Source organism: Stenotrophomonas sp. 610A2 (genome assembly GCF_030549615.1).
Taxonomy (GTDB): domain Bacteria; phylum Pseudomonadota; class Gammaproteobacteria; order Xanthomonadales; family Xanthomonadaceae; genus Stenotrophomonas; species Stenotrophomonas pigmentata.
On the sequence record NZ_CP130832.1, the window covers coordinates 3,478,493 to 3,536,163 of the forward strand.

43 protein-coding genes and 1 pseudogene (2 of these 44 running past the window's edge) are annotated in these 57,671 nt (G+C 64.3%); 12 read left to right on the forward strand and 32 right to left on the reverse strand.

The window, feature by feature from the left end; translation table 11 throughout:
• Nucleotides 1-935: the 5' portion of a hypothetical protein gene (locus Q5Z11_RS15560; protein ID WP_303747230.1), read on the reverse strand. The gene continues 49 nt to the left of window position 1, outside the view; the window shows 935 of its 984 coding nt (coding positions 1-935); it begins with the start codon at nt 933-935; its stop codon lies beyond the left edge, outside the window.
• Between the two features lie 252 nt (nt 936-1,187).
• On the opposite strand from Q5Z11_RS15560, the gene Q5Z11_RS15565 reads away from it, so the two are divergent.
• On the forward strand, nt 1,188-2,609 hold the full coding sequence (locus Q5Z11_RS15565) for a M28 family peptidase (protein WP_303747231.1): 1,422 nt from the start codon (nt 1,188-1,190) through the stop codon (nt 2,607-2,609).
• Between the two features lie 382 nt (nt 2,610-2,991).
• On the opposite strand, the gene Q5Z11_RS15570 is transcribed toward Q5Z11_RS15565, so the two are convergent.
• The 7 genes from Q5Z11_RS15570 to cysD all read right to left on the reverse strand — a co-directional run bounded on the left by Q5Z11_RS15570 (nt 2,992) and on the right by cysD (nt 13,291).
• A complete protein-coding gene (locus Q5Z11_RS15570; protein ID WP_303747232.1) occupies nt 2,992-3,831 on the reverse strand; it encodes a TrmH family RNA methyltransferase in 840 nt (279 codons plus the stop codon).
• Nucleotides 3,832-3,846: 15 nt separating this feature from the next.
• A complete protein-coding gene (locus Q5Z11_RS15575) occupies nt 3,847-5,292 on the reverse strand; it encodes an alanine/glycine:cation symporter family protein (protein ID WP_405051704.1) in 1,446 nt (481 codons plus the stop codon).
• Between the two features lie 147 nt (nt 5,293-5,439).
• Nucleotides 5,440-5,976 carry a GNAT family N-acetyltransferase gene (locus tag Q5Z11_RS15580; protein ID WP_303747234.1) on the reverse strand — a complete coding sequence of 179 codons (537 nt, stop codon included), beginning with the start codon at nt 5,974-5,976 and terminating at the stop codon, nt 5,440-5,442.
• Nucleotides 5,969-9,094 (reverse strand): efflux RND transporter permease subunit, encoded by a 3,126-nt coding sequence (locus Q5Z11_RS15585; RefSeq protein ID WP_303747235.1) that lies wholly within the window; start codon nt 9,092-9,094, stop codon nt 5,969-5,971. The genes Q5Z11_RS15580 and Q5Z11_RS15585 overlap by 8 nt, the downstream gene beginning before the upstream one ends.
• Complete coding sequence (locus Q5Z11_RS15590) at nt 9,091-10,209, reverse strand: efflux RND transporter periplasmic adaptor subunit (RefSeq protein ID WP_303747236.1); 1,119 nt, start codon at nt 10,207-10,209, stop codon at nt 9,091-9,093. Before Q5Z11_RS15590 ends, Q5Z11_RS15585 begins: the two co-directional genes overlap by 4 nt.
• Before the next feature lie 293 nt (nt 10,210-10,502).
• Nucleotides 10,503-12,380, reverse strand: a complete 1,878-nt coding sequence (gene cysN / locus Q5Z11_RS15595) for a sulfate adenylyltransferase subunit CysN (protein WP_303747237.1) — start codon at nt 12,378-12,380, stop codon at nt 10,503-10,505.
• Nucleotides 12,380-13,291 (reverse strand): sulfate adenylyltransferase subunit CysD, encoded by a 912-nt coding sequence (gene cysD, locus Q5Z11_RS15600; protein ID WP_303747238.1) that lies wholly within the window; start codon nt 13,289-13,291, stop codon nt 12,380-12,382. Before cysD ends, cysN begins: the two co-directional genes overlap by 1 nt.
• Before the next feature lie 206 nt (nt 13,292-13,497).
• Between cysD and Q5Z11_RS15605 the strand changes: the two genes are divergently transcribed.
• The 3 genes from Q5Z11_RS15605 to Q5Z11_RS15615 all read left to right on the forward strand — a co-directional run bounded on the left by Q5Z11_RS15605 (nt 13,498) and on the right by Q5Z11_RS15615 (nt 17,850).
• Nucleotides 13,498-15,333: an assimilatory sulfite reductase (NADPH) flavoprotein subunit gene (locus Q5Z11_RS15605; protein ID WP_303747239.1), complete on the forward strand. Its 1,836-nt coding sequence runs from the start codon at nt 13,498-13,500 to the stop codon at nt 15,331-15,333.
• Nucleotides 15,334-15,415: 82 nt separating this feature from the next.
• Nucleotides 15,416-17,122 carry an assimilatory sulfite reductase (NADPH) hemoprotein subunit gene (gene cysI / locus Q5Z11_RS15610; RefSeq protein WP_303747240.1) on the forward strand — a complete coding sequence of 569 codons (1,707 nt, stop codon included), beginning with the start codon at nt 15,416-15,418 and terminating at the stop codon, nt 17,120-17,122.
• Nucleotides 17,119-17,850 (forward strand): phosphoadenylyl-sulfate reductase, encoded by a 732-nt coding sequence (locus Q5Z11_RS15615; RefSeq protein ID WP_303747241.1) that lies wholly within the window; start codon nt 17,119-17,121, stop codon nt 17,848-17,850. The genes cysI and Q5Z11_RS15615 overlap by 4 nt, the downstream gene beginning before the upstream one ends.
• A gap of 478 nt (nt 17,851-18,328) precedes the next feature.
• Here the strand turns inward: Q5Z11_RS15615 and Q5Z11_RS15620 are convergent, their stop codons facing one another.
• The 3 genes from Q5Z11_RS15620 to Q5Z11_RS15630 form a co-directional block, all read right to left on the reverse strand.
• On the reverse strand, nt 18,329-20,389 hold the full coding sequence (locus Q5Z11_RS15620) for a TonB-dependent copper receptor (protein WP_303747242.1): 2,061 nt from the start codon (nt 20,387-20,389) through the stop codon (nt 18,329-18,331).
• Between the two features lie 68 nt (nt 20,390-20,457).
• Nucleotides 20,458-20,910, reverse strand: coding sequence for a hypothetical protein (locus Q5Z11_RS15625; protein ID WP_303747243.1), 453 nt, complete (start codon nt 20,908-20,910; stop codon nt 20,458-20,460).
• Nucleotides 20,911-21,215: 305 nt separating this feature from the next.
• Nucleotides 21,216-22,199: a LysR family transcriptional regulator gene (locus tag Q5Z11_RS15630; protein ID WP_303747244.1), complete on the reverse strand. Its 984-nt coding sequence runs from the start codon at nt 22,197-22,199 to the stop codon at nt 21,216-21,218.
• Nucleotides 22,200-22,378: 179 nt separating this feature from the next.
• Between Q5Z11_RS15630 and cysG the strand changes: the two genes are divergently transcribed.
• The 3 genes from cysG (at nt 22,379) to Q5Z11_RS15645 (ending at nt 25,571) form a co-directional block, all read left to right on the forward strand.
• Entirely contained in the window at nt 22,379-23,830 is a 1,452-nt protein-coding gene (gene cysG / locus Q5Z11_RS15635) for a siroheme synthase CysG (protein ID WP_405051614.1), read from the forward strand.
• A gap of 20 nt (nt 23,831-23,850) precedes the next feature.
• Entirely contained in the window at nt 23,851-24,810 is a 960-nt protein-coding gene (cysK, locus tag Q5Z11_RS15640) for a cysteine synthase A (protein ID WP_303747246.1), read from the forward strand.
• A 170-nt stretch (nt 24,811-24,980) separates the two neighbouring features.
• Nucleotides 24,981-25,571: an O-acetyl-ADP-ribose deacetylase gene (locus tag Q5Z11_RS15645; RefSeq protein WP_303747247.1), complete on the forward strand. Its 591-nt coding sequence runs from the start codon at nt 24,981-24,983 to the stop codon at nt 25,569-25,571.
• Nucleotides 25,572-25,755: 184 nt separating this feature from the next.
• Here Q5Z11_RS15645 and Q5Z11_RS15650 read toward each other — a convergent pair whose 3' ends face one another.
• The 5 genes from Q5Z11_RS15650 to Q5Z11_RS15670 all read right to left on the reverse strand — a co-directional run bounded on the left by Q5Z11_RS15650 (nt 25,756) and on the right by Q5Z11_RS15670 (nt 32,207).
• Complete coding sequence (locus tag Q5Z11_RS15650) at nt 25,756-27,075, reverse strand: M1 family metallopeptidase (protein WP_303747248.1); 1,320 nt, start codon at nt 27,073-27,075, stop codon at nt 25,756-25,758.
• 225 nt (nt 27,076-27,300) lie between these two features.
• On the reverse strand, nt 27,301-28,305 hold the full coding sequence (locus Q5Z11_RS15655; RefSeq protein WP_282271310.1) for a class I fructose-bisphosphate aldolase: 1,005 nt from the start codon (nt 28,303-28,305) through the stop codon (nt 27,301-27,303).
• A gap of 164 nt (nt 28,306-28,469) precedes the next feature.
• Nucleotides 28,470-29,936, reverse strand: coding sequence for a pyruvate kinase (gene pyk / locus Q5Z11_RS15660; RefSeq protein WP_303747249.1), 1,467 nt, complete (start codon nt 29,934-29,936; stop codon nt 28,470-28,472).
• A 451-nt stretch (nt 29,937-30,387) separates the two neighbouring features.
• The gene (locus Q5Z11_RS15665) at nt 30,388-31,032 is read right to left on the reverse strand and encodes an HAD-IA family hydrolase (protein ID WP_303747250.1); all 645 of its coding nucleotides are present in this window, start codon (nt 31,030-31,032) and stop codon (nt 30,388-30,390) included.
• On the reverse strand, nt 31,029-32,207 hold the full coding sequence (locus Q5Z11_RS15670; RefSeq protein WP_303747251.1) for a phosphoglycerate kinase: 1,179 nt from the start codon (nt 32,205-32,207) through the stop codon (nt 31,029-31,031). Before Q5Z11_RS15670 ends, Q5Z11_RS15665 begins: the two co-directional genes overlap by 4 nt.
• Before the next feature lie 82 nt (nt 32,208-32,289).
• Between Q5Z11_RS15670 and Q5Z11_RS15675 the strand changes: the two genes are divergently transcribed.
• Nucleotides 32,290-32,844 (forward strand): GNAT family N-acetyltransferase, encoded by a 555-nt coding sequence (locus tag Q5Z11_RS15675; protein ID WP_303747252.1) that lies wholly within the window; start codon nt 32,290-32,292, stop codon nt 32,842-32,844.
• A 209-nt stretch (nt 32,845-33,053) separates the two neighbouring features.
• On the opposite strand, the gene Q5Z11_RS15680 is transcribed toward Q5Z11_RS15675, so the two are convergent.
• From Q5Z11_RS15680 to Q5Z11_RS15695, 4 genes are all read right to left on the reverse strand, one after another.
• Nucleotides 33,054-34,469, reverse strand: a complete 1,416-nt coding sequence (locus tag Q5Z11_RS15680) for a serine hydrolase domain-containing protein (protein WP_303747253.1) — start codon at nt 34,467-34,469, stop codon at nt 33,054-33,056.
• A gap of 211 nt (nt 34,470-34,680) precedes the next feature.
• The gene (locus tag Q5Z11_RS15685; protein ID WP_303747254.1) at nt 34,681-36,066 is read right to left on the reverse strand and encodes a DUF3999 family protein; all 1,386 of its coding nucleotides are present in this window, start codon (nt 36,064-36,066) and stop codon (nt 34,681-34,683) included.
• Entirely contained in the window at nt 36,063-38,804 is a 2,742-nt protein-coding gene (locus Q5Z11_RS15690; protein ID WP_303747255.1) for a DUF2339 domain-containing protein, read from the reverse strand. Before Q5Z11_RS15690 ends, Q5Z11_RS15685 begins: the two co-directional genes overlap by 4 nt.
• A 307-nt stretch (nt 38,805-39,111) precedes the next feature.
• The gene (locus Q5Z11_RS15695) at nt 39,112-39,531 is read right to left on the reverse strand and encodes a winged helix-turn-helix transcriptional regulator (protein WP_303747256.1); all 420 of its coding nucleotides are present in this window, start codon (nt 39,529-39,531) and stop codon (nt 39,112-39,114) included.
• 105 nt (nt 39,532-39,636) lie between these two features.
• Here Q5Z11_RS15695 and Q5Z11_RS15700 point away from each other — a divergent pair, with 105 nt between their 5' ends.
• Entirely contained in the window at nt 39,637-40,677 is a 1,041-nt protein-coding gene (locus Q5Z11_RS15700; RefSeq protein WP_303747257.1) for a pirin family protein, read from the forward strand.
• A gap of 176 nt (nt 40,678-40,853) precedes the next feature.
• Here Q5Z11_RS15700 and gap read toward each other — a convergent pair whose 3' ends face one another.
• Entirely contained in the window at nt 40,854-41,855 is a 1,002-nt protein-coding gene (gene gap / locus Q5Z11_RS15705) for a type I glyceraldehyde-3-phosphate dehydrogenase (protein WP_282268943.1), read from the reverse strand.
• A gap of 208 nt (nt 41,856-42,063) precedes the next feature.
• Here gap and Q5Z11_RS15710 point away from each other — a divergent pair, with 208 nt between their 5' ends.
• Together Q5Z11_RS15710 and Q5Z11_RS15715 are read left to right on the forward strand one after the other, a co-directional pair.
• Nucleotides 42,064-42,711: an OmpW/AlkL family protein gene (locus Q5Z11_RS15710; protein WP_282268944.1), complete on the forward strand. Its 648-nt coding sequence runs from the start codon at nt 42,064-42,066 to the stop codon at nt 42,709-42,711.
• Between the two features lie 129 nt (nt 42,712-42,840).
• The gene (locus tag Q5Z11_RS15715; RefSeq protein ID WP_303747258.1) at nt 42,841-43,665 is read left to right on the forward strand and encodes a S1/P1 nuclease; all 825 of its coding nucleotides are present in this window, start codon (nt 42,841-42,843) and stop codon (nt 43,663-43,665) included.
• Nucleotides 43,666-43,702: 37 nt separating this feature from the next.
• On the opposite strand, the gene Q5Z11_RS15720 is transcribed toward Q5Z11_RS15715, so the two are convergent.
• The 4 genes and pseudogenes from Q5Z11_RS15720 to Q5Z11_RS15735 all read right to left on the reverse strand — a co-directional run bounded on the left by Q5Z11_RS15720 (nt 43,703) and on the right by Q5Z11_RS15735 (nt 46,263).
• Nucleotides 43,703-44,275: a hypothetical protein gene (locus Q5Z11_RS15720; RefSeq protein ID WP_303747259.1), complete on the reverse strand. Its 573-nt coding sequence runs from the start codon at nt 44,273-44,275 to the stop codon at nt 43,703-43,705.
• Nucleotide 44,276: 1 nt separating this feature from the next.
• Nucleotides 44,277-45,122 (reverse strand): energy transducer TonB, encoded by an 846-nt coding sequence (locus Q5Z11_RS20700; protein WP_345783916.1) that lies wholly within the window; start codon nt 45,120-45,122, stop codon nt 44,277-44,279.
• Between the two features lie 6 nt (nt 45,123-45,128).
• A pseudogene (locus Q5Z11_RS15730) lies at nt 45,129-46,001 on the reverse strand (M56 family metallopeptidase); the annotation flags it as partial.
• The gene (locus Q5Z11_RS15735; protein ID WP_282268950.1) at nt 45,889-46,263 is read right to left on the reverse strand and encodes a BlaI/MecI/CopY family transcriptional regulator; all 375 of its coding nucleotides are present in this window, start codon (nt 46,261-46,263) and stop codon (nt 45,889-45,891) included. The pseudogene Q5Z11_RS15730 and the gene Q5Z11_RS15735, both read right to left, overlap by 113 nt.
• A 118-nt stretch (nt 46,264-46,381) precedes the next feature.
• Here Q5Z11_RS15735 and Q5Z11_RS15740 point away from each other — a divergent pair, with 118 nt between their 5' ends.
• On the forward strand, nt 46,382-48,340 hold the full coding sequence (locus tag Q5Z11_RS15740) for an acetyl-CoA hydrolase/transferase C-terminal domain-containing protein (protein WP_303750069.1): 1,959 nt from the start codon (nt 46,382-46,384) through the stop codon (nt 48,338-48,340).
• Nucleotides 48,341-48,784: 444 nt separating this feature from the next.
• Here Q5Z11_RS15740 and tkt read toward each other — a convergent pair whose 3' ends face one another.
• From tkt to Q5Z11_RS15775, 7 genes are all read right to left on the reverse strand, one after another.
• On the reverse strand, nt 48,785-50,791 hold the full coding sequence (gene tkt, locus Q5Z11_RS15745; protein WP_303747260.1) for a transketolase: 2,007 nt from the start codon (nt 50,789-50,791) through the stop codon (nt 48,785-48,787).
• A gap of 185 nt (nt 50,792-50,976) precedes the next feature.
• Nucleotides 50,977-52,284 carry a dicarboxylate/amino acid:cation symporter gene (locus Q5Z11_RS15750; RefSeq protein ID WP_303747261.1) on the reverse strand — a complete coding sequence of 436 codons (1,308 nt, stop codon included), beginning with the start codon at nt 52,282-52,284 and terminating at the stop codon, nt 50,977-50,979.
• 58 nt (nt 52,285-52,342) lie between these two features.
• The gene (locus tag Q5Z11_RS15755) at nt 52,343-54,022 is read right to left on the reverse strand and encodes a BatD family protein (protein WP_303747262.1); all 1,680 of its coding nucleotides are present in this window, start codon (nt 54,020-54,022) and stop codon (nt 52,343-52,345) included.
• Complete coding sequence (locus tag Q5Z11_RS15760; RefSeq protein WP_303747263.1) at nt 54,019-55,830, reverse strand: VWA domain-containing protein; 1,812 nt, start codon at nt 55,828-55,830, stop codon at nt 54,019-54,021. Before Q5Z11_RS15760 ends, Q5Z11_RS15755 begins: the two co-directional genes overlap by 4 nt.
• The gene (locus tag Q5Z11_RS15765; protein WP_303747264.1) at nt 55,827-56,825 is read right to left on the reverse strand and encodes a vWA domain-containing protein; all 999 of its coding nucleotides are present in this window, start codon (nt 56,823-56,825) and stop codon (nt 55,827-55,829) included. Before Q5Z11_RS15765 ends, Q5Z11_RS15760 begins: the two co-directional genes overlap by 4 nt.
• Nucleotides 56,825-57,277: a DUF4381 domain-containing protein gene (locus Q5Z11_RS15770; RefSeq protein WP_303747265.1), complete on the reverse strand. Its 453-nt coding sequence runs from the start codon at nt 57,275-57,277 to the stop codon at nt 56,825-56,827. Before Q5Z11_RS15770 ends, Q5Z11_RS15765 begins: the two co-directional genes overlap by 1 nt.
• Nucleotides 57,277-57,671 carry the final stretch of a DUF58 domain-containing protein gene (locus tag Q5Z11_RS15775; protein ID WP_303747266.1) on the reverse strand. 529 nt of this gene lie beyond the right edge of the window, so only the last 395 of its 924 coding nucleotides appear in the window; the start codon falls outside the window, past its right edge; its stop codon occupies nt 57,277-57,279. Before Q5Z11_RS15775 ends, Q5Z11_RS15770 begins: the two co-directional genes overlap by 1 nt.

The following is a 57,671-nucleotide window of genomic DNA, read 5'->3' on the forward strand; positions in this document are numbered from 1 at the left end:
TTGCGCCCGCCTGGCAACGAGGCCTGCACCCCGACCAGGAAACCCAACTGGTGATTGACGTTGTACTCCAGCGCTGGCGCGATGCTGAAACTCCGGCTGGCTCCGTCATGCCGCACCACCTGCTCCCGTTGCCCAGCCACACTCAAAGCGCTGCCATTGAGCACGCTCCCGGATTGCCTGCCTGCGGTCAGATCCATCGCAAGCGCCCAGTTGTGGTTGATGCTGTATTCTAGACCAAGCGCCGCACTCAGCGCAGGCCCCGGACTGACATGCCCGCGAAAACTGCGATCGGTGCCATACACGCTGGCACCAGTGATTGACACATCCCGCGGCGACGGACTCCAGCGGGCCTGCCAACGCAAACGCAGCGGCCGCCCATTCGGCAGCCAGTAGTAGTTCTGCCCCAGCACCGACAGGTTGCTGCGCGAGACACCGCTGCCCTGACCATTGAGCAGATTGTCACCCAAGCCGTCATAGCGCCCTGTGGGCAATGACTGACCAAGCATTACCGCGTACTCCGCCTTGCCAGCGAGCGCATCACCTTCACGCATCAGATAGCGTAGTCGCAGCGCACCGTCCGCCATGCGAAATCCGTCACTGTGCTGCCCGCCCTGGCTGCTTCTGGCACTGTCCAGTACCAGTTCACCGGTGAGATTCTCGGTGAAACCAGCGCTGATCATCACGCTCAGCAGCGTTGTGTCGCTGGACTCGCCCAGCGTGTGCCGGTCACCGTTGTTGTCATAGCGTCCGCTGGTGTGCGTCTGTATCAGATAGGGCTGGGTATAGAACCGTCCTTGCGGCAGCGTTGACGGCCCCGGTGTCAGCAAGGGGCCGGTAAAACGCACATCGTCCAGCGAATGCGCCTGCGCCCTTCCTGCGATTGCTGCCAGCATCGCCACCAACAGCGTACCTGCAGCCCTGTTGCTCAATGTCATTACAACGTCCTGATTCATCCACCCAATCGGTGGAAAGCCCAGACTCGCGCGCAGCGCGATGCCGCCGACACCGGGAAAACCCTGCTCATCCTGTAGCGCTTTTCAGCTGAAAAGCGGCCTAACCGATGCGCTGCAGCACCGTCATAGGACAAACCCTCGCGTCGATCCTGTTATTTGCCCCATACCAACTGGCACATCCGCCTACATCCACTCACTGTTACCCTGACTGGACAAATCACCTTGGAATTGACTATGCGTCGCCGTGCTCTTTCCCTTGCCCTTCTACTGCTGTGCACCTCGGCCGCTGCCAACGCAGCGCCTACCCATATCCCGCAGCAGTCGCTGGCCAAGGCTGGCGAACTGCGTGAGCAGGCATTGGCCGACAACACCGCGTGGCAGGTGGTTGAATCGCTGACCACCGAAATCGGTCCGCGCATGGCCGGCAGCGAAGCCGATGCGCGCGCGGTGGAATGGGCCAAGGCCAAGTTCAAGGCGCTGGGCTTCGACAAGGTCTGGACCGAGCCGGTCACCTTCCCCAAGTGGGAACGCCGCAGCGAGCACGCCTCGGTGTTGGGCGCGCACCCGCAGCCGCTGACCATCACCGCACTCGGCGGCAGCCCGGCCGGCACGGTTGAAGCCGAAGTCGTGCGTTTCGAGGGCCTGGACGCGCTGAAGGCTGCCCCAGAGGGTTCGTTGGCGGGCAAGATCGCCTACATCGACTTCACCATGACCCGCAAGCGCAACGGCGAGGACTATGGCATCGGCGGCAGCGTGCGTAGCCGTGGTCCGTCGGAGGCGATCCGCAAGGGTGCGGTCGGTTTCATCATGCGCTCGGCCGGTACCGACTCGCACCGCATGCCGCATACCGGCATCACCCGCTATGACGAAGGCCTGACCCCCGTGCCGTCGGCGGCGCTGTCCGGCCCTGACGCCGACCAGCTCAACCGTCTGGTCGCACGCGGCGCCACCCGTATCCGCATCGCGCTGGATTGCGGCTGGGATGGCACTTACACCTCGCAGAATGTGATCGGCGAAATCACCGGCCGCAGCCTGCCCAAGGAAGTAGTGGTGATCGGTGGCCATCTGGATTCCTGGGACCTGGGCACGGGTGCCATCGATGACGGCGCGGGCGTAGGCATCACCATGGCCGCTGGCCATTTGATCGGTCAGCTCAAGCAGGCGCCCAAGCGCACGATCCGCGTCATCGCCTTCGCCAACGAAGAGCAGGGGCTGTACGGCGGCAAGGCTTATGCTGCAGCGCGCGTGGCAGCTGGCGAGGTCGTGCAGCAGCATATCGCCGCCGAGAGCGACTTCGGCGCGGGGCGCATCTATGCCTTCAACACCGGTTCGGGCAACCCGGCCGAGTCGCGTGAAGCCACCCGTCAGATCGGCGAAGCACTGGCGCCGTTGGGCATTGAGTACCGCGCCAACGAAGGTGGTCCCGGCCCCGACGTAGGCCCGCTGGCCGCCAAGGGCGGCGCCTGGGCGTGGCTGGCGCAGGACGGGACCGATTACTTCGATCTGCACCACACCCCGGACGATACCTTGGACAAGATCGACCCGAAGGCATTGGCGCAGAACGTGGCTGCCTACACCGTGTTTGCCTATCTGGCGGCGGAGTCCGAGGGCAGTTTCGGCAGCGAAGCCAAGGATGTGGTGCCGCCGCGGGAGTGATTTTCGGGCTTGTTGAAAACAAGAAAGGCGCCGCAGGGCGCCTTTCTTGTTTTGGTTTCCGTAGTGCCGAGCCATGCTCGGCAGGGGCTCTACCGGTAAAGCCTCTGCCGAGCATGGCTCGGCACTACAGGTTTGGTTTTGCTAGGAAAGCCCCTGCCGAGCATGGCTCGGCACTACGGCCGTTGCCCCCTCCCTTTCACGCAGCGAAGGGGAGGGTTGGGGAGGGGTAAGCTGTTGGCTGGCTGGTGAAGCTCCTGCCGAGCATGGCTCGGCACTACAGTTTGGCTTTGCTGGGAAAGCCCCTGCCGAGCATGGCTCGGCACTACAGTTTGGCTTTGCTACGAAGGCCTCTGCCGAGCATGGCTCGGCACCACCGTATTTTTCAACGCTGCTTGCGGCTGTTCCAGCTGGCCAGGAATACCGCGGTGGCCGAGGCCACATTCAGGCTTTCCACTGCGCCGCTTCCGGGAATCGACAAGCGCAGGTCACAGCTCTGCGCGAAGTCGCGGTCCATGCCCTCGCCCTCCGCACCCATCACGTAGACCATGCGATCCGGCAGCTCGGTGGTGAAGACGTTGTCGCCATCGGCCACCAGGGTCGCGGCCAGACCAAAGCCGGCATCGCGCAGCTGCGCAACCGCCTGCGGCAGCGCTGGCAGACGGACCAGCGGCACCGATTCGGCGCCACCTTCGGCGACGCGCGCGGCAGCGCCGGACAGGGCCAGGGTCGAGTCAGCCGGCAACAGGATTGCCGCAACACCAAAATGTGCGGCCGAACGCAGGATCGCGCCGAAGTTGTGCGGGTTGCCCACGCCGTCCAGCCACAAGGCCAGCGCAGGACCGTCCTTCAACGATGCCAGCCAGGTCGCCAGCGCCAGCGGTTCCTGCTTCTGCACGTCGGCCACCAGGCCTTCGTGGTGGGTGGTGGCGGCCAGTTTGTTGAGGTCGCCATCGCCAACCACGCGGTAACCCACGCGGTTGGCCACACACCATTTCAGCACCGGCTGCAGGCGCTGGATCATGTCCTCGGCCAGGTAGAGCTTGCGCAGCGCCTGCGGGCGCTTGGCAAACATCGCCTGTACGGCATTGAAGCCGTACAGGCGCATTTCATCGCCGCCGCGTACTGGTACACCGTCACCACCTTCACGTGCGGCTGACGGCGCAGCCGGGGTTGCGCGGGGTGGCCGCGAAGAAGGGCGACGGTTGTTCCAGGGGTTACTCACAGCGGTTCCTTTGAATTACTTGTTGCTACGCCAGAATTCGGCATTCTTGATGCCCAGTGCATCGGGGTCGAAGACCGGGTCCAGGCCAAGCTTCTTCTGCCGCTCATAGTCGGACAGTGCAAGCATGGCAGGCTTTTGCAGGATCAGGATGGCGATGACGTTCAGCCAGGCCATCAAGCCCACGCCGATATCACCCAGCGCCCAGGCCATTTTCGCATTGTGGTAAGCGCCAAACACCACCATCGCCATGATGCCAAGACGCAGCACCAGGGTAGCCGCCGGATGGGTGCGGTTGCTGCCAGCCAGGTAGGTCAGGTTGGTTTCGGCCATGTAGTAATAGGCCATGATCGTGGTGAAGGCGAAGAAGAACAGCGCCAGGGCCACAAAGCCCCCCCCCCAGCCAGGCAACACCGACTCCACCGCTGCCTGGGTAAACAGGGCACCTTCGGAGGGCTGCACGCCGGGTACGCCGGTGATGATGGCTTCGAGCTTGGTCACGCCGCCTTCGGTCACTTCGCGGAACACGTTGTACATGCCGGTGGACAGCACCAGGAACGCGGTCGAGGTGCAGACCAGCATGGTGTCGAAATAGATGGCGAAAGCCTGCACATAACCCTGCTTGGCCGGGTGCGATACCTCGGCGGCGGCAGCGGCGTGCGGACCGGTGCCCTGGCCAGCCTCATTGGCGTAGATGCCGCGCTTGACGCCCCAGGCGATGGCCTGGCCGATGATGCCGCCAAAAGCCGCGTGCGCGCCGAATGCGCTGGAGAAGATGTCCGAGAACATCGCCGGCACCTTGCTGGCATTGAGCATCATCACCACGATCGCCATCAGGATGAAGCCCAGTGCCATGAACGGCACGATGACTTCGGCGAAGCTGGCAATGCGCTTCACGCCACCGAAGATGATGATGCCCAGCAGTGCTGCCACGGCCAGGCCGATCCACAGCTTCATGCTTGCCGTGCCGCCCACCGAGGCGCAGGCGTCGGCACCAGTGCAAAGCACGTTGACCGCGCTGTCGGCAATCGCATTGGCCTGCACACCCGGCAGCAGGAAGCCACCAGCGATGACGGTAGCCACGGCGAACACCGCCGCGTACCACTTCAAGCCCATGGCTTTTTCAATGTAATACGCCGGGCCACCGCGGTAACGGCCTTCGCCGTCCTTGACCTTGTAGATCTGTGCCAGCGTGCACTCCACATAGGAGGTGGATGCGCCGAGGAAGCCCATCACCCACATCCAGAAAATCGCGCCAGGTCCGCCATAGGCAATAGCCGTGGCCACGCCGGCGATGTTGCCGATACCCATGCGCCCTGCCATCGACATGGCCAGCGCCTGGAACGATGAGACACCCGCATCGGACTTCTCGCCGCGGATGGTGAGCCGGCACATCTCGGCAAAACCCCGGATCTGCATGAAGCGGGTGCGCACACTGAACCAGAGACCGGCGCCCAGACACATGAAGATGAGCGCATTACTCCAGATGATGCCGTTGATCGATTCGACGATGGATTCCACGTAATTCCCCGGAAAGCTGAAAGGTAGCCAAAGCCCGGACTCCCGGGGCTGACCGATTTTTCCACGATTAAGCTTGGCTGTGCACGGCCTTTACGCCAATTTCAGCAAAGTCCTGATCAGGGCGAAGCAGCGCATGTCATGCAACTGCCCGTCCTTGAGCACCGATTGGCGTTCGGTGCCCTCCTCCACGAATCCATTCTTCAACAGCACCCGCGCCGAGGCCGGGTTGCCGGCCATCACCTGTGCGGACATTCGTGTCAGCGCCAGGGTATCCATCACCCACGGCACATAGGCGCCGACCACCGCGGTCATGATGCCCTGCCCCCAATAGCGCTGGCCCAGCCAATAACCCAGCGATGCCGAATGACGCCGCTCGTCCCTGCCCTGGGTCACGCCGATGCCCCCGCAGGCCTGACCATCCATCTCCAGTGCAAACACCTGCCCCCGCAGGTCCAGCACCTGTCCCGCCAGAAACGCCTCGCCATCGGCGCGGGTATACGGATAGGGAAAGCGCGTGCTCAGCCCCCGCGATACCGCCGCATCGTTGGCATGCTCGAGCAGCGCGTCCAGGTCCCCTGCGTGCCAGGGGCGTAACCGGACGCGACCGCCGAGCAGCGGCTCATGCATGGCCGCCAACCGAAGGTGTCTCGCGCTCGAGCTTCTCCAGCGCGTTGGCCACGGTTTCCGGCGACTTGGTGTACGGCGCCAACAGCGCGTAGAACGCCGGCACCACGAACAGCGACAGGAAGGTGGACACGCTGACGCCGAAGATCACCACGATGCCGATGGTGGCGCGGCTGGCCGAACCGGGGCCGCCAGCCACGACCAGCGGAATCGCGCCAACCACGGTCGCGATCGAGGTCATCAGAATCGGCCGCAGGCGCACCATCGACGACTCGACGATGGCCTGGTGCACGTTGCGGCCTTCATCGCGCAACTGGTTGGCGAATTCGACGATCAGGATGCCGTTCTTCGCCGCCAGGCCGACCAGCATGACGATGCCGATCTGACTGAACAGGTTGAGCGTGCCGCCACTGAGGTACAGGCCAACGAAGGCACCCAGCACGCCCAAGGGCACGGTCAGCATGATTACCAGCGGATGGATGAAGCTCTCGAACTGCGCGGCCAGCACCAGGTAGACCACCAGCAAGGCCATGGCGAAGGTCAGCAGCACCGCGCTGCCGGCGCTCTGGTACTCGCGCGATTCGCCCTTCCAGTCGATCTGCGCGTATTCCGGCAGTTCCTCGGCGGTCACCTGTTTGGCCCAATCGATGGTTTCGCCCAGCGTATGGCCCGGCGCGACGTTGGCGCTGATGGTGATCGAACGCAGGCGGTTGAAGCGGTTGAGGCTGCCGGCCTCGGCCACTTCACTGAGCGTGACCAGGTTGGACAGCGGCACCAGTTCGCCCGAGCGCGCCCGCACCTGGATCGCCGACAGGTCGGCCGGCGAGGCACGGCCTTCGCGGCCGGCCTGCACCAGTACGTCGTATTCCTCGCCGTTGTCGACGAAGGTGGTGACGCGGCGCGAACCCATCATGGTTTCCAGCGCGCGGCCGATGTCGGTGACCGAGATACCAAGGTCGGCCGCACGCTGGCGGTCGATGTTGACCCGCATCTGCGGCCGGGTTTCCTTGTAATCCGAATCCGCGCCAACCAGACCGGGATAGTCAGCCATGCGCTCCAGCAGGCGATCACGCCACTGTGCGATTTCGGCGTATTCCGGGCCACCGAGCACAATCTGGAAGGGCTGGCCCATGCTGCGCACCAGACCGCCACCGACCATCGTGCGCACGCGCACGCCGCTGAGGTCATTCAGCTCTTTCTGCAGGTCATTGGCCACATCCACCGTGGCTTCGCTGCGATTGCGCCACGGCTGCAGGAACACGCTCATGCGGCCGGTGTGCATTTCTTCGCTGTTGCCCCAACCACCGGGCACGCGCGGATTGGCGCGGACAATGGGTTCGTCCGGGCCGACGAAGCGGGAAACGATCTTCTCGACCTGCTGCACCTGCTCCACGGTGTAGTCGTAGCCGGCACCTTCCGGGCCATCGATCATGATCTGGAACGAGCCACGGTCCTCGGCCGGGGCCAGCTCCGAGGGAATCAGCTTGAACAGACCCCAGCTGGCGCCAAGCGCACCCAGCATCACCAGCCCGAACACCCAGCTACGCTGCACGTGGCGATCCAACACACGGCCGTAGGCTGCCGACAGCCGCTCCAACTGACGGTTGATGAAGCCATGCAGGCGACTGACCTTCTGCTCGCTATGCGGCTTGAGCAGCTTGGACGCCATCATCGGCGTCAGCGTCAGCGCGACGAAGGCCGACAAGGCCACCGCCGCCGCCAGCGCAACCGCCAGCTCGCGGAACAAGCGCCCGGTATTGCCTTCAAGGAAACCGACCGGCAGGAACACCGCCACCAGCACCGCCGTCGTCGCGATCACCGCGAACGCGACCTGCGCGGTACCGCGCTTGGCGGCCACCAGCGGCGGCTCGCCCAGATCAATGCGGCGTTGCACGTTCTCGACCACGACGATGGCGTCATCCACCACCAGACCGATACACAGCACCAGCGCCAGCAGGGTGAACAGGTTGATCGAGAAGCCAAACGCGAACAGCGCGATGAAGGCCGCCACCAGACACACCGGCACCGTCACCGCGGGAATCAAGGCCGCGCGCAGGCTGCCGAGGAACAGCCAGATCACTACCAGCACCAGCAGCATCGCTTCGACCAGGGTCGCGTAAACGCGCTCCACCGCGGCTTCAATGAAGGTGGTGTTGTCGAAGGCGACGAAGATCTGCGTGCCCTTGGGCAGGGTCTGGCCGATGCGCTCGGCTTCGGCACGGGTATCGCGCGCCACGTCCAGCGCATTGGCCGTGGAGGTCTTGACGATGCCCAGGCCGATACCCGGTTCGCCGTTGCTGCGGAAATAGGCGCGGCGCTCCGACGAGGCCAGTTCAACCTTGGCCACATCGCCCAGCCGCACCACGTAGCCGTCATTGCCCTTGCCCAGCGGGATGCTGGCGAAGTCGGCCGGGGCCACGTAGCTGCGTTCGACGCGCAGGGTGAAATCGCGGTCGGCCGATTCGATGCGGCCGGCCGGCAACTCCACGTTCTCGTTGCGCAGCGCGGTTTCGACCTCGTTGACGGTCATGCCGCGCGCAGCCAGCTGGTCACGGTCCAGCCATACCCGCATCGCGTAACGCTGACGGCCGCCGATGCGCACCTGCGCCACACCGTCGATGCTGGAGAAACGATCCACCACGTAGCGGTCGGCGTAATCGCTGAGCTCCAGCGTATCCATCACCGAGGACGACATGTTGAACCAGATGATCGGGTCGGCATCGCTCTCGACCTTGGCGATCTCCGGCGGCCGCGCCTCTTCCGGCATGCGGTCGGCAACGCGGCTGACCGCATCGCGCACGTCGTTGGCGGCGGCTTCGATATCGCGGTTGGCGTTGAACTCGATGCTGACCGAGGCACGGCCATTGGTGCTGCGTGCATTGATGGTATCGATGCCTTCGATACCGGCCAGTGCGTCTTCCAGTACCTGGGTGACGCGGCTTTCGATCACCGCCGCCGAGGCGCCGGTGTAATCCACCGATACCGAGACGATGGGCGGATCAATCGCCGGCAGCTCGCGCAGGGTCAGGCGGGTGAAGGACATGATGCCCAGCACCAGCAGCAACAGGCTCATCACCACGGCCAGCACCGGCCGCTTGATCGAAAGGTCGGACAGCTTCATCCGGCAGTCGCCAACTTGGCCGGCGCGGCAACTTCAGCCGGCTTCAGCGGCGCGGCCGCGTCGGCGGCCTTGGCCGGCTTCTCATCCTGGATGCGGATGCCTGGGCGCAGCTTGCCAGTACCATCGACAACGATGCGATCGCCGGCCTTCAACCCTTCGACAATCTCCACCACCCCGGCACGACGGGTGCCGGCCTTGATGTCTGCGCGCTCGACGCTGTCGTCCTGCTTGACCCGAAACACATAGGAATCGCGGCCCACCTGCACCACCGCGATCTCCGGAATCACCAGCGCATCGCGCTCGGGGCGGAACAGGCGCACGTCGAGCAGCATGCCCGGGCGCAGCGCATGGTCGGCATTGTCGAAATCGGCGCGGACGGTGATCGCACGGCTGCCCGGATCGACGCGGGCGTCGATGGTGCTGACTTCGCCTTCAAACGTGCGCCCCGGATAGGCGATGCTGCTGCCGCTGACCTTGTCGCCAATCTGCAGCGAGGACAGCTGCGCTTCCGGAACCTGGAAATCAACGTGCATGCGCGAGATGTCATCGAGGGTGGCGATGGCCGTGGTCGGCGTGACCAGCGAACCCGGGCTGACCTGGCGAATACCCAATACGCCAGCGAATGGCGCACGCACCTGCCGATCAACGATATCGGCGCGCATCTGCTGCACACGGGCCTCGGCGGCATCGCGGATGGACTGCTGCGTGTCCAGCGTTGAATGCGCGACCAGCTGCTGTGCGGCCAGTTCACGCTGGCGCTTGTAGAGCCGGTCAGCCTCGGAGAAGGTGGCCTGGGCCTGGGCCAGCGCGGCCTGCTGGGCCTGCCCGCGCAGCGTCACCAGCGGGGCGCCGGTAGCGACCTGCTGGCCGCTTTCGAAATGCACCTTGTCGATGATTTCGCTGACCTTGGCGGTGACGATGATGGATTCACGTGCCTTGGCAGTGCCGTTAGCCTGCAAGGTATCGCTCCAGGGCGCGGTTTCGACGACCTGGGTAGTGACCAGTACCGCACCGGCAGCTTGCTGCGGCGCATCGGCGTTCTTGCGGTTGCATCCGGCCAACGCCAGCGCCAAGACAGTGCCACCTGCAACGGTGACGGCAAATCGCCCGAACATACAGAGTCCCATCGGATACACGATCGGGCAGTCTAGCGGTGTCAGATGACGGCTGGATGTGCCGTTAGGGGGGGAGCACCACCTCATTTGGAGCAGCGGTAGTGCCGAGCCATGCTCGGCAGGGGCCTGCACAGGTGATGGCAGCGGCCAAAGGCTTACCCCTCCCCAACCCTCCCCTCCGCCTTCGGCGCAAGGGAGGGGGCAACGGCTGCAATTGCAGATGAATTCGGGCCTGATGGTGCGGCGGCTTCGCGGCTTACGCCGCTCCTACAGACCTTGCAACCGCGAACGACTCAGCGCAGCGCCTGCAGCACCTGCTCCACCATCGCCGGCACGCTGTCCGTATCGGCCCGCAGGTGCAGCTCGGGGTTCTCCGGTGCTTCATACGGCGAATCGATGCCGGTGAAATTTGGAATCTGCCCGGCACGGGCCTTGCGGTACAGGCCCTTCACATCGCGGGCTTCGGCCACGGCCAGCGGCACATCAACGAAGACCTCGATGAACTCGCCAGCGTCGAAGCGTTCACGCGCCATCTGTCGCTCGGCGCGGAAGGGCGAGATGAAGCTGACCAGCACCACCAATCCGGCATCGGCCATCAAACGGGCCACTTCGGCGACGCGACGAATGTTCTCCACGCGGTCCTCGTCGGTGAAGCCCAGGTCCCGGTTCAAGCCATGACGGACGTTGTCACCGTCCAGCAGGAAGGTATGCACGCCCTGCGCATGCAGGCGCTTCTCGACCTGGTTGGCGACGGTGGACTTGCCCGCGCCGGACAGGCCGGTGAACCACAGCACCTTGGGCTGCTGGCCCTTGATACGTGCTCGTGCAGCCTTGTCCACGTCCAGATGCTGCCAATGCACATTGCCCGCGCGGCGCAGGGCGAAGTCCAGGGTGCCGGCGGCGACGGTGGCATTGGTCTGGCGGTCGATCAGGATGAAGCCGCCCAAGGCCCGGTTCTGCGCATATGGGGCGAAGGCCACCGGCTCGTCCAGCGACAGGTTGCAGTAACCCACCTCATTCAGCTCGAGGCGTTTGGCCGCCAGACGCTCTTGCGTATTCACGTCAACGCGGTGCTTGATCTCGCTGATGCTGGCCGCCACGGTGCGGCTGCCGATCTGCAGCCAATAAGGCCGACCCGGCAGCAACGCTGCATCGTCCATCCACAACACGTGCGCAGCGAACTGGTCGGCCACCTCCGGCGGATCACCGGCGGCGGCGATCACGTCGCCTCGGCTGACATCGACTTCGTCGTCCAGGGTCAGCGTCACCGCCTGCCCGGTCGCGGCGACCGACAGCGGACCATCCGGGCCCAGCACCTGCTTGACCGTGGAGCGACGCGCCGAGGGCAACACCACCACTTGATCGCCCACGCGCACCTGACCGGCGGCAATGGTGCCAGCAAACCCACGGAAGTCCTGGTTGGGTCGATTGACCCATTGCACCGGCAGGCGTAGCCCACTGGCGGCGTCATGCGCGCTCAGCTCAACCGTATCCAGGTGCTCGATCAGGCTGGGACCGCTATACCAAGGCATCGCCGACGAACGCGTGGACAGGTTCTGTCCTTCCAGCGCCGACAACGGAATCGCCTGGACGTTGGCAATGCCCAACTGCGCCGCAAGCATCTGGTAGTCGGCGACGATGCGCTCGAACACCGCCTGGTCGTAGTCGACCAGATCCATCTTGTTCACCGCCAGCACCACCTGGCCGATGCCCAGCAGCGAGATGATGTAGCTATGCCTATGCGTCTGCGTCAGCAGGCCCTTGCGCGCATCCACCAGCACCACTGCCACATCGGCAGTGGAGGCGCCGGTGGCCATATTGCGCGTGTACTGCTCGTGGCCGGGGCAATCGGCGACGATGTACTTGCGGCGGTCGGTATCGAAGTAGCGGTAGGCCACATCGATGGTGATGCCCTGCTCTCGCTCGGCTGCCAGCCCATCGAGCAGCAATGCGTAATCGATGCGCTCGCCCTGGGTGCCATGGCGACGGCTGTCTGCTTCCAGCGCGGACAGCTGGTCATCGAACAAGCGCTTGCTTTCGTACAACAGCCGCCCGATCAGGGTGCTCTTGCCGTCGTCGACGCTGCCGCAGGTAATGAAGCGCAGCAGCGGCTTGGTTTCGTGGATTTTGAGGTAGGCGGCGATGTCGGAAGAAGTGGTCACGGCGCTCATCAGAAATACCCTTCCAACTTCTTCTTCTCCATCGATGCAGACTGGTCGTGGTCGATCAAGCGGCCTTGGCGCTCGGAACTGGTGGAGACCAGCATTTCGGCGATGATCTTCTCCAGTGTGTCGGCTTCGGACTCGATTGCGCCGGTCAGCGGATAGCAGCCCAGCGTGCGGAAACGCACCTTGCGCAGCTGTGGCACTTCGCCAGGATGCAGCGGCAGGCGCTCGTCATCGACCATGATCAGGCTGCCATCGCGCTCGACGACAGGTCGCTCAGCCGCCAGGTATAGCGGCACCACCGGGATCTTCTCGCGGTAGATGTAGAGCCAGATATCCAGTTCGGTCCAGTTGGACAGCGGGAACACGCGCACGCTCTCGCCCTGATGGATGCGGGCGTTGTACAGGTTCCACAGTTCAGGGCGTTGGTTCTTCGGGTCCCAGCGGTGGCGGTCGTTGCGGAACGAGAACACCCGCTCCTTGGCCCGTGACTTCTCTTCGTCGCGGCGTGCGCCACCGATGGCGGCATCGAACTTCCACTTGTCCAAGGCCTGCTTCAGCCCCTGGGTCTTCATCACATCGGTATGCACGCTGGGACCGTGGCTGACCGGGCCGATGTCACGGGCGATGCCATCCGGGTTGATATGCACGCGCAGCTCGGTGCCGGTTTCGGCTACCCGACGGTCGCGGAAGGCGATCATCTCGCGGAACTTCCAGCGGGTGTCCACATGCAGCAGCGGGATCGGCGGTACGCCCGGCGCGAACGCCTTCATCAGCAGATGCAGCAAGACCGAGCTGTCCTTGCCCACCGAGTACAGCAGCACCGGGTTGTCAAAGGCGGCAGCGACTTCACGCAGGATATGAATGCTTTCGGCTTCCAGTCGGTCCAGATGAGACATCGGTACATTAACAGTCATTTCGGATTGCAATTTAAAGAGGAGTGGATAATTGGCAATGAAGGGTAGCAGTGAAATAGCGCCAAACCTGAACCGGATAGGCACTATATGAGCATCACTAAAGGCAAGCGAAATAAACCCAGGGCATGAAGCGATAACCGCTGCTCCTTTCCCCTGCTGGCGCGCTGTACCTAGCATCGGTCATCCCTACCTAGACCGGAATGGAAATGACCGCCGCCGCCACCGTGCCACCCAGCCCCTTGCCTGAAGACCGCAGGGTCTTGCTGACGCGACTGGTGGACGGCTTGGATGGAAACAGCCTGTGGTGGCTGTCCGGGTTTGCCGCCGGGTTGGCGCAGGGTACCTCTCCCACTGCCCTTACCGTCATCCCCGGCGGCCAAGCCGCACAGCCAGCGCAGACCCGCCTGACCGTGGTCTATGGCAGCCAGACCGGCAACGCCCGCCGCGCTGCGGAACAACTGGCCGCCGAGGCAGAAGCCGCAGGCCTGCCAGTGCGGGTGGTCCGCGCCGATGCCTACGCTACCCGCGAGTTGGCCAATGAACGCCTGCTCTATATCGTCATCAGCACCCAGGGCGAAGGCGATCCGCCGGACGACGCGATCGGCCTGGTCGAGTTCATCGCCGGCAAACGTGCGCCCAAGCTGCCGGAACTGAAGTACGCCGTGCTCGGCCTGGGCGACTCCAGCTACGTGGAGTTCTGCGGCATCGCCCGCAAGCTGGACAGCCGCCTGACCGAGTTGGGTGCCACCCGCCTGCAGCCGGTCGGCGAGGCGGACCTGGATATCGACGTAGTCGCCACGCCGTGGCAGGCGCAGGCACTGGCCAATGCGCGCGAGGTGATCGGCGAGACCGTGGTTGCCGCGCCCAGCAATGTCACCCCGCTGCGCCATGCCGGCGCCTGGACCGCCCAACATCCATTCAGCGCCGAACTACTGTCGCGCCAGGTGATCAGTGGCCGTGACTTCAAGGGCCCGGCCTATGCCAGCTACGGCAACGCAGCCAAGTCCGTGCATCACCTTGAGCTGTCGCTGGAAGGCAGCGGCCTGCACTACGAACCCGGCGACGCGCTCGGCATCGTGCACCGTAACCCGGCCGAGCTGGTCGAGGCGGTGCTGGATGTCACCGACCTGGATGGCGCGCTGCAGGTCGAGCACGACGGCCACAGCCGGCCGCTGGCGCAATGGCTGGGCGAACACCGCGAGCTGACCCGCATCTCGCGCCCGCTGCTGGCTTCGGTGGCTGAGCGCAGTGCGCATCCTGAACTTGCACGCCTGCTCGATCCGGCACAGAAGAGCGAGCTTGCCTCGGTATTCGAAGACCATCAGCTGGTCGACGTGCTGCGCCGCTGGCCGGCCGAGTGGAATGCCGAAGCCCTGCTCGGCACCCTGCGCCCCGCCACGCACCGCCTGTATTCCATCGCCTCCAGCCGCAAGCGCGTTGGCGAAGAAGTTCACCTGACCGTCGACGAACTGCGTTATCACGCGCATGGCAGCGAGCACGTTGGGGCCGCCAGCGGCTTCCTGAGTGCACTGGAAGAAGGTGCGCAGCTGCCGGTCTACATCGAAGCCAACGAACGCTTCCGGGTACCAGCCGACGGCAGCCACGACATCATCATGATCGGCCCCGGCACCGGCGTTGCCCCGTTCCGCGGCTTCGTGCAGGAGCGCGCGGAGATCGGCGCCACCGGCCGCAACTGGCTGTTCTTCGGCGCGCGCCATTTCAACACCGATTTCCTCTACCAGACCGAGTGGCAGGATGCGCTGCGCCGCAAGGAACTGGATCGCCTGGACCTGGCGTTCTCGCGCGACCAGGCCGACAAGATCTACGTGCAGCAGCGCCTGCGTACCCGCGGCCGTGACCTGTACGACTGGCTGCAGAACGGCGCGCACCTGTATGTATGCGGCGCCATCACCATGGGCAAGGACGTGCATGCAGCGTTGCTGGATGTACTACGCGAACACGGCGGGCTGGATGAAGACGATGCCCGCGACTATCTGACTCGACTGCACACGGAGGGGCGCTATGGACGGGATGTGTATTGAGGCTTGAACGCTGCGATCTGATCCAGCGCCGGCTTCGCGACTTACGCCGCTCCTACAACCCCGACTCCTGACAGCGAACAGAATGAGCACCCACTCCGTTGAAAACATCAAGGCTGACAGCAACCGCCTGCGCGGCTCCTTGCTGGAAAGCCTGGCCGACCCGGTCACCGGCGCGTTGCGCGAAGACGACCAGACCCTGATCAAGTACCACGGCAGCTACCAGCAGGACGACCGCGACGTGCGCGATGAGCGCCGCCGGCAGAAACTCGAGCCGGCCTACCAGTTCATGATCCGCACCCGCACCCCGGGCGGCGTGATCAGCCCGGAGCAGTGGCTGAAACTGGACAGCATCGCCACCCGCTACGGCAACCATTCGCTACGTATCACCACCCGCCAGGCCTTCCAGTTCCACGGCGTGATCAAGCGCGAGTTGAAAGCGACCATGCAGGCGATCAATGCGGCATTGATCGACACCCTGGCGGCTTGCGGTGACGTCAACCGCAACGTGCTGGTCGCCGCCAACCCCTTGCTCTCCAGCGCGCATGCCACGCTATATGCCGATGCCGCACGCACCTCCGAGCACCTGCTGCCCAATACCCGCGCCTACTACGAAATCTGGCTGGACGAAGAACGTGTGGCCGGCAGCGGCGCCGAGGAAGAGCCGATCTACGGCGAGCGCTACCTGCCGCGCAAGTTCAAGATCGGCTTCGCACTGCCGCCGCTCAACGACGTCGACGTCTATGCCAACGACCTGGGCTTCATCGGCGTGCTCGATGATGCCGGCGAGCTGCTTGGCTATGACGTGACCATCGGCGGCGGCATGGGTGCCACCCACGGCGATGCCGAGACCTATCCGCGCATCGCCAACAGCGTCGGCTTCATTCCGCGCGAGGCACTGCTGGATGTGGCCACCGCAACCGTCACCACCCAGCGCGACCTTGGCAACCGCGACCTGCGGAAGCGCGCACGCTTCAAGTACACCATCGATGACCACGGCCTGGACACGGTGGTTTCCGAAATCGAACGTCGCGCCGGCATCCGCTTCGCACCATCGCGTGCTGCTCCGTTTGACCACAGTGGCGACCGCTACGGCTGGGTCGAAGGCGACGATGGCCGTTGGCACCTGACCCTGTCGCTGCAGGCCGGACGTATCGCCGATGTGGCCGGTGCCCCGCACCTGACCGCCCTGCGCGAAATCGCCCGCATTCTCGACGGCGAGTTCCGCATGACCGGCAACCAGAATCTGGTCATCGCCGGCGTACCGGCACAGCAGCGCGCACAGATCGATGCCATCGTGCAAAGCGCCGGGCTGGACATCGGCAATCGCGCGCCGACCGCGCTGGCACGTGCCGCGATTGCCTGCGTCGCACTACCCACCTGCGGACTGGCAATGGCCGAGGCCGAACGCTACCTGCCCGACTTCAGCGCCAAGCTGCAGCCGCTGCTGGAACAGCATCAGCTGGCCGACGCACCGATCCTGCTGCGCATCTCCGGTTGCCCGAACGGCTGCTCACGCCCCTACCTCGGCGAGATCGCCCTGGTTGGCAAGGCACCGGGCCGCTACAACCTGATGCTCGGCGCCGACCACCGCGGCCAGCGCTTGAACACGTTGTACCGCGAGAACATCACCGAGCCGGAGATCCTCGATGCATTGGCGCCGCTGTTCGCCCGCTATTCCGGCGAGCGCGACGGCAGCGAAGGCTTCGGTGATTTCCTGCACCGGGCCGGCATCGTCAATCTCCCCACCTACCCCACCCACCGCCAGATATCCGTGGAACTGCAAGCATGAGCGCCCTGCCCAAAACCTCCAACACTCCGTCGGTTGCCCTGCCTGACGACCTGGGCCCGCTCAATACCCTGCTCGATTCGATGGATGCGCAGCAGCGCGTCGAATGGGCACTGCAGAATGCACCCGGCGCGCATGTGCTGTCGTCGAGCTTCGGCGCGCAGTCGGCGGTGACCCTGCATCTGCTCAGCAGCCAGCATCCGGACATCCCGGTCATCCTTATTGATACCGGCTACCTGTTCCCGGAGACCTACCGCTTCGCCGACGAATTGACCGACCGGCTCAAGCTCAATCTCAAGGTCTACCGGCCGCAGGTCAGTCGCGCATGGATGGAGGCGCGCCATGGCCGCTTGTGGGAACAGGGCGTCGTCGGCATCGAGCAGTACAACAACCTGCGCAAGGTCGAGCCGATGAAGCGGGCGCTGGACGATCTGCAGGTAGGCACCTGGTTCACCGGCCTGCGCCGCAGCCAATCCGCCAGCCGCGCCAATACACCGGTGCTGCAGCGTCGTGGCGAGCGCTACAAGGTCAATCCGATTGCCGACTGGAATGACCGCGATGTGTGGAAGTACCTGCAGGAACACCAGCTGCCCTACCACCCGCTATGGGAACAAGGCTACGTCTCGATCGGCGACTTCCACACCACCCGCCGCTGGGAACCGGGCATGCGCGAGGAAGACACGCGCTTCTTCGGCCTGAAGCGCGAATGCGGCCTGCACGAAGAGATTTGAGCAAAGCCATGTAGTGCCGAGCCACGCTCGGCAGAGGCTTCACCGATAACGCCCAAACGCAGCACCGCTGCGCACGGCAAAAGCCGCCCTCACCCCAACCCCTCTCCCGCAAGCGGGAGAGGGGCAAGTCCTGTAGTGCCGAGCCATGCTCGGCAGAGGCTTCACCGGTAAAGCCCCAGCGCAGCACCGCTGCGCACTGCAAAAGCCGCCCTCCCCCCCCTCTCCCGCAAGCGGGAGAGGGGCAAATCCCGTAGTGCCGAGCCATGCTCGGCAGAGGCCTCACCGGTAAAGCCCCAGCGCAGCACCGCTGCGCACTGCAAAAGCTGCCCTCACCCCAACCCCTCTCCCGCAAGCGGGAGAGGGGCAAGTCCTGTAGTGCCGAGCCATGCTCGGCGGAGGCTTCACCGGTAAAGCCCCAGCGCAGCATGGCTGCGCTCTACCAATCCTGCATTTCACCGTCAGCGGTGAATGTCGAGACTCAATACCGATAGTCCAGCTTCAACCAGAACGACCGCCCGGGCTCATTGATCCGCACCGGGTCTGCCGGAAAGCCGAAATCCGCACTGCCGGCCAGATTCAGATGCTCGGCATAGGCACGATCGAACAGATTGTCGACACCAACGCTGGCCCGCAGACTGTCGTTGATCCGATAGGCACCGTTGAGTGACAAGGTCGCAAAGCCTGCACTCGGCCCCAGATCCCGCGCCACCACATTGCCCTCATCCTGGGCTACCCGGCTCTGCCGGCTGACAGCTCGGAACAAGGCCCCCACCGACCAGCGTGCCTGCTCATAAGATGCCGAGAAGCGCCCCTCCAACGGTGGAATCTGCGGCAAGGGTCGGTTTTCGCTACGGTTCTCACCCCAGGCATAGGCCAGCGTGCTGCCCAGCTTCCATGCCTGCGTCGGCCGCCATTCCAAACCGGCCTCGGCACCGGCAATGCGTGCATCCACATTGCTGGCCTGGGTGCTGCTGCCCATCATGCCGCCGCTGCGGTACTGGAACAGGATGTAGTCCTGCAGGCGTCCGGCATAGGCCGACACCCATGCATCGAGCTTTTCGCTGCGGAACTGCAGCCCCAGATCCAACTGCGTGGTCTGCTCCGGCTTCACTCCCGAGAACGCGTTGATGCTGCCGGTTGGTCCAGCGTCGGCCGAGAACAGTTCCCAGTAATCAGGCATGCGCTCGCTGTGACCGATGCCGGCATACCAGGTCCAGGCCTTGCCATGGTCGCGCTCGTAGCGCAGGAAGCCGCTGCCCAGGTCCTCCTTGCGCCGCTGCCCGGCGGTGGGATTGGGCATGCCCATCATGCCGGTCGTAGTGCGCTTGTCTTCCACCTCGGCCCTGTCCAGACGCAGACCACTGATCCAACGCTGCGCCGTTCCCTCGCCCAAGGTCAGCTCGGTGAACACGCCCTGGCTGCTGAAGTCCGCATCGCGCTTCCACGGCGATTGCTTCCAGGTGTTGCGTCCCATGCCACTGCGGCTGCGATGGCGACTTTCCTGCGCATCGACACCGGCGACGACTGCCACCTCCTGCCAGCGCCACTCACTGCTGACGCGGCCGCCAGTCGTACGCCGCTCCACGTTCGCAGCCATTGGCATCGGCATGCTGCTGTCCGGGTTGGGCGTGCGCAGGGTGTAGTTGTCCATCAAATGATCTGCATTGTTGTAATACAGATTGGCCTGCAGCTTGTCCCAGGCACCCGGCAGGTTGTCGCGTTCAAAACGCAGGCCATAGCTGTCGCGTTTGAACGCTGCACCGTCCATGCCACGCCCCGCGTAACGCGCAATCGCGTCGCCAGTGCCGGCGCTGATCTCCAGCACAGTATCGGCGTCCGGAGTCCAACCGATGGCTGCATCGGCGTTCCACTTGCGCCAGCGCGACGGCACCACATCACCATTGCCATCACTGTAATCATCAGACTCGGAGCGGTTGCCGTTGACCCGCACATAGCCCGGTGTGCTGCCGAAACTGGCATCGAGCATCTGGTCATTGCGGTTATTGGAACCGGCCAATGCGCTGGCTTTCAGCTCCATGCCCGGACTGTCGAAGCGCGGCGTCTCGCGCTCGAAGCGCACCGTGCCAGCGGAGGCACCGGCGCCCCAGCGCACGCTTTGCGGGCCCTTGATGACGGTCAGGCGGTCATAGGTTTCCGGCGCGATGTAGGACAAGGGGTTGTCCATCCGCGACGGACAGGCGCCGATCATCGTGCCGTCATTACTGAGGATGTTCAGTCGCGAACCGGACATGCCGCGCAGCACGGGGTCGCCGTTGGTCCCGCCATTACGGATCGCCGAGAAACCCGGCACGGTCTTGAGGTAATCGGCGCCGTCGCTGGCAGGCACAGGCTGCCGCGGCAGATGTGGATCGGTAACCCATTGCAGCGGCGAGGACGGCGCCGCGGCGGTGACCACCAAGGTATCCAGGGTTCGGGTCAGATCACGCTCGGCAGCAACCGCGAGATGGGGGAACAGCGCCATGCAGACACAGACGGACAGGCACGCGGGCGCACCCGGCGTGCGGGAAAGGAATTTCATTTGCTTCTCCAATACGACACAGCCACGTGCTACCCGGGGGCAGCGCGCGGCAAACAGGAAAGGTGGCGTTATCTGGAGAGCACCGGCGGCCCACGCGGTGGATGCGCCGGCCAGCGCAGGCTGGCAGGCCGAAGCGTTTTGCGGGGAGATTGTGGCGCAAGCCGATACAGCAGCGGTGCCAGTACCAGGATCACCGCCAGCCATGGCAGCAGGCGCGATGCCATGGTGCAGTAATCGCAGGCCTCGCCGTGGGCAGCGTGGGGGTCGGCCGGCATCGAAGCAGGCTTCACCTCTGTCGCTGCAAGCGCAGGAGCTGCATGCGACATGTGCTGCATGTCGTGGTGGCCTGCATGCGGATCGACCGGCATCTGCATCGCAGCCTCATGCGCCGCATGATCCATTGCACTCATCGGCAGCTGCTGCGATTGCAGCCAGCGGCTGACCACCGGCGCCACTGCCATCAACAAGGCAGCGGCAAAGGCCAGCAGGAGCACAAAGGATTGGAAGCGAAGCGAGCGCATGACTCGCCCATTTTATCGGCATGGCAATAATGGGGTCGCCACACAGGGTGCGACCGTTTGCCGCATGACCGCCGCCCTGTAGTGCCGAGCCATGCTCGGCAGAAGCCTTCCAAGCAACGGATCAGCACAACAGCTGCTGTAGGAGCGGCGTAAGCCGCGAAGCTGACATCAATGGAATCGCAGGCATTGCTGCATTCGGATGCATCATCAGCTTCGCGGCTTACGCCGCTCCTACAAGATCCTGCGCGGTCTACGAGGAAAGCCTCTGCCGAGCATGGCTCGGCACTACCGGTGATCTGCTTCGCTTAAACCGTAATCGTCTGCGTCAACGATTCCCAGGTCGGCGGCAGCGGCCAATCGGCCTGCTGGTTGCCGTCCAACACGCGGCGCAGATCGCGCTTGTCTATCTGCGGTGCAAGCACGTGCACCAGCTCCAGAGCGTAATCGCGCAATACGCGATCGCGCGGCAATACCGCCCATGCGATGCACTCGGGGATTGATGCCGGTGCCGGCCAGGCGCGCAGGTCGGTGTCGTTGGCGCTTACCGCCATTTCCGCGAGCAGGCCAACACCCAGACCGGTGCGCACGTATGTCTTGATCAGGTCCGCATCCAGCGCGGTCAAGGTCAGGTCCGGCTCCAGATCAAGCGCGGCAAACGCGCGTCGCAGCGATGAACTGGTGCGGGTGGAGGATTCATAGCTGATCAGCGGGTGGCTCGCCAATGCCGCCATGTCCGGCGTCACTCCGGCGCGGTCCAGCGGATGGCCCTTGGGCACCAGCACCAGCCGACGCCAGCGGTACAAGGGCACGGCAATACCGGTGCTCGGCTCGCCACCTGCGGTGCTGATGATGGCGATATCCGCGTCGCCCTGGCTCAGCAGATCCAGTGCATCGCTTTCAGCAGCCTGCTGCAGATGCACGCTCACCTGCGGGTAGGCCAACTTGATGCGCGCAACCGCAGGCGGCAATACGAAACGTGCCTGCGTGTGGGTGGTGGTCAGGATCAGCTGGCCGTGGCTCTCACGACGTTGGTTGGCTGCGTAGGTGCGGATGTTGTTCGCTTCCGCCAACACGCTGCGCGCGCGGTTGATCACTTCCTCGCCGGCCGGCGTCACCGATTCCAGGCTTCTGCCCTTGCGCACGAACAACAGGAAACCCAACTCGTCTTCAAGTTGTTTGAGTTGCTTGGATAACCCCGGCTGGGTGGCATGCACCCGCGTCGCGGCGAGCGTGATGTTCAGCTCGGCATCGGCAATGGCAACGAGGTAACGCAGTTGGGTAAGTGTCATCGCAGTGTTGGTAAGAGATCTTCAGTAAGGAACTGTGAAGAATGTAGGCCAAAACGCTCCCGATACTTATAACCTAAAGTTATCTGACATGGGGCGCTTTTCATTTCCGGCCCCGCAGGGCTGGCGATACGGTCACGGACCTTACTCCGACTACCGCCGCCACCGCCTTGGACAGCCCCTTGTTCCCCCTGTTTGCCGACCTGAAAGCTCGGGCGGTGTTGGTCGTCGGCGGGGGCGCGGTGGCCGAGCGCAAAACCGATGCGTTGCTGCGCGCAGGTGCCCTGCCACAGGTTGGTGCGCCGTCGCTGAGCCCTGCGCTGCAGATTCTGGCGGACGGTGGTCGTATCCAGTGGCTGAAGGGACAGTTCGATCCGGCATGGCTGGATCAATCGGTCTGGCTGGTGATTGCCGCAACCGACGACAACGCCATCAATCGCGCCGTCGCCGAGGCCGCCGAAGCGCGGCGGCTGTTCGTCAATGTGGTGGACGACGCTGCGTTGTCCGGTTTCCACGTGCCTGCGGTGGTCGAGCGCGGCCCGCTGCAGATAGCGATTTCCAGTGGCGGTGGTGCGCCAATGGTGGCGCGCCATGTGCGCCGCCAGATCGAGGAGCGGTTTGATCAGGCCTGGGGCCAATTGGCGCAGTTGGTAAGCCGCAAGCGCGGATTGATACGCGAGCGCTTCCCTGAGCTGGCCGCGCGCCGCCGCTTCTTCGATCGCTTGATCGAGGGGCCGTTGCTCGGCCTGCTGCGCTCACGCCAGTCGATCGCGGCCGAAACCCAGCTATTGCTGGACCTCGCGGCCGAAGCACCGGTTCATCCCGGCTCGGTGGTGCTGGTTGGCGCCGGCTCGGGCGATCCCGGCCTGCTCACCCTCAACGCGTTGCGTGCACTTAATCAGGCCGATGTGATCCTGCATGATCGCCTGGTCAGCGCCGAGGTGCTGCAGCTTGCGCGCCGCGATGCCGACTTCATCGAAGTGGGCAAATCCGCGCAGGGCCGCAGCACTGCACAGGAACATATCCATGCGCTGATGCTTGAGCATGCCCGCGCTGGCAAGCGCGTGGTGCGGCTCAAGGGCGGCGATGCCTTCGTGTTCGGCCGTGGCGGCGAAGAACTGCAGTTCCTGCGCAGCCATGGCATCGCCTTCGAAGTTGTGCCCGGCATCACCGCCGCGCTGGCCTGCGCGGCTTACGCCGGCATTCCCCTCACCCATCGTGACCACGCCCAGCAGTTGCGGCTGGTGACCGCACACTGCAAGGACTCGCTGGACACGCTGGATTGGCCCGCGCTGGCAGAGCCGCGACAGACCCTGGTGTTCTACATGGGCGTGGCCGCATTGGCGCAGATCCGCAGCCACCTGCTAGCCGCGGGAATGTCGGCCAGTACCCCATTCGCCCTGATCGAAAATGGCTCGCGTGCCGAGCAGCGGGTGGTCAGCGGGCAACTGCGCCAGCTGCCGGATGCTGCCGCCCAGCACCAGGTGAAGTCCCCTGCCCTGCTGGTGCTCGGCGAGGTGGCGGCGCTGGCCGATGAACTGCATTGGTTCGGCGCTGCGCCGCTGCACGCAACGCCTACTGTTTCCTCACTTTCCGCAAAGACGGCACCGCCCACACTGGCCGACGCCGCCTGACCACCTCCCCGGAGACTTCAATGGCCCTGTACAACAGCATCCTGGACACCATCGGCAATACCCCGGTGGTCAAACTCAACCGCCTGGCCCCAGCCGGCGTCGATATCTACGTCAAAGTCGAGTCGTTCAACCCGGCCGGTTCGGTCAAGGACCGTCTGGCCCTGGCCATCATCCTCGACGCCGAGAAGAAGGGCCTGCTCAAGCCCGGCGACACCATCGTCGAAGCCACCTCCGGCAACACCGGCGTGGCCCTGGCTATGGTCGCCGCCGCGCGTGGCTACAAGTTCGTCGCCACGATGGTGGAAACCTTCTCCATCGAGCGCCGCAAGCTGATGCGCGCCTACGGTGCCAAGGTCATCCTGACCCCGGCCGCCGAGCGCGGCAGCGGCATGGTGCGCAAGGCCAAGGAGCTGGCCCAGCAGCACGGCTGGTTCCTGGCCAGCCAGTTCGCCAACCCGGCCAATCCGGCCTATCACCGGCAGACCACCGCCGCCGAGATCCTGCGCGACTTCGCCGGCAAGCGTCTGGACTACTTCGTCAGCGGCTGGGGCACCGGCGGCACCCTGACCGGCGTCGGCGAAGTGCTGAAGCTGGCCCGTCCGGAAACCCGCATCATCGCCACCGAACCGGCCGGCGCCGCCCTGCTGGCCGGCAAGGATTTCACCCCGCACAAGATCCAGGGCTGGACCCCGGACTTCATCCCGGAAGTGCTCAACCGCAACGTCTACGACCAGTTGCTGTCGATCCAGGACGAGCGTGCGATCGAGACCTCGCGCCGCCTGGCCGCCGAGGAAGGCATCTTCGTCGGCATCTCCTCCGGCGCCACGGTTGCCAGTGCGCTGGATGTGGCCGCCACTGCCGAAGCCGGCTCGGTAATCCTGGCGATGCTGCCCGATACCGGCGAGCGCTACTTCTCCACCCCGCTGTTCGCCGATGTGAACGACGGCTCCGACGACGACTGGCTGGCCGGCCTTCCGTAACCCCGGTTACTTAACCCGTCAGCAACGCGAAGGCCGCCTATGCGGCCTTCGTGCTTTTCTGTGCCCGTGAATCGCGCCGGATGAGACCGCATGGGTGCAGACTGCAGCTGTGTCCGGCGCGGCGGTGGCCGTCACATTTTTCTCATACATCGCAACGGAAGATCAGCGCCATGAACATTGAAGTCTGGCAGGGCGACATTACCGAACTGGCGGTCGACGTCATCGTCAACGCAGCCAATGAAACCCTGCTGGGCGGCGGCGGAGTGGACGGTGCAATCCATCGGGCCGCAGGCCCCGGCCTGCTGCGCGAATGCGAGCAGCTGCCCGAGCTGCGTGCCGGCGTGCGCTGCCCCACCGGCGAAGTGCGCGCCACTGGCGGCCACAATCTGCCAGCCCGGCATGTATTCCATACCGTCGGCCCGGTGTGGCGCGATGGTCGTCACGATGAAGCAGCGCTATTGGCCAATTGTTATTGGCAGTCGCTGCGTCTGGCCGAACAGATGGGTCTGGAATCGATCGCATTCCCGGCGATCAGCTGCGGCGTGTACGGCTACCCGCTGCACCAGGCGGCGGTAATTGCCGCAACCGAAACCATGACCTGGCAGAAGAGCCATGCGCGGCCTGTGCGGATCGTGCTGGTCGCTTACAACGCGGCGGCGTTCAAGATCTATCAGCAGGCCCTGGCCAGCGCTGGACCGGCGCAGGAGCAGGCGGGCTCTGTGCTGGCGTCGTTTGCGGGTGGGTTTGCGCCTGCGCATTGAGGTGTTTGGCTGTTCGAGCCGAGCAAAATCAAAACCTACCCCTCCCCAGCCCTCCCCTTCGCTACGCGAAAGGGAGGGGGCAAGAGCGGCTACCCGCGATCGGCCCGACCTGCATGACCAGCTCCCTCCCTTTGCCACAGGCAAGGGGAGGGTTGGGGAGGGGTAGCTCTTGGCAGCAAACCCATCACCCCAGCTCACCACCTACCCCGTAAACCCAGGCATCAAAAAACCCCTGCAGCGAACGGCCAGCAGCACGCTCCATCGCCTTCTGGAGATCCGCCGTCACCACCGACTTCCCGTCATTGGCCTGCGTGTATTGCCGCAGTCCGAGCCAGAACACCTCGTCACCAAGCTCCAGGCGCAAGCGGTGCAGCACATAGGCGCCCTTCCGGTAGACCACCGCACGGTCATCGGAGGTGGGCTTGTCCCAGTTCGGATATACCAACGCTCTATCAGCGCCCTTCGCGCGCAACGCCAGCAGCCGCTGCTCCCAGCCCTGCACCATCGCCTGATATACAGCTTCGCCCTGCGACTGCTGCAACCATGCAGCGGTCATGAAGTTGGCGAAACCTTCGTTGAGCCAGAAGTGCTCCCAGCCTGCACAGGTAACGCGATTCCCCCACCACTGATGTGCAGCCTCGTGTGCGATCAAGCTGGTCTGGGTCGCATCGGCAAGCACCTCCTGTCCGTAGGCCTCCGACATCAGCGATAGCCCTGCCATTTCCTGACCGATGGTGCGCTTGACCAAGGCCTGCCGATAGTCGCCCTGATAGGCCAGACCTGCGCGCTCTGCAAAGAAGTCCAACATGGCGCCGGTGTCGGCGAACAGTTGCCGCAGCTCGCCCTCTGAACGATCCAGCGCGTAGTAATGCAAGGTGTTGCCGGCATGCGTCTGCTGCACGTGCCGGTATGGCGCAGCGGCAAAGCCGTAGACGTAGCCCGGCATTGGTGTACGCAGCTGCCAGCGGTGCTCGATGCGGCCATCCGGCAATTGCCGCGACGGCAAGGCCTCGCCTACCGCAGCTGTCGTCAGATCCTTGGGCAGGCGCAATGCCAGCAGCAAGGTGGCGCGCTCGTCCGGCGCGTTGATCGACGGCATCCATTGATCGGTGGAGAAAACGGTGTAGACCTCGTTTCGCTCGGCAGCGAACTCCAGGCCGAAGCGCGGCTTGCCGTGGTAATGCAGGCGCACGCTGGTTTGCTCGCCGGCATTCAACGCTCGTGCAAGGCTGACGGTCAGTTTTCCATCTGCCAGTTGGAAGTCCACCGGCTTGCCATCGTGCGTGGCCGAGTCGACAACCAGCTCACCGCTGTCCAACGTCAGTTTCTGCATCGGAGCGAGTGCGTTGAACCGCACCAGGGTTTCGCCCTGCAGCTGGCCTGCTGCGATCTCCAGATCCAGGGTGGTCGCGTAGTGCTGGATATCGAAGCTGCGCGTTTCCGCAGCGAAGGCAGATACGGCGATGGTCGATGCAAACAGCCCAAGTGTGATTCTGCGATGCATCGGATCCTCCCTGATGGAAAACCCGATTGTAGGGCGCCGAGCATGTAGGAGCGGCGTAAGCCGCGAAGCTGGCAAGGCAACAGCCGCCAAGATGTTTGCAATTGCGGCCATCGCGGCAGTTTGTTTTGCATCAGCTTCGCGGCTTACGCCGCTCCTACAAAAACACTGCAAAACAAAACGCCGGCTGTTGGCCGGCGTTCTGTTCAACTCACGCAGGTTGGCCTATCAGCCTTCCCACTTGCCCTGTGCAGCCAGGCCGTTTTCCTTGGCACGCTCGAACACGGTCTTCTGTGCGGCAGCGTAGTTGCCCTTCATGTCCTTGGCCCACAGCTTCAGTGCAGCCTGCTGCATGGCGCGGCCGTAGGAGAAACTCAGCGGCCACGGCAGGGTGCCGACCTGGTTCATGGCGTTGAGGTGAGCGGTGGACTGCTCATCGCTCTGGCCACCGGACAGGAACACCACACCCGGCAGGATCGCCGGCACGGTCGACTTCAGGCACATCACGGTGGACTCGGCCACTTCCTCGACATCCACCTGCTCGTCGCAGGTCTTGCCCGGGATGACCATCGAGGCCTTCAGGATGGTCCCTTCCAGCACAACGTTCTGCTGGTACAGAGCGTCGAACAGCGAACGCAGGGTTGCTTCGGTGACTTCGTAGCAGGTCTCGATGTCGTGGTCGCCGTCCATGATCACTTCTGGCTCGACCATCGGCACCAGGCCGCATTCCTGGCACAGCGCGGCATAACGGGCCAGCGCATGGGCGTTGGACTCGATGCAGGTGCCCGACGGCATGCTTTCACCGATGTTGATCACCGCACGCCACTTGGCGAAACGCGCGCCCAGCTTGTAGTACTCCTGCAGGCGCTCGCGCAGGCCGTCCAGGCCTTCGGTCACCAGCTCACCGGGGCAGCCAGCCAGCGGGTGCGCACCCTTGTCGACCTTGATGCCCGGGATCATGCCGTTGTCGGCCATGTACTTGGCGAACGGCACGCCGTCCTTGGTCGACTGGCGGATGGTTTCGTCGTACAGGATCGCGCCGGAGATGTGCTCGTTGAGCTTCGGCGTGGTCAGCAGCAGCTCGCGGTAGGCACGACGGTTTTCTTCCGTGTTCTCGATGCCGACGCTTGCGAAGCGCTTGGCAATCGTACCGGTGGATTCGTCAATGGCGATGATGCCCTTGCCCGGGGCGACCATGGCCTGGGCGGTTTCAGCCAGCAGTTCGATGCTCATGAGGTTCCTGTGACAGCGTGCGGGAAAACCCGGATTATAGCCCGGCCCGCTCACCGGCTGGCTGCCCGCGAGGTCTGGAACCGGTTTCAGCCTGTCATGTCAGGACAAAACCTGTCCGCTCCGATCAGAAGATGACCGGAGCGGTGGCTTGTTGCTGGCGTCGCTTACAGGTCGCCCAGACCGCTGGCGCGGCCGTCGTTACCGACTTCCAGCAGGCGCAGGGTGTTGGTGGCGCCATGGGTTTCCATGTGCTCGCCACTGGTGAACACCACGCGATCACCCGCTTCCAGCAGGTTGGACTCGACCAGCAGACGGATGCTGCCACGTGCGGCTTCACGCGGGGTGAAGCCACGGCTGTCGAAATTGATCGGGAACACATCGCGCATCAGTGCCATCTGCCGGCGTGCACCGTCATGGCGGGTGACCGCGTAGATCGGCGACTTGGCGCGGAAGCGCGACAGGTAACGCGCGGTGCCACCGGATTCGGTCATCGCCACGATGGCGCGCACGCCCACGTGCTGGGACAGGAACATGGTGGCCATGGCGATGGCCTGGTCGGCGCGCTCCAGGTTGCGCGGCGAGGCGTTGAAGTCGGTCTCGGTCTGGAACTGGCGCTCCGCACCCAGGCAGATACGGGCCATCGCCTCGACCGCCTTGACCGGATAGGCACCTGCCGCGGTTTCGGCCGACAGCATCACCGCGTCGGTACCGTCGATGACCGAGTTGGCCACGTCCAGCACTTCGGCGCGGGTCGGGATCGGGCTTTCGACCATGGACTGCAGCATCTGCGTGGCGGTGATCACCACCTTGTTCTGCGCCAGCGAGGCCTTGATGATCTTCTTCTGCAGGCCCGGCAGTTCGGCGTCGCCGATTTCCACGCCCAGGTCGCCACGCGCCACCATCACCACATCGCTGGCGTCGACGATCTCTTCGAGGTTCTCGATGGCTTCGGTGCGTTCGATCTTGGACACCAGCGCGGCGTAGCAGCCATGCGACTCGGCGATGGCGCGCGCGTCGTTCATGTCCTGCGCGTTACGGCAGAACGAGACGGCGATGAAGTCGACGCCGATCTTGGCGACGATGCCGATCAGCTCTTTATCGCGCTCGGTCAGCGCGCCCAGCGACAGACCGCCGCCCTGCTTGTTCAAGCCCTTGCGGTCGGACAGCACGCCGTCATTGAGCACGGTGTTGATGATGCGCTCGCCCTGCACTTCCACCACCTGCAGCTGCATCAGGCCGTCGTCGAGCAACAGCACGTCACCCGGCGCCACGTCCTGCGGCAGGCCGAGATAGCTCACGCCCACCTGGCTGGTGTCACCGGCCGGTGCGGTGGCGCTGGCGATCAGGTCGAAACGGTCGCCAGCCTTCAACGAAATCTTGCCTTCGGCAAAACGTTCAATGCGGATCTTCGGGCCCGGCAGGTCGGCGAGGATGCCGACTTCCACGCCCACACGCTGGGCGGCGGCACGCACGTCGGCGGCACGCCTGGCCTGGCCGGACGGATCACCATGGGAGAAATTCAAACGCACAACGTTGACGCCGGCGCGGAACAGATCGTCCAGCACCCCTGGCGCGTCAGTTGCCGGCCCGAGGGTGGCGAGGATCTTGGTGCGGCGCTGACGTTCAATCATTGTGCGTGGTCTCCCTAATAGACCGCCGAAAGTAGCACATCCATTGCATGACAACGATGTCGCATACGATTTCATACGACACTTTCTGCTGTGTCCCAAAGACAGGCCAGACAGTCGATCTGGACATACCGCACGGTATGACAACGCGGGACCTATAGCTGCCTTGCATAGGTCGATAAGCCAAGGTGATAGCTCAGCACGCGGATGTTGCCGTTGCGTGTGGGATCGGGGAAAAGCTTTGCTGCTTCGCAGCAAGAAAAGTTGGCAGCGAAGACATGCCGAGGACATCGAGTGACAACTGGTGCGAGCATGGCACGAACGCCGAGGGCTTCCCCGAAAACCCTTCAGATCGCCATTCCCGCGCAGGCGGGCATGACGATCTGAAATTTTGCTGAGGCCTGTCCGCGTTGTGGCTCCGGATGCCGGAGCCACAAAACATCAAACCCATCAATCAACCGCGCAACACCGCCGCCAACTCATCCGGCGTAGCCGCCAGCGTGCCAGCCCCGGCAGCCTGCAACTCTTCGCGACCACCAAAGCCCCACAGCACGCCGACATTGCGCATGCCGTGGTGACGCGCGCCTTCGATGTCCATGCGGCGGTCGCCGATCATCCAGCACTGCGACGCCTGCAACGACAAACGCTGCAAGGCCTCGGCGATCAGCTCCGGCTTGTGGCTGCGCGAACCATCTTCGGTCGCCCCGATGATGTCCTCGAAGCAGCCACCAAACGGCAGGTGCTCGACGATACGCCGCGCATGCGGCTCGTTCTTGGCGGTGACCACGGCCAGCCGATGGCCGGCCGCGTGCAGGCCCCGCACGACATCACCGATACCGGCGTAGATGTCGTGCTCCTTCCAGCCGTGCACATCGAAACGCTCGCGGTACAACTCCACCGCCCGCTCCACGCGCAGGGCATCGCCAAACAAGGGCGTGAAGCTGGTACGCAGCGCCGGGCCGATCCACTTGCGCAGCTCGGCATCGCCCGGCACCGGATGCTCCATCTGTTCCAGTGCAAAAGCCACGCAGCGGGTGATGCCGACGGCCGAATCAATCAGCGTGCCGTCGAGATCGAAGAAGAAGACTTCGCGGCTCACTGGCCGCGAGCCTCCAACGCTGCCACCGCCGGCAAGGTCTTGCCTTCCAGGAATTCCAGGAACGCGCCGCCGCCGGTAGAGATATAGCTGACCTGCTTGGCGATGCCGTACTTGTCGACCGCGGCCAGGGTGTCGCCACCACCAGCAATCGAGAACGCATTGGAGCTGGCGATGGCCTTGGCCAGCGCTTCCGTACCCTTGCCGAACGCGTCGAACTCGAACACGCCAACCGGGCCGTTCCAGACCACGGTGCCGGCCTTGGCGATCAGTTCGGCGTACTGCGCGGCAGTCTGCGGGCCGATATCAAGAATCATGTCGTCGGCGCCGACGGCATCGACCGCCTTGACCGTGGCTGGCGCATCAGCGGCGAACGCCGGTGCCACCACCACGTCGGTCGGCAGCGGGATTTCAGCACCGCGCGCCTTGGCATCGGCATCGATCTTGCGCGCGGTATCCAGCAGATCGTTCTCGACCAGCGACTTGCCGACACCGTGGCCTTCGGCAGCGATGAAGGTGTTGGCGATGCCACCACCGACGATCAACTGGTCGACCTTGCTGACCAGGCTGGACAGCAGTTCCAGCTTGGTCGAGACCTTGGAGCCAGCCACGATCGCCAGCAGCGGGCGCGCCGGGTTGGCCAGCGCCTTGTCCAGCGCGTCCAGCTCGGCCATCAACAACGGGCCGCCTGCAGCAACCGGAGCGAAACGGATCACGCCATGGGTCGAGGCCTGCGCGCGGTGGGCGGTGCCAAAGGCGTCCATCACGAACACGTCGCACAGCGCGGCGTACTTCTGCGACAGCGCCTCGTCATCCTTGCCCTCGCCCACATTCATGCGGCAGTTCTCCAGCAACACGATCTGGCCCGGGGCCACGGCTACGCCGTCCACCCAGTCCTTGACCAGCGGTACGTCGACGCCCAGCAGCTCGGACAGGCGCTTGGCCACCGGTGCCAGCGAATCGGCCTCGCTCCACACGCCTTCCTTGGGACGGCCCAGGTGCGAGGTCACCAGCACGGCAGCGCCCTTCTCCAGCGCCAGCTTCAGGGTCGGCAGCGAGGCGGTGATGCGCTGCTCGGAGGTGATCTTGCCGCTCTCGTCGATCGGCACGTTCAGATCCTGGCGGATCAGTACGCGCTTGCCGGAAAGGTCGAGGTCGGTCATGCGAACGATGGACATGGCAGGATCAGCTCCGCAAAGATGGGGGGAAACCGCAATTCTCGCCCGCCCTGCCTGATGGGGCAAACCCAAGGTGCACCGGATGTCACCACGCCTGCCGCAACCCGAGCTGTCCAGCCCCCGCCTGCGCCTGCGCGAAGTCCGTGATAGCGACGCTGCAGCGCTGTTCTCCATTCATAGCGATGCACGGGTGATGCGCTACTGGAGCTACCCGGCCTGGACCGAGCTGAAGCAGGCCGAACAGAAGATCGCCGACATCCAGCGCCAGCGCCGCGAACTGGACATGCTGGTCTGGGCGATTGCCGACGCGGACACCGACCTGTTGATAGGCAGCAGCGCCATCTTCTACATGGATCTGGCACAGGCACGTGCCGAGGTCGGTTACAGCCTGCATCCCGACTGGCAGGGCCGCGGCCTGGCCAGCGAAGCCCTGCAGCTGGTACTTGGCTATGTGTTCAACGAATTGGGGCTGCGCCGTATCGAGGCCGACATCGACCCGCGCAACCTGCCCTCCTGCCGCCTGGTGGAGAGGTTCGGCTTCGTCCGCGAAGGCCTGCTCCGCGAGCGCTGGCATGTAAACGGCGAAATCTGCGACAGCGCCATCTACGGCCTGCTGCGCCAGGATTTCAAACTGTAGAGCCGAGCCATGCTCGGCTGGGGGCGTTACCAGCAACCCACACTACTTGTGGGAGCGGCGTAAGCCGCGAAGCTGGCAAGGCGACAACGCCCTGAGCCAACCGCAATCGCAGCCATCTCGCCTGTTTGCGTTGCACCAGCTTCGCGGCTCACGCCGCTCCCACAAGTGCATCGAGAAAGCCCCTGCCGAGCATCGCTCGGCACTACCGGTCACAACGGCAGGCGATGCACGATGAAGTTCACCACGTTCTCCATCGCTCCCGGATCAACATTGCTCAAACCGATCACCACGTAGCCCTGCTCAGGCAGCACCACCAGCGACGTATTCGCGCCGGGCGCGCCGCCTTCGTGCCCGTACTGGCGCTCCGCGCCCTTCCCACTGACCATGAAGCCATAGCCATACCAGGCTTTGTTGTTCTGCGGTGATGTGGCCAACGCCAATGACTCAGGCGATATCAGCCGACCTGCACGCAGTGCTTCGGCAAACTTCAGCATGTCCCCAATCGTGCTGTAGCCGCCACCAGCAGAAGTGCCTCTCCATGGCAGCGTTTTGGTTTCCTGCACCCACTTGCCGTCAACCTTGGCATAGGCGACCGCGCGCCCCGGAACAGCCACCGATTCTGGCTCCGAGCCAGTCGCACCCATTCCGGCAACACGAAAGATATGCTGATCCACGTAGTCGTAATACGACTGCCCGCTCACCGCTTCGATGATCGAGCCGAGCAGGATATAGCCGTAGTTTGAATAACCATCCTCACTGCCGGGAGTCGAGCTCGGCGGCGCGGCACTGGCGAGGCTCCAGTAGTCGTTCAATGTCCGCAACGATTGCGAACGCTTTTCGAATTCCTCGCCGAACACGTCACCCAGCCCGCTGGTGTGATTGAGCAGCTGGCGGATGCTGATGGCCCTGGCCACCTCCTGGTTCGGATAATTTTTCAGATGTGTGGTGATCGCGTCATCCAGCGACAATTTTCCCGCCTCCTGCAACTGCAGGATGGCCACCGCAGTGAACATCTTGTTCAAGGAGGCCAGCCGGAACCGGGTTGCTTCATCGACTCCAACAGCGCGCTCGCGATCTGCGGCGCCGCCATGCCAGGTCAACAGAACCTTGCCGTTCTTCGCCACCAGTAGTGCACCGGACAAGCTGTCGGCTGCACGCGCGGCATCCAGCCTTGCCCTGCCTGCAGCCAGAGCCTTTGTCTGTGACATCCGCTGTGGCGTGAACTCATCCGGCAGTTCCATCCCTTCAAGCTGCAGCCTGGTGACGTCAAACGGATCAGCAGGATCCATGTCCAGCGTTGCCAGCACGCCGCGATCGGTCATCTCCGAAAGCAAGATCAGCTGCGCGTTGTCCGCCGTGCTGGATTTGACTCCCAGCAATTTGAACGTGCCCAGTGATTGACGGATATCCAGAAAGCGTTGCGCCTCCTGCCCAACTTTGTAGTCGACCAGGAATGTCTGCAGCGCATCGCGCTCACCGCTGTTGTATGCCGCAAGCCATAGGCTGAGGACCTGCTCGGCATGTGCATCGGGCAAAGGCTGTCTGGCAGCGGCGACGGTCGAAAAGCCAAGCAGAACTGCAACCGCAAATGACTTCAAACGCATAAGCCAACCGATCCTTTCCATTGCCAGCAACACCGGTAGTGCCGACCATGCTCGGCAGGGGCATTACCGACACATCGCGACTGTAGAAGCGGCGTCAGCCGCGAAGCAGATGAACCCGAAAGGGCAAAAAGCCAACCCCTCCCCGGCCCTCCCCTTCGCTGTGCGAAAGGGAGGGAGGTACGCCGGTCAGCCGCATTGAGGAAGCCCCTGCCGAGCATGGCTCGGCACTACATCAGGTGTCTTTTTTTTCTGTGCGGCTACTGCGGATCAGGCTGAATGCAAAACCAGCTACTGCTGCAGCGCCCAAGACCAGCACCACCCACAGCACGATGTTCTTCCAATCGCGTGGTGCCTCGGCCTGCTGATAGGCAGCATCACCAGCGCGCTGTGCTGCCGCACCCAGCGTTGCCGCAACCGGCTGCCATTGCGCGCCGTTGTGTGCACGCAAGGCTGCCAGCATCGGATCCAGCGCCGCCTGCGCCTTGCCCTCGTCCGCACTACCTGCAACCAACAGGTAAGGCGCACGCCCCTGCGCAAGAAACACCACGCTGCCGGGGCGGTAGCCCAGACGCAACGCTGGCGCAGCAGCAGGCACTGCACCAGGCTCAGCCTGCAGACGCCACTGCCGGTCATCAACGATGCCTGAGGTCTCCAACGGCGGTGAGCGTTGTTGCTTGCCGGCCTGACTCAGGTTCCACGCATTCCAGCCACTGGTCAGCGTCTGCCAGACCGGTTCACCGTTGTCGGCGCGCGAGCGGTCCTCATCGCGACTGGATACCGTCCAGCTCACCGCGCTGTTGGCAGGCATCACCACATCCAGGCGCTGCACCGGGAAGCGACCCTGCAAACGGTATAGATAGCCGTCCTTGCCATTGCCACCGGCAGCCGCCTGCAACTCCTGCCACTGCCAATCACCAACCTCAACGGCATCGGCGAACTCACCGCGCAGGCCCTGCAGCTGCGGGGCACCGCTACGCTGCAAGGGCACCAGGCGCAGATAGCGCAGGCCGGACTCGACCTTGATGCTGTTGCTGCGCAGTTCGTTGCCCTGGTTGCGCAACTGCACCAGCCGCACCTGCGGATCCAGCACCTGCCACCCACGCAGGTCGTCGCTGCCTTCAAGGCGATAACCAAGATCCAGCGTCGCCGCTGTGTCATTCCAATCAACCAACAGTTTGTGCAGCTTGCCCGCCTCGTCACCAAGATCGACCAGCCATACCGGATCGGCGCTACCAACCGCAGTTGTCGCGCCTACCGAATTGCGGATCGACACCACTTTGCCAGCGGTATCGCGCTCCACCACGATGCTCAGGTCCTCATCGCCGCCCGCACTTGCTGCAGGCAATGCAAACCACTGCAGCGGCGCAGTACGCACCGCACCACCAAGCGGCGTTGCAGCGGCATAGACGGCACTGGCAACCGGTTTGCCATCGGCATCGATCACCCGTACATCGCGCAGGTCACGCCAATGCGCGGCGGCATACACCGATGCATCCAGCGGCACCCGGTAGGCACCGGCATCGGCCTGGGACAACTGCAGCGGCCACTGCCGGGCGAAGTCATCGGCGGCAAGTGCACTGAAAGGCAACAAGGCCAATACCAGCAGGCGCTTGATCATGCGGATGTTTCCTCGTTGTTTGTTCCGGCACCCACCCGACGCGGCGGTGCTGGTGCCAGCCAGCCGACCAGGGTGCACAGCAGGCCATAGGCGATGAAGGCACCAATACCCAGCAGGTCACCCAGGTTGCCACGATCGATCAGCAGCAGCTTGGCCAACACCACGCTCATCAGGATGGCACCAGCCAGCCACAGCCCCCACTGGCCACGACGCGAGCCGACGATCCAGCCGATTACACCCAGCAGGCTCCAGACCACGGTCAGGCTGGTCTGTGCCAACTTGCTGCCAAGCAAGCTGTCGCTCCACGGCACATCGCCCCAGTGATGCACGGCACGCAGCGTCATCACCGTCACCAATACCAGCGCGGCCACTGCCGTACCCACCAGCTGCATCGGCAACGCTGCCGCGCCCGCATTCTGGCGCAGGCGCATCGCCAGCAAGGCAAGCACGGCGATCTCGGCCAATTCCAGCGGGTTCAACACAACAATCCATGGCAACGGCGCAGCCGAGCCGGAGCTGGTCAGCGACGCAAGCCACCACAAGCCAAGTGCCGCGAACACGGCGATCTGCAAGGCCTTGCGATAGCCATCAAACGCTGCGCCCAAGGGCTGCGACAACCACGCCCAGCGGTACATGGAAAACACCGCCAGCAACAGCCACGGCAGTGCCAGCAGCATGCCAACCCAGCCTTCGGCCAGCGCGAAGCGGTCGCCGATATGCCAGGCCAACAACGACAGCACGGTCGGCCACAGCAACCACCAGGCCAACTGCGCCAAACCAGCGACCGTACCGCTGCCAGCGCGCAGGCACATCAGGCTGCGCACACCCAGAACGGCGAACACTGCCCACGCCACCGCGCCGTAACCGGCGAATGGCTGCCCGTATTCGGACACCTGCAGGAAGGCCACCGGGAAAGCCATCACCAACGCGCCCAGCGTGGTCAAGGACAGCGCCAACGCCGGTGCGCGACGCTGCACTTCCGCGGCCAGCCAGCCGGTCACACCGAGCAGTAGCAAGACCGCGTGCAGACGACTGCCGACCTCGACGAAATCACCAATCTCCATGATCACGTTGCCCATCCACCAGGCCAACGCCCACAGATAGGCCACCGTCGCCACCTGCTGATTACCCGCGCGTCGGTACCACCATGCGGTGGCGAAGCCGGCCACGGCGATCAGCAGGGCGCCCATGAAGGCCGCGTTGGCGATGGCAATGGTCGCGCTGGAATGGCTACCCGACACACCAATCGCCAATGCCGCCGCGGCAGCCAATTGCAGGCCCAAGCCGGTCCAGCGGGCCAGCCGGCGATCCTGGGTCAGGCCCAGCCAGACCAGGCCCGCGCCTTCCAGCGCAAACACCGATGCCGTCGCCTTGGCCGACAATGCCAGCGGTACCGCCAAGGTGGCAAAGCCCACGGCGAGAATGGCGTAGCCGCGGGCCAGCACATTCATGCGCTCGTTGTTGATCAGCGCGCGTGCCAGCACCGCGTACAGCGCGGCCACGCCCAGTGCGCAGAATGCCAACGGCATGCGGTCACCCTGCAGCAAGGCCGCCTGCAGTGAGAACGCGACCAGCGGCGTGCCGAACAGCAGGCAGCCATCGATGCGCGCACTGCCTTCGGTGCTGGCCTTGCGGGCATACAGCAAGGGCAACAGCAGATAGAACACGAAGAACAGCACCAGGAACGGCTCGGTGCTGCTGAAATTGGCTGGCGCGTACTTCAACACGCCCCAGGCGGTACCAATGCCCCAGGTGAAGACAAACCCCAGCAGGTTGAGGATGCGCCACGGCCGCACCCAGGCGATGGCGAAGATGCCCGCGTTGAGCAGTGCGTAATACGAGAACAAGGCGACGTGGTTGCCGCTGCCGTCGGACAGCCAGATCGGCGCCATGAAGCCGGCCAGCACACCGAGGATGGCCAGGGTTCTGCTCTCCTGCAGCACCGCCATCACCGACAGGCCGGCAATCAGCACCACGCTCAATGCGAATGCAGCACCCGTGCCGATCATTCCGTAGTTCTTGCAGGCGGAAAACACCACCAGCAACAGGATGCCGATCATGCCGCCCTGCATCGCCAGAGCAAAACTGCGGTGGCTCTCGCGCTTGCGCCAGGCGAATACCAATCCGGCCAATGCCGCTGCACTGATGCCAGCCAGCTTCAGGCTGACCGGCACGGTGAACCAGCCCTGGTCAGTGGCGTACTTGAGCAACGCTGCTACGCCCGCCAGCAGCACCAACATGCCGACCTTGACCGGCACATTGCCGCTGGTCAGCCATTGCTTGGCATAGGCGACCGCGCGTTCGATGAAATTGGGTTCGGCCGGCTGGGCGGGCTCGGCCGGTATCCAGGTCTGCTGCGGGGCCGGCTCACTGCGTTCAGGCACAGGACGGCGGGGTGCGCTCGCCAGCGGGTCGAGCGGATCAAGCTTGGGCGGCAAGGGTGGAGGCGCTGGTGCCGCAGCCACAGGCTCTGGCACTGATACCGGCGGAGCGGCCACCGCTGGCTCGGCAATGGAATCGACCGGATCGGCCTCCGGCTCCATCCTGGCATAGGGCTGGACTGCCTCGGTGCGCTGCGGCCCTACGGCTTCGGCACCGCCAGCAGCCAAACGCTCTTCGAGCGCAGCCACGCGGCGCTTCAGCGAAGACACCGATACCAAGGCGGCCACCAGCAACACCGGCATCGCCAGCGCAGCCAGTACCAGCAGCACTATCAACAACACCCAACCCTCGTCCATTGATCATCCTTGTGCACCTGAACGTGCTGCATCACCTTATCGGGGTCACCTGAAAACGCAAGATGCGCGCAGTCAGGTTCAGCCCAGCCCCTGTGGCGCAATGCTGTTCGCTTGGGCATTTGAGCCACGCCGGGACCCAGACCGCACTTTTGTGGGAGCGGCGTAAGCCGCGAAGCCGCTACATCCTCAGATGGCATGTATACCGAAGGCTTCAGCAGCCTCAGCTTCGCGGCTTACGCCGCCCCTACAGAACGATGCTCGCGCAATACTGGTATTGGCTTGGTGGTCGGGTGGTGACTCGACAGCATCAGCCTTGCAGCTCGGCGTCCTCGGCATCGCGCTGGCGATCATCGAAGTCGGAGCGGGCCTGATCCATCTGCGGCTGGTGCGTCCAGGCCCACTGCAGCAAGGCATCCACGGGCTGAAGCAGTGATTGCCCCAATCCGGTCAACGCGTAGTCCACCTGCGGCGGCACGGTCGGGTAGACACTGCGGCTGACCAGCCCATCCCGTTCCAGGCCGCGCAGCGTCCGCGCCAGCATGCGCGGCGACACGCCACTCAATTCACGCCGCAACTGATTGAAGCGGCGCGGTTGCTCGCGCAAAGCGATCACCGCCAGCAGGCTCCATTTCTCGCCGACACGGTCCAGCAGCAAGCGCACCTGCTGGCAATACGCAGCGTCGTCAGCCGCCGCCGATCCGGTATCACCGGTGTGAGCTGCTGTCATCGGCGTGCCTCCTTGTGGTGTAGAACCGCGCACCCATCAATAGAGCATGTCGACGCGGGGCGACGCCAGTCCAGCACCGCGTTCCAACCATCCAAGGAGCCGCCAATGTCCAACCTGATCCTCCGCAATGAACCGCTGGGCAACCCCTGGCCAGGCACCGATCCCTTCCTGTTCTGCGCCCATCACCTGGACCAGTATCCGCCGGCCACCGCCGAGCAGGGCGTGGACATGCGCCAGCTGGGTGGCCGTGAACTCGGCCATGACTTCAGCGGCAAGGATGGCTTCAGCATGTACCACGGGGTCAACGCCCCGGGCTTCCCTGCGCACCCGCACCGTGGTTTCGAAACCATCACCATCGTGCCGCAGGGCTTGGTGGACCACGCCGATTCGCTGGGTGCAACCGCGCGATACGGTGACGGCGACGTGCAGTGGCTCACCGCCGGTGGCGGCACCCAGCATTCGGAGATGTTCCCACTGCGTTCGCGCGAGCATCCCAATCCGCTGGACCTTTACCAGATCTGGTTGAACCTGCCGCCGCACAACAAGATGGCTGATCCCGAGTTCGTGATGCTGTGGGGTGAGAACATTCCCCACTACCGCATCGACGGAGTCGGGGTGAAAGTGATTGCTGGCCGCTATGCCCCGCAGGAAGCCGGCCATGCCGAACTCGTGCCGCTGGCGCCGGGGCGCAGCTCATGGGCGGCCAATCCTGAAGGCGATGTCGCTGTCTGGCAGATCACCTTGCAGCCAAGTGCTTCGGTGACCTTGCCGCCGGCCAGCGGACAAGGCTCGCGACGCACGCTGTACTTCCATGGCGGCAGGCAGCTGCTGGTGGATGGTGATTTGATCAGCGGGCCGCGCTTGCTGGAAGTGGCTGCCGGCAATGCCTTGCCGCTGCATAACAATGGCGAGGACGTGGTGCAGATACTGCTTTTGCAGGGCGTACCGATTGGCGCACCGGTGGTGGCCTATGGCCCGTTCGTGATGAATACCGCTGAGGAGATCGAACAGGCGCGGCGCGATTATGGCCGCAACCAGTTTGGTGGCTGGCCGTGGTCGAGTCATGGGCCGGTGCATGCGGCAGGGCAGGGGCGGTTTGCCAAGCATCCGGGCAGTGATGGGATTGAGTTGCCGCCTTCAGTGTGAAAGGCGAGCGCGTGTGTCACTTGCAACAGCGGGTAATCCGAGCAAGGACATGGAGCACAGGCAATAGCAACAGTACCCCTCCCAACCCTCCCCTTCACCTACGGTGAAAGGGAGGGCTCTAAAAAAGCAGAACGGGCGCCTTTCGGCGCCCGTTCTGTTTACAGCTGCTGCGTGGATCAGGCGGCGACGACGCGCACCATTTCCAGGCACTTGTTGGAGTAGCCCCACTCGTTGTCGTACCAGCTGACCAGCTTGACGAAGGTGCCGTCCAGGGCGATGCCGGCTTCGGCGTCGAACACGGAGGTGTGGGTCTCGCCGCGGAAATCGGTGGCGACCACCTTGTCTTCGGTGTAGCCGAGGATGCCCTTCAGCGCGCCTTCGCTCTGTGCCTTCACTTCGGCGCAGATCTCAGCGTAGGTGGCTTCCTTCTCCAGCTCGACGGTCAGGTCGACCACCGACACGTCCGAGGTCGGCACGCGGAAGCTCATGCCGGTCAGCTTCTTGTTCAATTCCGGGATCACCACGCCCACGGCCTTGGCAGCACCGGTGGAGGACGGAATGATGTTTTCCAGGATGCCGCGGCCGCCGCGCCAATCCTTGTTGGACGGGCCGTCAACGGTCTTCTGGGTAGCGGTGGCAGCATGCACGGTGGTCATCAGGCCACGCTTGATGCCCCACTTGTCGTTGATGACCTTGGCCAGCGGGGCCAGGCAGTTGGTGGTGCACGAGGCGTTGGAGACGATGCTCTGGCCAGCGTAGGTCTTGTGGTTCACGCCGAACACGAACATCGGCGTGTCGTCCTTGGACGGGGCCGACAGGATCACCTTCTTGGCGCCCGCGTCGAGGTGCTTCTGCGCGGTTTCCTTGGTCAGGAACAGGCCGGTGGACTCGATCACCACGTCCACGCCCACTTCGTCCCACTTCAGGTTGGCCGGGTCGCGTTCCTGGGTCAGGCGGATCTTCTTGCCGTTGACCAGCAGGTCGCTGCCCGACACTTCCACGTCTGCCTTGAAGCGGCCATGCACGGAGTCGTACTTGAGCATGTAGGCCAGGTAATCCGGCTCCAGCAGATCATTGATGGCCACGATCTCGATGTCGTTGCCGAAGTTCAACACTGCCGAACGCAGCACATTGCGCCCGATGCGACCGAAACCGTTGATGCCGACCTTGATTGCCATGTTCACAAGCTCCTGCAGCCGCAAAGCCGTTGCGGCGGGGTGGAAAGGGGACGCCATTCTAGCAGGACCCATGCCCGCCCCGTGGCGCCCAGCCATCCCCCGCAGCTGAGCGCCAGCTGAGCGCAAACCCCTGTTTGATCAGGATCAAAGCGGTACCCGGGCGCGGACCGGACACTGGCGCCACCTCCACCAAGTAACGGAATTACACATGCGCAAGACCTCCGCCCTGCTGCTTTCCGCCATGGCCGCCGCCGTGTCCCTGGCTGCCGCCGCCCCCGCCATGGCCCAGTCCAAGGGCGATTGGACCCTGGGCGTCGGCGTCCACGCGGTTGACCCGAAGTCCGATGCCGGCGATCTGAATGGCGCCGCGCTGGGCCTGGGCAAGCTGTCCACCAAGGTCGACAGCGACGTCAAGCCGACCATCACGTTCGAATATTTCGTCGCCGATAACGTGGGCATCGAAGTGCTGGGCGCGCTGCCGTTCAAGCACGATGTCAGCATCGACGGCGTCGGCAAGGTCGGCGAAACCAAGCAGCTGCCGCCGGTGGTCTCGCTGCAGTACCACTTCGCCAACAGCAGCAAGGTCACCCCGTTCGTCGGCCTGGGCGTGAACTACACCAAGTTCTTCAGCACCGACAGCAAGGGCGCGCTGGCTGGCACCAAGCTGAAGCTGGAAGACTCGTGGGGCCTGGCTGCGCACGCTGGCCTGGACTTCGCCGTCAGCGACAAGGGCGCGCTGCGCGTTGACATGCGCTGGGCCGACATCGACACCAAGGTGAAGGTCAACGGCAACAAGCTGGGCACCGCCAAGATCGACCCGCTGGTCTACGGCGTGGCTTACGTCTTCAAGTTCTGAGGCTGGCCGCAGTTGATGGGTAAGTAGATATTGCCCTCCCCCAGCGAACACGCCCCCGGCCACAACCGGGGGCGTGTTTCGCCATCTGGCGCACGTAGCCGATGGCAGCACAGCCGTTAGAATGGCGGCATGAACAAGCTCCACCGTCTCCTGATGCCGGCACTGGGCATCGCCATCGCTGTCTCCGCAACCCTCCCTGGCCAGGCTCTGGCATGGGGCGCGCAAGGCCACCGCCTGGTCGCACGGGTCGCCGAAACCCGCCTGGACCCCCAGGCCAAGGCCGAAATCGATCGACTGTTGACCAGCGAGCCTGGCGCCACCCTCAGCAGCATCGCGCCCTGGGCCGACCAGCTGCGTGCCAGCGATCCCGACCTGGGCAAGCGCTCGGCCGGCTGGCACTACGTCAACATGGCTGAAGACGGCTGCAACTTCTCCCCGACCAAGCACTGCCGGAACGGCAACTGCGTGGTGGGCGCCCTGCAGCAGCAGAGTGAAATCCTGGCCAACCGCCAGCTAAGCGACGCCGAACGCCTGCAGGCGCTCAAGTTCGTCGTGCACCTGGTTGGCGACCTGCACCAGCCGCTGCACGCCGGCTACGGCCACGACCGCGGCGGCAACAATTACCAGTTGCAGTTCAACGGCCGCGGTACCAACCTGCACTCGGTCTGGGACAGCGGCATGTTCTATCCGCTGCAGCTGAACGATGACCAGTTCCTGCAACGCCTGCAGGTGCTGCCTGCCCCCAGCGGTGTGCGCGCACCAGACCTGCAGCGCGATCCCGCCTTGTGGGCCGAGCAGACCTGCCGCATCGCCACCCGCAAAGGCCTGTACCCGGACGGTCACAAGATCGACGAGCGTTACACCGCTGTGTGGGAACCGGTTGCCGAAGCACAGCTTCGTCTGGGCGGCGAACAGCTGGCCGCCTTGTTGAACCGGCTGCTCGATACTCCCTGAGCAATCAACGCGCCTGCCCCAAGGTGCAGGCGCATGTTCAGTGCAAACCGTCTTCGCGCCGCACCATCGCCCTGCCCTCGATCACTTCGAAGGTGAAGGCATATGCCAGGGTTACCGGCACCGCCTCGATGCGTGAGGCAGTGCTGCAGTCCCCGTTCGACGGCGCCTGCACACCGGCAGCGTAATGGCAGACTGCAGCCGGCTCGAACGACCACCCGGAAGTGGCGACCAGCGCAGCCTGCAGCAAGCCTGCATTAACCGTGTCACTTCCCGCACCGCAGGCCGAATGCGCCAACAGCGGCGCGCTGCGTTCCACCCGCCCCTGCGCATCCAGGATGACATTCACGCATACCGTAGTGGCATCCAGCGAACGTTTTGCGTACTCCGACGGCAACACCGGATCATCCGCAGTTACGGCAACCGGCATGCGAAAGCTTTCCGTGGCGGCTAACTGATAGGGCTGTATCTCGCCTGCACCACCGGAAGATTCCGGCGTCAGCATCTGCCGGTGCTGGTTGAGGTTGAAACTCCTGCTCGCCTGCTCTTTCTGCGGCTGCGTCGCACAGCCGGCGAGCATCAACGCGGCCAGCACCGCGGCATGCCCGCGCACCTCAGCCCCTGCTCTGGGTTTCGGTGTAGTGCATTTCTTCTTCGTCCATATCAAACGAGATCGGCACCCGGATGAGGCCAGCAACCGGCTTGCCGTCCTTCATCGCTGGTGTGAAACGCCACTGCCTTGCAGCGGCAATCGACACTTCCTCGAACACCCCCTTGGGATGCGCCTCGGTGACCACCACGTCGGTCGCCCGGCCTTCTGCATCCACCGCGATACGCAGCACCACCTTGCCACTGGTGCCACTGTCGATCGCAGCGCGCGGATAGCTGGGCGGCGGCATCCGCCCGGCATTCGGCAAGCCGACCTGTTCGGCCTTGCCGGAAGCTGCCGATACGATGGCCGGATCCCCTGCTGCCAAGGCGACCGAACGCAGCTCCAGTGCCCAGGTCGAGCGCCCGTCAGCGGTGGACACTTCAATGCCTGCCGCCACATCGGGTTTGATCAGCAAGGTCGGCGACGAAATCAGGTCCCCGTTCGCCTTCAGTGTGCCCTTGAGCGTGAGCATGCCGTCGGCGGCAGGCTGCAAGGTGAACTCCGCTGCCCACTGCACGCCCTTGTCCGAGCTGGCACTGAAAGAGAACGGCGTGCCTGCCGACTGCTGCAGCTCAAAGCGCTGCTTGGTGCCCTCCAGCGTCGCCTCCACGAAGGTGGCATACACCGTGCCCTTCCCGGTCGTCGTCGAGGTCGATGAAGAAGACGATGTGGACGTCGACGAGGAGGTGGACACCGCCTTGCCCGGTTGCGCAGCCCACGCGGTATAGCCGAAAGCGAACGACAAGCCCAACGACAACACCAACATGGCACACCACTGCTTCCTGCCCGGTACGGGACGCTTCAACATGGCAATACGCTCCTTCAATGGATGATAGTTCTGCCAGTGACACCCCACCGGCAACGGGGACGCGGCCAGCCCGGTCTTGAGCATGGCCTCGCCGTAACTGCGGCGTGCGCCCGAGACCCGGGCAATCACGCGTTCATCGCAGGACAATTCCTAATCTTCACGGCAGCAGCGCAGGGCGAACAACAACAACGGGTTGAACCAGTACAGGCACTGCAACAGCGCCAGCAATGCGTTGATCACGATGTCGCCGCGTTGCAGATGCACGCGCTCATGCAGCAGTACCAGTTGTTGCTCGATCGGCAGATAGCGTTGTTCAAAGCCGGCCGGCAACACGATCCGCGGCCGCAACAAACCCATCGCCGCAGGCAAGCCCGCCACTGCCTGCGCCTGCCACAGGCCGTCATCGCGTTGGCTGAGCCGACCCAGCCCGCGCTGGAAACTCCGCTGCTGGCGATACAGATGCACTGCCATCAACAGCCCCCCGGCCAACCATGCGCAGCACAGCCACAGCGGCCAATGCGCAATCACGGCAGGACCAGCAACTACTGCCTGCCCGACCTGTACCGCCACCTCGCTGACCCGCATCGGCACCGCCGCAACCCGTGGTGCAGGCAACAGCGCCGCCAGCAGCATCACCGGCAACAGCATCCACAGCAGATAGGCGGCACTTGCTCCCAACCAGTGCCGCAGCGGGCGGCGCAGGATCAACGCCAGCGTGACTGCGGCACTGCTGGCCAAGGTGGTCTTCAGCAACAGCGCAAGGATCTCAGTGCTGCTCATCGTCGAGCCCCTCCAGCAGTTTGCGCAGCTCGGCCACGTCCTCGCGGCTGAGCCGCTGGTGCTGGCTGAAATGGGCGACCAGCGGCGCAACCCGGCCATCAAACAGGCGCTCGATCAGGCTGCTGCTCTCTTCAAGCAACCAGGCATCGCGCTGCACCAGCGGCGTGTACAGGAAGCGCCGTCCTTCCTTGGTTGCACTGATCGCGGCCTTGTTGAGCAGGCGGTTGAGCAGGGTCTTGACCGTGGCCTCGGCCCAGTCATTGCCGCCGGGCAATCGCGCGATGACCTCGTCGGCGGACAGCGGGTGCTGCCCCCAAAGGACTTCCATGACAACGGCCTCGGCCTCGCTGATACGGATCATCGTTTACGCCTGTAATTTTTTACGATTACACGAGTAAACGAAAGCCCTGTCAAGCCCTCACCAAGTGATTCAGGGCGGACATGCTGTAATGCCGATACCCCCGCAGATACCGGACACCATGCCCCATCACGTGACCGACCTCGACGCCGCCGTGGACTGGCTGCTGAGCAACATCCAAGGCCCACTGCGCATTGGCGCCCCACTGGCGCTGGGCAAACCGCATCGTTTGCTCAATGCCTTGTACGCGCGTATCGAACACGATCCGGCGCGGCCGCTGCAGTTGTATACCGCCTTGTCGTTGAACCCGCCGAAGGCGAAGGGCGATGGACTGGAAGCGCGCTTCATGCGCCCGTTCGTCGAACGCCACTTCGGCGCTGACTTCCCGCGCCTTGCCTACTCCGATGCCATCGCCCGCGATGCATTGCCTGCACATGTGCAGGTAGAAGAGTTCTACATGCAATCCGGTGCGCTGCTGCGGTCGACGCAGGCGCAGCGCTATTACACCAGTCTCAACTACACGCATGCCGCCGATGCCGTGGCGCAGCGCGCGCCGAATGCAATCGTGCAGAAAGTGGCCTACCGCGAAGGCAGCCACCAGCTATCGCTGTCATGCAACAACGACATTACCCAGGACACACTGGATGCCATCGCCAAGCGCGGCCTGCCCAAGCCCTTCTTGATCGCCGAGATCGATCCGCAGCTGCCGTGGCTCGGCGGTAGCGCCGCGGTCGATCCGGAGTTCTTCGATCTGGTGATCACCCCGCCCGGCCCTTACCCGCGGCTGTTTGGCCTGCCGCGGCAGCCGGTCAGCGATGCCGACTACGCCATCGGCCTGTACGCCAGCACCCTGGTGCGCGACGGCGGCACCTTGCAGATCGGCATCGGCACACTGGCCGACGCGCTCAGCCATGCGCTGGTGTTACGGCATACCGACAACGCACGCTACCGGCAGATCCTGCATGCGCTGGATCCGCAGATCGCCGAGCACCCGCTGGTGCATGAGGCAGGTGGACTTGGGCCGTTCGAGATCGGCCTGTATGGCTGCAGCGAGATGCTCAACGAGGGCTTCCGCAAGCTGGTGCAGACCGGTGTGATCTGGCGCAAGGTGCATGACGACCTTGGCCTGATGCAGCGCCTGGCCGACGGCACTGCCAGCAACGGTGACCGCGGCCGACTTGCGCGCGAAGGCGAGTACCTGCATGGCGCCTTCTATCTGGGCTCAGCCGAGTTCTACGACTGGCTGCGCAATCTCCCCGATGCCGAACGCGCCGCCATCGGCATGCGCCGCATCAGTGAGATCAACCAGCTCTACGGCGGCAACGAGGCCTTGGAACGCCTGCAGCGCCGCGATGCGCGCTTCTTCAACTCCTGCATGATCGCCAGCGCACTCGGCGCGGCGGCATCGGATGCATTGGAAGATGGCCGCGTGGTCTCCGGCGTCGGTGGCCAGTACAACTTCGTGGCGATGGCACATGCCCTGCCCGATGCGCGCAGCGTGTTGATGTTCCGCGCCGTGCGCGAGGATGGCGGCAAGCCACAATCCAATGTGCGCTGGAACTACGGGCACACCACCATTCCCCGCCATCTGCGCGATGTCTTCGTCAACGAGTACGGCATTGCCGACCTGCGCAACCTGACCGACGAGGATTGCGTGGTCGCGATGACCAGCATCACCGATGCTGCATTCCAACCGGGACTATTGGAGCAAGCCAAAACCTCGAAGAAGCTGGCTGCGAACTTCGTTGCGCCCACGCATTGGCAACAGAACCGCGCCGAGCTGCTCAAGGCAACGCTGGCCCCGTTCCGCGCCGATGGCAGCCTGCCCGACTATCCGCTCGGCAGTGATTTCGATGCCGTCGAGCAGGATCTTGTGCGTGCCTTGGGTTGGCTGAAATCTGCCACTGCGACGCCAATGGGCAAGCTACGCACCGTGGTCGCAGCCTTGCGCCAAGCGCCCGCCGAGAACGATGCGATGTATATGCAGCGGATGGGACTGGAGCGGCCTGCCAGTTTTGGTGAACGGCTCAATGCCGGATTGCTGCGGGTTGGTCTGGCGCGGACTGCGGGGAAAGCTTGATTGTGTGCGTCGCAACCTGATCGCATGCCGGGAAGCCTGGGTTTTGTAGGAGCGGTGTAAGCCGCGAAGCTGATAACCCTTGACTATCGTCAGCTTTATCTGTTGCCAGCTTCGCGGCTGACGCCGCTCCCACAACGGCTGGGATGCCGGGAAAGCCCCCTTGCCGAGCATGGCTCGGCACTACAGATCTGCTCCCTCCCTTTCGCGTAGCGAAGGGGAGAACTGGGGAGGGGTTAGCCTTTTGCTGGGCAAGCCCCTGCCGAGCATGGCTCGGCACTACAGATCTGCTCCCTCCCTTTCGCGTCGCGAAGGGGAGGGTTGGGGAGGGGTTGGCCTTTTGCTGGGCAAGCCCCTGCCGAGCATGGCTCGGCACTACAGTTGGGGCGGAGCCAAAACAAAGGCCGGGTTTCCCCGGCCTTTGTCCAATCTTGCGATGTAGGGCTATCAGCCCTTGATCTGTGCCTTGGCTGCTGCCACAACCGCTTCGGTGGTGATGCCGAAGTGCTTGTACAGCTTGTCGGCCGGGGCCGATGCGCCGAAGGTGTCCAGACCGATGACAGCACCGTCCAGGCCCACGTACTGGCGCCAGAAACCGGTGACACCGGCTTCGACCGCAACGCGCTTACGCACGGCGTTCGGCAGCACGGACTCGCGGTAAGCAGCGTCCTGCCGATCGAACACGTCGGTGCACGGCATCGACACCACGCGGGTCTTGATGCCGGCAGCGTCCAGTTCGGCCTTGGCAGCCACGGCCAGACCCACTTCCGAACCGGTGCCGATCAGGATCACGTCCGGAGTACCGGCGGCGTCAGCCAACACGTAACCACCGCGTTCGATCTGCTGCACCTGCTCGGCCGTACGCGGCTGCGGGGCCAGGTTCTGGCGGCTGAAGATCAGGCAGCTCGGGCCGTCCTTGCGGACGATCGCAGCCTTCCAGCTGACCGCCGATTCGGCCGCATCGCAGGGACGCCACACATCGTTGTTGGGGATGTAGCGCAGCGAGGACACATGCTCCACCGGCTGGTGGGTCGGGCCGTCTTCGCCCAGGCCGATCGAGTCGTGGGTGAACACGTGGATGACGTGCGCCGGGATCAGCGCGCTCATGCGCAGCGCATTGCGGGCGTAGTCGCTGAACACCAGGAAGGTGGCGTCGAACGGCAGGAAACCGCCGTGCAGGGCCAGGCCATTGGCAATCGCGCTCATGCCGAACTCACGCACGCCGTAGTGCACGTAGTTGGCATGCGGGTCTTCGCCGACCACGGTCTGCGCACCCTTCCACAGGGTCAGGTTGGAACCGGCCAGGTCAGCCGAGCCGCCAATGATTTCCGGCAGCAGCGGTGCGAAGGCCTGGATGGCGTTCTGCGAGGCCTTGCGCGAGGCGATGTTCGGCGCTTCGGCCTGCACCTGGGCGATGTAGGCATCGGCCTGGGCAATGAAGTCAGCCGGCAGTTCGCCGTGCGAACGGCGGGTCAGTTCGTCGGCGTCGGCCGGGAACTGTGCAGCGTATTTGTCGAACAGCTGCTCCCACTCGGCCTGGCGCAGGGTGCCGGTGCCGCCAGCGCGCCAGCCAGCGTAGATTTCTTCCGGAATCTCGAACGGGCCATACGACCAGTTCAGCGCCTTGCGGGTAGCTTCCAGTTCGTCCTTGCCCAGCGGTGCGCCGTGGCTGGATTCCTGGCCGGCCTTGTTCGGCGAACCAAAACCAATGGTGGTCTTGCAGCAGATCAGGGTCGGCTTGTCGAACTGCGACAGCGCCTGCTCGATGCCGGCCTTGATGCTTTCCGGATCATGGCCGTCGACGCCACGCACCACGTTCCAGCCATAGGACTCGAAGCGTGCCGGGGTGTCGTCGGTGAACCAGCCTTCCACTTCACCGTCGATGGAGATGTTGTTGTCGTCCCAGAAGCAAACCAGCTTGTTCAGGCCCCAGGTACCGGCCAGCGATGCGGCTTCGTGCGAGATGCCTTCCATCAGGCAGCCGTCGCCCATGAACACCCAGGTGCGGTGGTCGACGACTTCGAATTCCGGGCGGTTGTAGCGCTGCGACAGCAGCTTTTCAGCCAGCGCGAAACCCACGGCATTGGCCAGGCCCTGACCCAGCGGGCCGGTGGTGGTTTCCACGCCCGGGGTTTCATGACGTTCCGGGTGGCCGGCAGTGCGGCTGCCCAGCTGGCGGAAAGCCTTCAGTTCCTCGATCGGCAGGTCGTAGCCGCTCAGGTGCAGCAGCGCGTAGTGCAGCATCGAGCCGTGACCGTTGGACAGCACGAAACGGTCGCGGTTGAACCACTTCGGGTTGTTCGGGTTGTGACGGAGATAGTCGTTCCAGAGCACTTCGGCGATATCGGCCATGCCCATCGGCATGCCGGGATGACCGGACTTGGCGGCTTCTACCGCATCAGCGGCAAGGAAACGGATGGCGTTCGCCAACTGGCGGCGGGTGGGCTGCGTCATGGGTCGTCAGAATCAGGAGGCTCCCGCGGAACTGCGGGCGGCCTATTGTCCCACAAGCTACCGCCGGGATCAGTCCGTAAAAGCTGACGGTAGTTCGTATTGGTTTCGCCTGACAGGAACATGCCCAAGCAAAACGGCCACCCTGAACAGGGTGGCCGTTTGTCATTGCAGCGTTTGCGAAGCAATCACTCCTGCTGGTGATGCCGGCCGATGCTGTCGTCACTCTCGCCACGCGCCACCAGGGTGGTCAGGGCCAGGTCACCGGTCACGTTCAGCGCGGTACGGCACATGTCCAGGAAGTGGTTCACACCCAGAATCAGGCCGATACCGGCCGGATTGACGCCGACCATGGCACAGATCAGCGCCACCACCGGCAACGAGCCGGACGGCACACCGGCGGTACCGATGCCACCGAGGATGCAGACCACCATCACCATGAACTGCTGGCCGATGCTCAGGTCGACACCGAAGAACTGCGCCAGGAAGATCACCGTCACGCCCTCGAACAGCGCGGTGCCGTTCTGGTTGGCGGTAGCGCCCACGGTCAGTACAAAGCGCGAAACCTTGTGCGGGAAGCCCATCTGGTCGGCCACGCGCAGGGCGGTCGGCAGGGTCGCGTTGGAGGACGCGGTGGAGAACGCCATCACCGTGGCTTCCTGCGTCTCACGGAAGAACTTGATCGGCGAGCGCCCGGCCAGCTTCACCGCGATGCCGTAGCTGACGAACATGTGCACAGCCAATGCCAGCACCACCACGCCCACATAGGCACCCAGCTTGACCAGCAGATCGAAGCCGAAGATGGCGGCCAGATTGAACATGAAGCAGGCCACGGCGTACGGCGCCAGGCGGATGACCAGGTTGATCAGGGTCATCGAGATCTCAAACAGGCCCTCGATCGCCTTGCGCAGGGTGGCGACCTTTTCGGCCGGTGACAGCACCATGCCGATGCCCATCATCAACGCGAAGAACATCAGCGACAGGATCTTGCCGTTGTCAGACGCCGCGTCGAGCACGTTGTCGGGAACGATCGACAACAGCATGTCCAGGCCCTTGGGCGCGGTGCCGGCACCAGCCACGATCGCCTTGCTGCGCTCGGCGTTTTCGGCCAGCAGCTTGGCGGCCACGTTCGGGTCGACGCCAGCGCCGGGTTGGAACAGGTTGACCAGCACCAGGCCGATCAGGACGGCCAAGCCAGACAGCACGACGGTGTAGGCCAGCGACTTCCAGCCGATGCGGCCCAGCGAGCGGATATCGCCCATCTCCGACACGCCCATCACCAGCGCCGAGAAGATCAGCGGCACGATCAGCATGAAGATCAGGCTCAGGAACAGCCCGGATACCGGCGTGGTCACATAGGTGGTGACCGTGTGCACCCAGTCCGCGTCTGGACTGACGAGGTGCACGATCAGGCCCAACAGCAGACCGAAGCCGAAGCCGATCCCTATTTTCCAGTGGAACGGCATTTTGGCGTTGGTCTTGGCTGCATTGGCCATAAGTGGATTTCCCTCCAGAGAATTATTCAGCTTAACAGACGATGTACAACCGCCCTTTTCAGCTTTGTCCTGGATAGAGAGGGTCCAACAAGGGTTTTTCCACCACTGCGGCGTGCCGCCAACGCGGACCGGCCTTGAATACCTCGCGTAGCTGGGCACGGGCTGCGCCCACATCGCCCTCGCCGCCCCAGCGCGCACGCTGCATGCGTTGCAGGGCATCGCGCTGGGCTGGGTCGTCCAATTTCGCGACCACCGCATCCAACCCGTCCACCCCGCCCATTGCGGCAAGGATCTGTGCCACCTCGTCCAGGCTCCCAGCGTCCAGCGCGCGACGCAGATCGGCGATGCCGAAGCGCGCAGTCGCGTCAGCGGCCGGCGAGCCAAGCGAGGCATGACCCAAAATAACGCTACGCCGGCGCGACAGGCCCCAGATCAGCGTAGCCAGCCACAACAAGGCGAAACCCGCAGCCAGCGCAGGCCATAGCCAGTTGTTCGTCACCTCCTGCGAGGCGGCCAGGGCATTGCCCGTGGGCAATGCCGAAGCCCCAACCGCTGCCGGTTGCACCAGCGGCGGCGCGACCATGGCGGTGTTGCTGCCCTGCGCAACCTGCAGCGCCAGCGCCGGCAGCGAGGTGGTACGCACCTGTCCGGTGGCCACGTCCCACCACTGCATCTGTATGCCCGGCACGCTCAGCGCGCCGGCCTGCTGCGGCACGATCGAGTAACGGCGGGTCAGCTTCAGCTGCGGGCTGGAGCCCTCGAAAGTCTCATCGTATTGCGGGGGTTCGGCGAACACCTGCGCGCTGTCACCCAGCGAGGGGACCGGCAATTCCGGGAACTGGGCCTTGGTGGCACCGTTGGCAATCGCCTCTACTTCAATGGCAATGGCTTCACCGGTACGTCCGCTGTTGGGCGCGGCGGTATAGCGCAATTGCAGGCTCTTCAGCGGCAACCACGGCTGCGGCGCATCGGCCGGTGTCGCGCGCACCTGCAAGGTCTGGTCGGGGCCACGGGCACTGAGCTGGCCATTGTCGCGGCCGAAGAAGTCATCGAAGAAGCCACCCGCACCCTGCCCGCTGAAACGGGCACCAGCAATCTGCAAGGGACCGCTGCGCTCGGGAATCAACAGGAAGCGACGCTCGACCACGTTGTAGCGGCGTCCGCCGACTTCGCGCACGGAGGTACGGTCATCGCCGATGCGCTGCAGCGACGCGGCAGCCGGGGTATCCAGCACCAGTTCGCCAGACGCCAGCTGGGTGGCGAAGTACAGCCGAACCACCACGCCTACGCTCTGCTGCACGTAGGGCTGTTTGTCATCCACCTCGGTCTCGATGAAGGCCAAGGCGTTGCCGTCGCTGCTTGCGACCGGTGCCTCGTCCACCTTCACCAACAAGGGCGTGGTGCTGCCGCCACCCACGCGCAGCGCCGGGATGTCGAGCATGCCGGTGCGGCGCGGCGTAAGCGCCACCGCGTACTGGGCGTAGTTGCGCGAGGCGCCACCGCCCATCTGCAGCTGGCGGCTGCTGTTCTGTGCACCCAGCACGAAGTTGGCTTCCAGCGGTGCATAGTCCGGGCTGCCCGACTGGTCGGTTTCGATGGTCAGCGTGACCGACTCGTTCTGCTTGATGCTGTCGCGGTCCAACCAGGCCCTGGTCTGTGCCTGCAACAGGCCAGTGAAGGCCAGCAGAGCAAGCAACAGCCACAGCTGCATGGCGCTGCCCGTGTGATTCTTTTTCATCGTTTTTCCCGCATCCGTCGCTCGTACTCGAGCTGGAATTTCGCTTTCAACAAATCACCCGGCTCATCCGGCACGCGTTGCATCCAGGCCTCCACGGCCTGCTGCTGCTCGCGTTGCGCAGGTGTCATCGCGGCCAACGCAGCCGCGTTCTGCTGCTCACCCTCCCGCGCCTGTTGCTGGCGCATGGCCTCAGCCATGCGCTGACTCTGGGCTTGATCGGCCTGCTGCTGCCTGCCGGCATCTTCGCCCTGTGGCGGCTGCTGATCCCTGTCAGATGGCGACTTGCCATCCGCCTGCGGATTGCGCTCAGGGGATTGCCGGCCTTGTTGCGACGGGTTCGATTGCTGACCCTGCTGCGGCTGACCCTGCTGCCCCTGCTGCTGACCTTGTTGGTTCTGCTGCGAAGGATTCTGCTGCCCGTTCTGTGGCGGACTCTGCTGCCCGGGCTGGTCCTTGCCCTGCTGCGGCTTGGACGGATTCTGCTGATTGCCTTGCTGGCCCTGCTGCGATTTGCGCTTGCGCGCGGCATCCACCGCGGCACGGTTGGCAACCGCGTCCTGCATGCCTGGCTGCGCCTTCAATGCGCGATCGTAGGCAGCGATGGCTTCGTCGTACTTGCCCTGGCGGGCAAGCGCATTACCAAGGTTGTACCAGCCCTGATCGCTGTCGATGCCTTCGAACTTTTTCTGCGCGGTGGCGAAATCACCGGCCCGGTAGGCCTCCACACCTTCGCCCAGACGCTGGTGCTGGCGCTGGTCGGCGCGCTGCCACCAGCCGCCCTGCTCTGCTGCATGGGCTGGCTGCAGCACTGGCAACAACAGGCAAAGCGCCAGGATCGGCAGCACCCGCCTCGGGCGCCGGAACGCGAACAACGCAAGCAACAACAGCGGCGGCAACAACCAATAGCCTTCGTCCTGCCACTGCTTGCCGGCACTGGCCTGCTGCTCGCGGTCCTGTGCGCCAGCCTGCGGCTCCAACACGCCCAAGGCCTGCAGGTCCGCCGAGGTGGTGGCAATACGCTGGTAGCCACCTCCGCCGGCCGCAGCCAACGCGCGCAACGAGGCTTCATCCAGATGTGCCTGTTCAATCGCCCCACGCGGATCGCGGTAAGACGCACCCTGCAGGCTGCCAAGACCGATCGCCGAGACCCGGTATCCGGCGACGCGCAGCTTGCCTGCCTCCGCAACCGCCGCAGCGTCAGCGTGATCGCTCAACAGCAGGATCTCGCCGTTGCGCGCGCCGGACTGTTTCAACAGGTCACCAGCCCAGAGCAATGCCTTGTCCGGGCGCTGGCCATCGGCCGGCATCACTTCCGGCGCCAAGGCATCCAGGAACAGCGCCACGTTGGCCGCGTCATCGGTCAGCGGTGCCACGGTGAATGGCTCATAGGCGAAAGCGATCAACGCTACTTCGCCGCCCTTGCGCTCACGCAGCAAGGCGGCCAGCTTGGCCCGTGCCTGCAGCAGACGCGACGGCGGTAGATCGGTGGCGCGGATGCTGCTGGACAAGTCCATCACGATCACCAACGGCGTCTTCGATTCCCACAGCGGTTGTTCCAGCTGACGCCAGCTCGGCCCGGCCAGGGCGAGCACTGCCAGCACCAGGCCAAGTGCCAGTACAACGCTGCCCCACCAACCGCGCTTTCCACCATCGCTCAACAGCTGCGCCAACAAATGCGGGTCCACCGCATCGTGCCAACGCGCACTGCGCCGGCGCCGCCACCAACTGCCCGCCAGCGCGGCCGGCACCAGCAACAAGGCCCACAACCACTCCGGGCGCAGAAAGTGCAGATCCTGCCAATTGATCATTGCCGCAGCCCCCGCCAAGCCAGTCCCAGCATCCCCAACAGCAGCGACACCGCCAACGGCAATGGATAGCGTTCAATACGCGGTCGCACCGCAGGGCCTGCATCCTTCACCGGTTCCAGTCGATCCAGCTCGGCATAGATATTGACCAGTTCATCGGTATCGCGGGCGCGGAAGAAACGCCCGCCGGTTTCGTCGGCGACCTTGGTCAAGGTGGCTTCATCGACCTGGTCATCGGCACCCGGCAGCTTTACCCCAAACAAGGACATGCCGCCGCTGCCACCAAAGGCGATGGTGTAGACGCGCACGCCTTCGGCCTTGGCCAGCTCGGCTGCCTTCAGCGGCTCCAGGACACCTGCGGTATTCACGCCGTCGGTCAGCACGATCAATACCCGCTGCCCTTGCGGCTGTTCGCGCAGGCGCTTGACCGACAAGGCAATCGCATCGCCCAGTGCCGTCTCACGGCCGGCCAGCCCGACCACGCTGTCGCGCAGCTGATCGCGCACTGTGGCGCGATCGGCGGTCAGCGGAGTCAAGGCGTAAGCGCGCTGGCCGAATACCAGCAGGCCAATGCGGTCACCCTCGCGCCGATCAAGAAAGTCCGCCAGCACGGCTTTGGCAGCGGTCAGCCGGTCGACGACCTGGCCACCGAGCTGCATGTCCGGCTCGCTCATGCTGCCGGACAGATCCACCGCCAGCATCATCTGCCGCCCCTGCCGTGGTGGCTCGATCGGTTCACCCAGTTGCTGCGGGCGCGCCACTGCGGCACACAGGCACAGCCACGCCAGCCACAACAGCAACGTCTGCAGCACCGCGCCGGCACGCGACGGCGTGTGATCCTGCAGCAGCGTCGCGTCGTAAGGCACGCGCAAGGCAGCACCGCTTTGTTCGCGCAACGGCCACAACAACATCAACAACGGCAATGGCAGCGCCAGCCATGCCCACGGCCAGGCGAAGCTCGGCAGCAGGTCCAACCAATTGGCAAGCATGTCCTGCATCAACGTTGCCCTGCCATCAATTCCAGGAAACGCACACGGGCCAGCTTGCAGACACGATCAACGTGGTCAGCTTCGAGCTGCGGGCGGAAACCACCATCCAGCAGTAGCCGGCCTTCGCCGCGGCTGAAATCCTTGCGTTTCGGGCCATCGAGAAAGTGCAGCCATGCATCGCCCTGCAACTGCACCGTCTGCGGATCAAGCCGCCGCGCCGCACGACGCAGCAGTTCCGAGGCTGCGGCCAATCGTGCTGGCCCTTGTTGCGCTGCCTGCACCTGCCGGTCGAACAACATCTTCCAGCGCTGCAATCGGCGTCGACGGATCAGATAGATCGAGGACACGATCACTGCGATCAGCACGATCGCGCCAATCAGCAGCCACCAGCCCGGCGCCAGTGGCCACCAGGCAGGTGCCGCCGGCAGATGTACATCACGCAGCGGTAGTTGTGCGGCCATCAGCCTACGCTCCGGTTCGGCGAGACACCCAGCCAGGCATCGCTGGCGTCATCGGTGACCAAGGTACTCACGCGGATGCGGCGGCCCGGCAATTGCCGGCACAAGGCCTCGACGGGACCGATCAATGCGTCGTGCCAAGCCTCGCGCACGTTGGACGAGGCCAGGTCCAGTTGTATGCGGCCCGAGCGTGTCGCCAACGGCAGCACGCATTGCGGTGGCGAAATTTCCAGGGGATCGAGCAGCAACACCAACTCCACTTCCACATGCATCGCCAGCGCCGACCAGGTCGCTGCAGGCACACTCTGCGCGCTCACCGGATCAGCCAATACCACCGCACGCGCACCCGGGTGCAGCACCCGAGCGGCCTGTTCCAATGCCAATTGCAGGCCGCCGT

Excerpts from the sequence above, each read along its gene's own strand:
- Q5Z11_RS15565 (WP_303747231.1), top strand. The coding sequence starts at position 1,188 with ATGCGTCGCCGTGCTCTTTCCCTTGCCCTTCTACTGCTGTGCACCTCG.
- Q5Z11_RS15575 (WP_405051704.1), bottom strand. The coding sequence starts at position 5,292 with ATGTGTCTGGGCGCCGGTCTCTGGTTCAGTGTGCGCACCCGCTTCATG.
- Q5Z11_RS15580 (WP_303747234.1), bottom strand. The coding sequence starts at position 5,976 with ATGCATGAGCCGCTGCTCGGCGGTCGCGTCCGGTTACGCCCCTGGCAC.
- Q5Z11_RS15585 (WP_303747235.1), bottom strand. The coding sequence starts at position 9,094 with ATGAAGCTGTCCGACCTTTCGATCAAGCGGCCGGTGCTGGCCGTGGTG.
- Q5Z11_RS15590 (WP_303747236.1), bottom strand. The coding sequence starts at position 10,209 with ATGTTCGGGCGATTTGCCGTCACCGTTGCAGGTGGCACTGTCTTGGCG.
- cysN (WP_303747237.1), bottom strand. The coding sequence starts at position 12,380 with ATGAGCGCCGTGACCACTTCTTCCGACATCGCCGCCTACCTCAAAATC.
- cysD (WP_303747238.1), bottom strand. The coding sequence starts at position 13,291 with ATGACTGTTAATGTACCGATGTCTCATCTGGACCGACTGGAAGCCGAA.
- Q5Z11_RS15605 (WP_303747239.1), top strand. The coding sequence starts at position 13,498 with ATGACCGCCGCCGCCACCGTGCCACCCAGCCCCTTGCCTGAAGACCGC.
- cysI (WP_303747240.1), top strand. The coding sequence starts at position 15,416 with ATGAGCACCCACTCCGTTGAAAACATCAAGGCTGACAGCAACCGCCTG.
- Q5Z11_RS15615 (WP_303747241.1), top strand. The coding sequence starts at position 17,119 with ATGAGCGCCCTGCCCAAAACCTCCAACACTCCGTCGGTTGCCCTGCCT.
- Q5Z11_RS15620 (WP_303747242.1), bottom strand. The coding sequence starts at position 20,389 with ATGAAATTCCTTTCCCGCACGCCGGGTGCGCCCGCGTGCCTGTCCGTC.
- Q5Z11_RS15625 (WP_303747243.1), bottom strand. The coding sequence starts at position 20,910 with ATGCGCTCGCTTCGCTTCCAATCCTTTGTGCTCCTGCTGGCCTTTGCC.
- Q5Z11_RS15630 (WP_303747244.1), bottom strand. The coding sequence starts at position 22,199 with ATGACACTTACCCAACTGCGTTACCTCGTTGCCATTGCCGATGCCGAG.
- cysK (WP_303747246.1), top strand. The coding sequence starts at position 23,851 with ATGGCCCTGTACAACAGCATCCTGGACACCATCGGCAATACCCCGGTG.
- Q5Z11_RS15645 (WP_303747247.1), top strand. The coding sequence starts at position 24,981 with ATGAACATTGAAGTCTGGCAGGGCGACATTACCGAACTGGCGGTCGAC.
- Q5Z11_RS15650 (WP_303747248.1), bottom strand. The coding sequence starts at position 27,075 with ATGCATCGCAGAATCACACTTGGGCTGTTTGCATCGACCATCGCCGTA.
- Q5Z11_RS15655 (WP_282271310.1), bottom strand. The coding sequence starts at position 28,305 with ATGAGCATCGAACTGCTGGCTGAAACCGCCCAGGCCATGGTCGCCCCG.
- pyk (WP_303747249.1), bottom strand. The coding sequence starts at position 29,936 with ATGATTGAACGTCAGCGCCGCACCAAGATCCTCGCCACCCTCGGGCCG.
- Q5Z11_RS15670 (WP_303747251.1), bottom strand. The coding sequence starts at position 32,207 with ATGTCCATCGTTCGCATGACCGACCTCGACCTTTCCGGCAAGCGCGTA.
- Q5Z11_RS15675 (WP_303747252.1), top strand. The coding sequence starts at position 32,290 with ATGTCACCACGCCTGCCGCAACCCGAGCTGTCCAGCCCCCGCCTGCGC.
- Q5Z11_RS15680 (WP_303747253.1), bottom strand. The coding sequence starts at position 34,469 with ATGGAAAGGATCGGTTGGCTTATGCGTTTGAAGTCATTTGCGGTTGCA.
- Q5Z11_RS15685 (WP_303747254.1), bottom strand. The coding sequence starts at position 36,066 with ATGATCAAGCGCCTGCTGGTATTGGCCTTGTTGCCTTTCAGTGCACTT.
- Q5Z11_RS15690 (WP_303747255.1), bottom strand. The coding sequence starts at position 38,804 with ATGGACGAGGGTTGGGTGTTGTTGATAGTGCTGCTGGTACTGGCTGCG.
- Q5Z11_RS15695 (WP_303747256.1), bottom strand. The coding sequence starts at position 39,531 with ATGACAGCAGCTCACACCGGTGATACCGGATCGGCGGCGGCTGACGAC.
- Q5Z11_RS15700 (WP_303747257.1), top strand. The coding sequence starts at position 39,637 with ATGTCCAACCTGATCCTCCGCAATGAACCGCTGGGCAACCCCTGGCCA.
- gap (WP_282268943.1), bottom strand. The coding sequence starts at position 41,855 with ATGGCAATCAAGGTCGGCATCAACGGTTTCGGTCGCATCGGGCGCAAT.
- Q5Z11_RS15710 (WP_282268944.1), top strand. The coding sequence starts at position 42,064 with ATGCGCAAGACCTCCGCCCTGCTGCTTTCCGCCATGGCCGCCGCCGTG.
- Q5Z11_RS15715 (WP_303747258.1), top strand. The coding sequence starts at position 42,841 with ATGAACAAGCTCCACCGTCTCCTGATGCCGGCACTGGGCATCGCCATC.
- Q5Z11_RS20700 (WP_345783916.1), bottom strand. The coding sequence starts at position 45,122 with ATGTTGAAGCGTCCCGTACCGGGCAGGAAGCAGTGGTGTGCCATGTTG.
- Q5Z11_RS15735 (WP_282268950.1), bottom strand. The coding sequence starts at position 46,263 with ATGATCCGTATCAGCGAGGCCGAGGCCGTTGTCATGGAAGTCCTTTGG.
- Q5Z11_RS15740 (WP_303750069.1), top strand. The coding sequence starts at position 46,382 with ATGCCCCATCACGTGACCGACCTCGACGCCGCCGTGGACTGGCTGCTG.
- tkt (WP_303747260.1), bottom strand. The coding sequence starts at position 50,791 with ATGACGCAGCCCACCCGCCGCCAGTTGGCGAACGCCATCCGTTTCCTT.
- Q5Z11_RS15750 (WP_303747261.1), bottom strand. The coding sequence starts at position 52,284 with ATGGCCAATGCAGCCAAGACCAACGCCAAAATGCCGTTCCACTGGAAA.
- Q5Z11_RS15755 (WP_303747262.1), bottom strand. The coding sequence starts at position 54,022 with ATGAAAAAGAATCACACGGGCAGCGCCATGCAGCTGTGGCTGTTGCTT.
- Q5Z11_RS15760 (WP_303747263.1), bottom strand. The coding sequence starts at position 55,830 with ATGATCAATTGGCAGGATCTGCACTTTCTGCGCCCGGAGTGGTTGTGG.
- Q5Z11_RS15765 (WP_303747264.1), bottom strand. The coding sequence starts at position 56,825 with ATGCAGGACATGCTTGCCAATTGGTTGGACCTGCTGCCGAGCTTCGCC.
- Q5Z11_RS15770 (WP_303747265.1), bottom strand. The coding sequence starts at position 57,277 with ATGGCCGCACAACTACCGCTGCGTGATGTACATCTGCCGGCGGCACCT.